The organism is Roseibium sp. RP-7 (genome assembly GCF_053005225.1).
Map to the genome: position 1 here is coordinate 2688834 of NZ_JBRKQA010000001.1, position 57471 is coordinate 2746304.

A 57471-nucleotide genomic window follows, 5' to 3' on the forward strand; every position below is an offset into this window, starting at 1 on the left:
GAAAAAGCGAGCTTTCAAGGGATGTCTCGGCAAGGATTCGGGACTGCATGGCGTTGCTCTCCAAAGTGGTGAGCAGAGCCTAGAATGGCACCCGGGAACGAAACGCCTTTTCTTGACAAGCTTGGCAGCTGTTTCGTTCTTATTCGGAGTTTTCAGCAGTCGTTTCTGTTCCAAGCATCCCGGCCAGCAACATATCGAGTGCTGGAGCAGCGCTCTGTTTCACCGGTTTTGTCACCACGTAAGTGAAGTAGCGAACGACGCCAAGGCCGCGGTCCAGCAGGGCATCCATGAACCGCTGATAGCTGTCGATGTCACGCGTGACGGTCTGCATCAGATAATCGAGCCCGCCACCGATCGCCCAGCAGGCAACGACTTCATCGCAATTGCGGATTGCCCGCTCAAAGGCCTGAAAATATTCGGCGCGGTGATGTTCCAGTTCGAGCGTCACGAAAACGGTGACATGAGGCGCGATATTCTTGAGCGAGAAACGCGCGCCATATCCCTCGATGATTCCAGCAGCCTCAAGCCTCTCAAGGCGCTTCCAGCACGGGCTCGGACTAAGATTTATACGCTTTGCGAGATCCGCTTTGGAAATGCGTCCTTCCTCGGAAAGTACCTTCAGGATTTCCAGGTCTCGATTGTCCAGTTTCAGCATCAATGTCTCTTGCCGGTTCAGGATACGAGCATCGTGCCCGCATTTGCCTTCTTGACCTTGCCAAGAGACAGCGTGGCAATGGCCGTATCCTGAACGCCGGTGCCGGTCAAATCGCAGACGGTGATATCAGCATCACAAGTCCTGCCTTGCGACTTGCCTGAAACAATCTCACCGAGTTCGCGTACACGGCTCACATCCTGCAAAGTGCGGTTCGCAAGGGCGGAGCGCAGCTCTCCGAGTTTTTCGCATTGGCTTATCCGATCGCAGACCAGGATATCGGCCTTAGCCAGGATCTCCGGGGCAAGTTCATTCTTGTCCTCCTGATCAGATCCCATTGCAGTGATATGCAAGCCGGGATGCAGACAATCCGCGCCCAGGATAGCCTCCTTCGCAGGGGTCGTGGTGACGACAAGTTGGCTGTCGGCAACCAGTTGCTGCCGATCCTCGGTTGCGACCACGTCTATCCCCAGCGCTGCAGACATATCCTTGGCCAGGGCTCTGGCCTTGTCACGGTCTCGTCCCCAGATCAGTGCCCTTTCTGCAGGCCGTACCTTTGCCGCCGCAATCAGCTGCAACCTGGCCTGAACGCCGGTTCCCAGAATGCCGATCGTTGAAACGACTGCAGGCGCAAGGTGGCGTGCCGCAACCGCTCCGGCTGCAGCCGTGCGGATGTCGGTCAGATAACCATTGTCCAGATAGACAGCCTGAACCAGACCGGTTTGCGCCGAAAAAAGCACCATCAACCCGTTGAGACTTGAAAGCCCGAGAGCAGGGTTGTTGAAAAAGCCGGGAGATACCTTGATCGCGAAACCGTCGAGACCTGGCACGTAGGCGGTTTTCACATCAACTTCCGCATTCACCTCCGGCAGGGCCATGGACAGCACGGGAGGCATCACGACTGTTCCGGTTGCCAGCTTTGCAAATGCTTTTTCAATGCAGTCGATGACTTCAAGATCAAGATGAACAGCCCGGCGCAGATCGGCCTCGTTCACCAACCTGATTTCATGCGCCATAAGGTTTTCCCTCCAACAGATAGTCCCCAAGCATAACGTCCTGACCGGTCATGACCTTTGTGAATTGAACCATGTCGACATTTCGACCCGTAATGATCGTTGCGACCGGACCTTCTGGCGCGGTCAGCTTTCCGGCAAGGATTGCTGCAATGCCAACTACGCAAGCGCCTTCCGCGACATGACTATCCTCGTAATAAAGAGCCTGCATGGCCCGGTAGATTTCGCCTTCAGTTACCAGAATGATTTCGTCCAGAAGATCCCGGCACATTGCGAACGAAAGCCGGTTGTCGAGGCCTATGCCGCCTCCAAGAGAATCCGCGAGGCTTGCCACCTCTGGCACTTCCACTGGCCGGCCGGCGTCGATCGATGTTTTCATCGCCGCGCCTCTGTCCATGGTCAGTCCGACAACACGGACCTGTGGATTGATGGATTTTGCGGCAAGCGCGACACCCGCGGCAAGCCCGCCTCCCGACAGGGGAACCAAAAGGGTGTCGAGGTTTGGAACATCTTCCAGAATCTCAAGCCCGATGGTGCCTTGGCCTGCAATCACGTATGGATCGTCGAACGGTGAGATTTCAAAGACGCCAGTTGCCTGAGCCAGCTTACGGCACTCGGCAAGGGCATCGTCCTGGCTGTTGCCGACGATCCGAGTTTCAGCCCCAAGGGCTCTGATGCCATCCAGCTTGGTCTGCGGAACTAGGGATGACATGCAGATCACGGCCTTCAATCCAAGTTCCCGTGCCGCATAGGCAACACCGCGGCCATGATTTCCGGTCGAACAGCATGTGAGCGTCGTGGTGCCTTCGGGCGCATTGCGGGCCGCATTCGTTGCACCGCGCAACTTGAAGGCGCCTGTTGGCTGCATCGTCTCCATCTTCAGGAAAAATGGCTGTCCGGTTTGTTCTGTCATGAATCGCGAGGGCAGGAGGGGTGTCCTGACCACTCGCCCGGTGATGGCTCTTCGCGCTTCGAAAATATCCGTAAGCGTCAGTTGCATGGACTGTTTCCGGTATCGCTCGTGGTCATCATGAAGATCCTGCAAGGGAGAACATTCTCATTTGTGTACAAATGACCCAAAAAGTGCAAGCGATGATATTCGGATGTGTTTATTTTCTTGATTTCTGAAATGGCTGAGTTCTTATTTGTGTACAAATAAACGACGAGGCCCAATCATGCCAGGTCACGACCTTCCTTTCAGCAGTGCCGAGTATCAACGCCGTCTCGATCTTGTCCGTACCGACATGTCCAAACGGGGAATAGATGTCCTGTTTCTCGAGGACCCTTCCAATATGGCCTGGACCACAGGCTATGACGGATGGTCTTTCTATGTGCATCAGGGGGTCGTTGTCTTTCTGGACGAAGAACCGATCTGGTGGGGACGCAGGCAGGATGCCAATGGTGCCCGTCGAACTGTCTGGATGGACGACGCACGCGTCGCTTCCTACGCCGATCATTTCATTCAGTCGTCTGAACGACACCCCATGCAGGACCTTGCCAGGCTGCTGGAATTGAGGGGATACGCAAACAAGAGGATTGGCGTTGAACTTGAGAACTACTACTTCTCGGCCAAGGCGTTCCTGACGCTGCAGGGTGAGTTGCCGAACGCTGAATTCATCGACGCCACAAGCATGGTCAACTGGTTGAGGGCGGTCAAATCCGACGAAGAACTCGTGTTCATGCGCAAGGCAGCCAGGATTTCCGAGAAAATCATGGACGGCGTCTTGGAGCGTGTTGTGCCGGGTATGCGCAAGGCCGACCTTGTTGCAGAGATCTACGCCGACGCCATCCGAGGATTAGACGACGCCTGGGGGGACTATCCAGCTATCGTGCCGCTGCTTCCCAGTGGTGCGGATGCGTCCGCTCCGCACCTGACGTGGGACGGACGTTTCATGCAGGAAGGGGAGGCGACATTTTTCGAACTCTCCGGCTGTTTCCGCCGCTATCATGCCCCGTTGTGCCGCACCGTTTTCCTTGGCAAACCGGAACAGTACCTGCTTGATGCCGAGAAGGCGTTGGTCGAGGGGCTCGAAGCCGGCCTGGACACCGCAAGGGCCGGCAATACCGCGGGTGACATCGCACGTGCATTGGCGAAGCCTCTTGAGGCTGCGGGGATCGAGCGCGGCGCGCGGGCAGGGTACCCGATCGGCATTTCCTATCCACCTGATTGGGGCGAACGCACGATTTCCATTCGCGAAGAAGACAACACCGTTCTGAAGCCCGGCATGACCTTTCACTTCATGCCGGGGCTTTGGATGGATGGCTGGGGACTGGAAATCACCGAGAGCATCCTCATCAAGGAAAACGGACCTGCAGAATGCCTGTGCAACAGGCCCCGCAGATTGTTCGTGAAGTCCTGAGGTGAATATGCGCTCGGACTTGTTGACCCGGACGATTTCCATACTGGATCGCCTGATCGGTTTTCCGACAGTTTCGGCAGACAGCAATCTTGAATTGATCAGCTTTGCCGCGACCCTGCTTCGTGAAGCTGGTGCTCAAGTGACGGTTTCCAAGGATGCGACCGGCAAGAAAGCCAACCTGTTCGCAACAATTGGCCCAAATGTCTCCGGCGGAATTGTCTTGTCAGGGCACACGGACGTCGTCCCGGCAGATCCCGTAGAATGGACCTGCAACCCGTATCAGATGCGCGAAGAAGGCGGCTTGCTGTACGGGCGAGGCAGTTGCGACATGAAAGGCTATATCGCCGCGGTCCTCGCGAAATCGCAGGACTATGCGCTACTCGACCTGAGACGGCCGCTGCATGTCGCCTTGACTTATGATGAGGAAGTCGGCTGCTTTGGCGCCAGGCATCTGGTTGAGGAACTGAAGCGCAGTGATATTCGTCCTTCCGTAGCGATTATCGGTGAGCCGACGGAAATGCGGGTCATTGAGGGGCATAAGGGGTGTTACGAATATACGACAGCGTTCCATGGCACCGATGGGCATGCCTCCGAACCGGACAAGGGGGTCAACGCTATCCACGTCGCCGCCGCTTTCATTTCCAGGATGATGGAACTGGCCGCCACCATGAAGGACAAGTCAGGTCCTGACAGCGAGCGCTACTCACCGCCATGGACCACACTTCAGGTTGGCCGGATAGACGGCGGCTCTGCACGCAATGTCATTGCTCGGCATTGCGCGGTGGAGTGGGAAATGCGCCCGGTTCGGATGCAGGACGCACTCGAGATAAAGTCTTCCCTGGAAGCCTATTGCGAGGACGTGCTGCTGCCTCAAATGACGTCCGTCTATCCCGACGCTGAGATTGTCACCGAAATTATAGGAGAAGTCGCCGGACTGGCCGTGATGCCGGAAAACGAAGCACGGGATATCGTTACATCGCTCACTGGCGCGAACCTGTGTGATGTCGTTTCATTTGGCACTGAGGCCGGGTTGTTTCAGGCCCTGGGGCTTTCTGTTGTGGTTTGTGGCCCGGGCTCCATCGCACAGGCGCACAAGCCTGATGAATATCTGGCCGTTGAGCAGCTCGATAAATGCCTCGACATGCTCACAGGACTGGAAAGGACCTTGTTACAGGCCTCATGACCGATCAGGACATAACAGCGACGGCCGACGTTGCAGACTTGTTGAACCAGGCCGCAAGCGCTCAGGAACGGTTTCAGATCATGTATTCCGTTTTGAGAGACCGGATATGCATGCTTGTCTATCCGCCTGGAACGCAACTGAGTGAAGAGGCATTGGCATCGGAATTCGGTGTCAGTCGCTCACCATTGCGCAAGGCACTGCAGATACTCGAAGCAGACGGGCTGCTGTTGTCGCAGCAGGGCGTAGGCACATTGGTGACTGAAGTGGATCTGGAAGAACTGGCGCAGGTCTATGAACTCAGGCTTGAACTGAATGAATTGACCGGCAGGTTGGGCTCGCGGTCTCTCGACTCGGAGCTGGAAGCCACATTCAACAGTCTCAAAATTCGGGCGGAGCGATTGAGCACAACGCCGGATCGTGAGGTTTTTGCCCGACTCAATATCGATTTCTTTCAGGCCTTTTTGCAGCTCACACTGAACATGCCGCTGCGCGAAGTTTCTGAAAAGCTGTTCTACAAGACCTGTCGCATCTGGCTGACTTTGATAGATGAGAAGGACCTGCCAACGGAGGTCGCCATCTTCTGCGGCGAAATCGCGGAAATTTCGAATGCTGTTCGACTTGGAGACTTCCAGGCCGCAGCCTTGATTAGGCGAGCACATCTCTCCATGGGGTTCAACCGACTGAAAACCGCAACACGACAAAGCACCGACCGGAAGGCCGGTTAGCCAAGAGCTTCTTGGAGCTTTCGGGGTTGGTTGAACGAATAAGACCGCCCCCGGAAGCGATTGTGGTGGGATACAATCAGTTGCTTCCGGGAGCGGCCCGGGCTTTCAAAGAAGATGAACGAACTTCTTTGAACGGGTAATCCTTTCAATAGCCTCAAACAAAAGTGGCATTTTCACCTCAAATACGCTCGGTGTGCCTAGTTATTCCTAAAAAATTCAGTGTCTCTTTGCCATTTTCGTCAGTTTTCTGACTGTAGAAGTCGTGATCTTGCAATCGGATTCTACGTTTCGCTGAACGTATTTTCCTTTTTCGAGAGAATATTCGAGAAATACACTAAGTTCGTTTGCATGAGCGACAAGCACTCTGTGACCGGAAACCACTGTGTCGGTCACTTCCAGATCCTGACCCCAGGCCCAGCCACCATAAGAAGTGCCACCGTTCGACCTGAGGACGATTTCGAAAAAATTGCCCCCGTCGCTTTCAGGCATTTTGAAAACGAGATCCAGATTGTCTTCGTCGTCTTTCGTCGGCTCTCCCGCACCAAGCCAGACAGAACTGATATTTGCGGAGATCAAATCGCCAAGAGGATAAAATGGGGAACCTTCGTACCAAAGAAATTCCGTAATAACGGACCCTATGTCATTAGCCCTCTCAAATGGTCGTACATTGTCTCCGTACCCTGCATAGGTCCTCCTGAAGGAGATCTTACCAGACATGAATGGTTTCCTTACTATCTGATAATACGTAGTTTTTGCTATTGGCCGCGAAGTGTGATCACTCTTCGTCCCTTCGGCAAAGCTACATTCCCAATAGCGCCGTCACACAGGCGTGACTCCGTCACGGCAGTGCTGTTCTTCTGTGGTGGGAACTGTGTTAGAAAAAATTACCAGGGGGCAACGTGATGAATAAAAGTTGTTCAGCCACTAATATTCGACTACTTGGCGTTCCGTCAGTGTATTACTCGCGGAATACCCCGTTTCCTGCCAAGGGATACGCGTTGCTTGCAGTATTGTTGCTTGTTCCTGGCAACGAGCTTGCGCGTCAAAAGGCGGCTGCCCTGCTTTGGGAGGATGTCGCCCAAACCAGGGCCATGGCAAACCTCAGGCAATTGCTTGTGAGAGTTCAAAGCAAGCAGCCCGAAGCCGGACCGCTCATTGAAACAACCCAGACCAGAATCAGTCTTGGTCCCGGGGCGCAAAGTTCCGACCTGGCCGCTTTTCTCCAGTCCTGCAAGGCAACCGATCTTGAAGGCATGATGGCCGGGATAGAGCAGTTCACCGGCGAACTGCTCGATGGCATGGAGTTCGAAGGTGAACAGCTGAACCTTTGGCTGCTGACCGAGCGCGCGAGCCTGAGGGAGAAACTGTTTAACAGAGCAGCAGCAGCCCTTGAGGAAACGACACGCTTCGGAGCGGATCGTGGTGGCAACATCGGCAAGATCGCTGATCGGCTTCTGGCTTTCGAACCTGACAGCCCCGAATGCTATCGTATAATTTCAAAAGCTTATGGCAGGTGTGGCGATCAGGATGGCGTCGATCGTATCGACCGGTTGATGAATTCAGTTCTCAATCCTGCCTTGCCTCGTGTGCCTGGTAATACAAGCGGCAAGCCTTTAGGAACAGTCTGGGTCGCACCGACGGGGGTCAAACCGGTTGAGGAGCGTCCGGCACCTCCCAAACCACCGGTTCCGCGCGTTGCCTTTTCGTCGCCCCGCCACATCGATCAACATCCGGATGCGCAGCTTGCCGAGGCATTCGTCGAGGATGTCGCGAACAGTTTCTCCAGGTTCAAGACATTTGTCGTGGTCTCGCCGTTCAGTACGATGCGTGACTTTCGCGGCGGCAATTTAAGCAACTGGGAAAAAATTCGGTCCAACTACTCCGTGCAGAGTTTTCTGCTCCCGGGCAGCCAAAAGATTTCCTTTACCGTTATCGATGACGGCACAGGGGAGATCATCTGGTCTGCGGAGTATTCGATGGAGCCGGAGGACCTTCACTATACCTTCCGTCTCCTTGCAAAAACCGTGGCAGCCAATCTCGCCCAGCAGATCGAGCGACAGATGCTCGACTCCGGTCGGTCGATCAATGCCCAGAGCTATCTGCACGTCTTGCGGGGACAGAACCTCATCAAGACCTGTAATTTGAGCATGATCCGCCGTGCCAGAAAGGAATTCCGGCAAGGCCTCACGTACGACAAGGATTTGTCCATCGCCCGCGCTCGCATAGCGCAGACGATGCAACTGGAATGGTTGCTGCTCGGGGGGACGGATCCGCACCTTCTTCACCGCGCCAAGGCGGAAGCGGACGCAGCCATCGAGATCGATTCGACGGCCGGTATCGGCTACTGGATGGCTGCGGTCATCGCGCTTTACCAACGTGATTACACGACCTCGGAAGCCAAGTTTCAGGAAGCCGAGACCTTGAGCCCCAACTCTTCGGATCTGCTCATACAGCACGCAGATGCGCTTGCGCATTTCGGCAAGCCCAAGGACGCCTGGAACCGTTTCAAGCACGCGATCGATCTCAATCCACTTGCACCGGACATCTACTGGTGGGCGGGTGCGAGCATCGCCTTCAAGCTGGCCGACTACGCAGAGGCCGTCCGGCTGTGCAAGCAGATGGATGACGAGGAACCTGCATTGCGAATCCTGACGGCAAGCCTCGCTCTAGACGGGCAAATTGAGAGCGCAAGACAATATGCACGGCGTCTCATGGATGTTTATCCGGGGATGACCGCGCAGGAAATCAGTCGCTTCATGCCAGACAAGAACCCAGAGAACAGCAAGATCTTTCTGGAAGGTCTGAAACTCGCCGGCTTCGACTAGGTAAACCCATTTACAGGAGAAAATTATGCCTAATTCGTCATTTTACGTGATCGGAAAACGTGGTCACGGTGTTGTTTTTTTGCGGATGGATCCGCTGCGCGTATCTCGTGTGTCGCACCAGACAATTCTGGCTTACGAAGCGCAAAACGCCGGTGTCGACGGCTATGCACGCATCGCCGCTGCTGCCCGGGTTCTGTTCGCCGAAAGTGACGGCAATCCGGAAACAAGCCTCAGCCAGGTCGAGTCGGAAGGTATCTACCAGGCAATCAAACAGGGCAGCACGATCTCGGATGTCGATTTTGCATTCCTCACTGATGTCGATGACAGCGATTGGGACCTCAACAGAATGAGCTGGGCACCGATCCAGGATCCGGTTTCCAAGACCGGCTCCGGTTCTGATTCCGGAAATCCCGACACGCTTCAGGATGCCGTGCTTTCTGACGATTGATCCGGAAGGCGCCTGACTGACAAAATCGCACCGCTACAGGAGGTATCCGCTGTGCAATCCGATCCTTTCTCTCCGCAATTCCTGCGCAGCTTCGGCATAACCAGATTGGGTGAGATCACCGGGCTGGACACGATCGGGATACCGGTCTGGTTCGCAACCAGGCCAAATTCCAGGTCTCTTTCCGTTTCCCAGGGAAAGGGTGTGACCAACGATCAGGCGAAGATTTCAGCGATCATGGAAGCCGTGGAATGTGCTGTCGCCGAACAACCGCGACAGCACGTCACGGAGTTCGCGACGATCGAAGACATGGCGCGCCAGCAAAGGAGCGTCATTCCGTTCTTTGATCTAGCAAGGGTCAACCCGCATCAGCTCGACCCGACCCGCCAGCGCGCCTGGGTTCCTGGAACGTCCCTGATTTCCGGCGAGCAACGCTTCGCGCCCTACGAATTGGTCGGGATGGACATGCGTAGCGACATGCCTTGGGACCGTCATGCCTTCCGTATGACATCCCAGGGATTGGCGGCGCATTTCTCGATCGACAAGGCCATCGAACACGCCCTGCTCGAACTCGTGGAACATGACGCGTCCAGTGTGGTCGATACTTTCGGTTTGTTCGTCAACAATATCCGGGAGGTCACCGACTACGAGGGCGCGAACGCCGATCTAGACGCCATTCTGGAGAAGGTCTCAAAAGCCGGCCTTGATCTTCACATATATGCTCTTCCAGGACGTGTGAAACTTCCGGTCATTGCCGCTGTCATCTCGCGGCAGGTGAATGGGCCTTCCGGTGTCATTTCGCGTGCTCCTGCGGGAATTGCCTGCCGGACGAACGTTGCCGAGGCGATACTCGCAGCCTTGCTTGAGGCGGTGCAGTCACGTCTGACGGACATCGCCGGTGCGCGCGACGACCTTGCGATGGATCGTTTTCAGCAGTCCAAGGATGGCGTAGCCAGGAACCAGCCACCACTCATTCCTCTTGCCAAACTTGAGGCTGAGTTCCGCCCTGCAAGACAGTCGTCCATGGGGTGGCAGGATGTCCTGAAGCTGATGCGTGCGGCTGGCATTGAAGATGCCTACATGTTCCCGCTCAAATCGCCGGTCCCGGACGTGCACGTGGTGAGGACGATCGTCACAGGCCTTAACGCGCATTCCGGCAGCTTCTCCGAAATGTCCATGAACTCGATACTGCTGACGACGGAAGTGCTGAGCACTGCATGTTGAAACCCGTCGTTTTTGCAGGACCGAGCGTTCACGGCTTGGCCGGCGATCTTTTTGACGACCTGGACGTATTCCCACCTGCGGCACGCGGAGACATTCTGCGAGCCGTGGGGCAGGGGCGCCGCGTGATCGGATTGATTGATGGTTACTTCAACTCCACCCCTTCTGTCTGGCACAAGGAAATCCTGTTCGCCCTACAGGAGGGGTGCAGGGTGTACGGCGCGGCCAGCATGGGCGCATTACGGGCTGCAGAGTGTTTCCCATTCGGGATGGTTGGTGTCGGGGCAATTTTTACAGACTATCAAGCGGGAAGGCGTCAATCGGATGCGGATGTTGCTGTTTCGCACGCTCCGGCAGAACTGGGCTATTACCCGCTGACACTGGCGCTGGTGGATGCGGAGGCGACGCTGTCTGCAGCTTTGAAAGGCGGGTTCATAGCCGAAAGCGCACATGATGCATTGCTGAAAGCTGCAACCGGTCTGCATTTTTCCACGCGAACCTGGGTGCGCGTGCTGAGCGAAACAGGACTTTCCGAAGCTGAAAGCGCTCACTTTCTGAAGTACTTGCCCGAGTTCGAGCAGAGCTTGAAACGGCAAGACGCTCAAAAGCTCCTGACCAATCTGAAAGAGAACATCGAGATTGAGACGCATGATGGTCAGGACAGTTGGAAAATACAGAACACCCTTTTTCTCAAGTCACTTGAAAAAGAAATTCTCGGCAGGTGACAGCTAATGAAAATGGAGATTGTAAAAGCCAGGACCACATGGTCAATCGTGCCGGATTGTGGTGGTCTGATTGAAACGATAGCGATCTCACTACCTCAAAAGGTTTTTGATCCCGGCAATCCTCACGCCGAAAAGATACTCGCCGCGATCGGAAATTTGCTCAAGGCCATGCCTTCGAGTGTTTCAATCCTGGCATTTGCGGATGCTTTTAACGAGGCGGCTGCGAGAAGCTGGATCGAAACACAGACCGAGTGTCGCTATGACATTGTCCTGGCAGGCGCTAGGCCGCTTGAAAGTGCAGATATCTGGGCACAGGATTCCATCCTGGTACAAATGCGAGGCAACGACCTGCGTATTGCCGCTCCAGCATGCGACTGGCCCAAGGGCATCTTGCCGAGGTTACTGGCCGAACACCTCTCTGTCGCCTGCCACGATCTCCCACTCTTTTTGCCGGGTGGAGACCAGATCGTTGGTGAGGGCTTTCGTCTCATCGGTCACACAAGCCGACTGAGATCAGCCTCCAACAAGTATGGCGGTGACAGCACTTTGCTTGCCGCAGATCGGCGTATCGGTGAACTCGATAACAGACCTGTCTGCTATTGGGGATACCGAAGGCAAGACTTGTTCGAAAAGCCTGCCGTCGATGCTCAAGAAATCAGGGCCGGCAAGAACACTGCAGATTCTAACCGTGAGGGAGACCTGGACTGGCAAACAGCGAATGATTTGCTCGGGGACCTTCCATTTTATCATTTGCGGCCGGATCTGGTTACGACCATTGAGCGGTGCGAAAGCCATGTCGACAGATATGTTTCTCCAACAGGTTTGCGCCACAACGGCAAGCACTTGTTATTGCTGGCAGACCCAGTGGCCGTGGCCCCAGAGGCCATCAGCAAGGCAAAGCGGGAAAAGAGACTTCTCGATGCGTCGGAACATTGGTTGAGGGACCAGGGTTTCGAAATCATCCGCAATCCTGTTCCCTTTGGGGTCGACGTAAAGAACTCGGTCAGGCCGCGACTCTACAACAACGTTTTTCTGGAAAATGCGGTACGAGAGGGAAATGGCAAACCAATCATGTGGTTGCCATGCTTCAGCGAAGACAGCAGGTTCACGGAATTCGATGCGGAGAACGCCAGGATCTGGAAGGATCTCGGCTTCGATCCTAAGCAGGTCTTCGGCTGGGAAAGCCTTGCCCACGCAAATGGCGCACTGCGCTGTGCCAGCAAGGTAATCAGACGGCAAGCGACTTGATCGAACGGAACTAGCTGCAAACCGACACGGACACGTGTGTCTTCAGCATCAGGCTAGTTTTTTCAGAAGAAGAGGTTGGCTGGGGAACCTGGATTCGAACCAGGACTAACGGAGTCAGAGTCCGTGGGTCTACCGTTAACCTATTCCCCAACAATGCTCACAAGGCGAGCTGCCAATCGTCGGTACAGGGCGAAATGATTGGTCGCTCTCGATTGGTGTGCCGCATATACATCCATCACATTCACGATTGCAAGACCCGTCGACGACTTTTTTGTGAAATTGCATGCCTGTGGAAAGTCTCGCGAAAGACTGTATGCATTCGTTTCAAGGAAAGCTTTTCCGACGAGGGGCAACCTGTTACAGTTTTGTCAACGAAAGACGCAGTCCCCAGCAGCGCCCCTTGAAAAACGGCGGCAGCACTGGAGATCTGAAAGGCAAAAACGTGACTCAGTCAGGTCAGGAACCGCCCGAGAAAGGGCGTCGTACCCCTGATGTGTCCGGAACCAGCGGGGCTCCCAGGGAGCCCGGGGGAACATCCAGACGACGCCGAAAGCGCAAGTCTGGCAAGCGCCCCAAAGGCAACTCTGCGACACAGGCAAACGGTGTCGTCAACGGAGTGCCTGATACGGACGGGCGAATTCCGTCCAGTGCTGTGACCGGACCCGTCGATCAAGCACTCGCCGCGCAGGAACAGCCTGCGCGAAAGGGTGAGGGTGCGTCCACTTCCCAGAAACGTCGCAAAAAACGGAAGCGCGGGCGGGCAGCCGGTGGGGAGGGCGTGCAAAACGTCCAGGCAGGTGGGCTGAACCAGGATGGTGCGGAACGACAACCTGACACCACGACGAGCCTGAAGGGAAAGAAGGCAGCCCGTAGGCGCGGCCGACGGCGCAAACAGTCCGCCAACGGAGCGGAAGCAGCACCTGTTGCAAGGACAAACGATGGCGACATCGTTGTCAGCTCAAAGACATTCGAAAAGAATACCAGTACCCCCTCCCACCGTAATCATGAATTGCGTGTGCGACGGGATGGTGAAAATCGCCCGTCGGCAAGCCGGAAGGAACAGGTCGACGGTTCTCGTAATCCTGCACCATATGATCGGACTGCGGGCAGGAACAACTCACCGCTTTATGCCGCGCTTGATCTTGGGACCAACAATTGCCGGCTTTTGATCGCCCGACCTGAAGATCGCGGATTTCGTGTGGTCGACGCCTATTCCCGAATAGTGCGCCTCGGAGAAGGTGTCGGCTCGAACAGAATGTTGAGCGATGCGGCCATGGAGCGGGCAATCGATGCTCTTGCCCAATGCCACCGGAAACTTGCCGACAGAGGGGTTGCGCGCTCAAGGCTTATCGCGACAGAGGCCTGCCGGGCAGCCGAAAATGGAGCTGACTTCATCGAAAGGGTGAAGGCGGAGACAGGTTTGGCGCTCGAGGTCGTCAACCGCGAGACAGAAGCTCGCCTGGCAGTCGCCGGATGCGCTTCGCTTGTGGATCACGACGCCGATGGCGTGATTCTGTTCGATATCGGCGGAGGGTCCTCGGAGATCGTCTGGCTGGATCTGCGCAACCGTTGTGGCGCACGGGGCTATGCATTGACCCGCTTCATCCGGTCCTGGATCTCGTTGCCGGTCGGCGTCGTCAACCTTGCAGAGCGGCACGGCGGTGTTCACGTGACACCGGATATCTTCGAAGCCATGATTGAAGATGCCGCCGAACATCTGGCAGCGTTCAATCTTGCTAATAACCTGACCGAAGCTATCGCGTCGGGCAGGGTCCATATGCTCGGAACATCTGGTACGGTTACCACACTGGCCGGTGTCCATCTGGGCCTGAAACGTTATGACAGGCGCAGGGTCGACGGTACCTGGCTGGAAGATGGAGACGTCTCCAGAATGATTGATCAGCTGCGCGACATGCCTTATGAGGCACGCGTGGATAATCCATGCATTGGTGCGGATAGGGCTGATCTTGTTCTGGCAGGTTGTGCCATCCTGGAAGCTATCCGCCGCCGCTGGAGTTGCTCACGTCTGCGCGTCGCGGACAGAGGACTTCGCGAAGGTATTCTTACAGAATTGATGGCGGCCGATGGTGTCTGGTCGCACCGCAAAAACGGCTCTCGGCATAATCGCGGGCGCCAAGGGAACAGAACATGAGTCAGGGCAAAAAGGGAACAGGCGACCGAGGTCTCCACGTCAAGGTGAAGACGTCCGCTGGTCGGCGCGAATCCTCCACGCGTTGGCTGCAGAGGCAATTGAACGATCCATACGTGCGCCGCGCGAAGATGGACGGTTACAGGTCGCGAGCTGCCTACAAGCTGATAGAGATCGACGACAAGCACAAATTGCTGAAACCCGGTTACCGGGTGGTCGACCTTGGTTGCGCACCGGGTGGCTGGTGTCAGGTTGCGGTGGAAAGGGTGCAGTCCTCCGTGGAAGCGCCCAAGGTGGTCGGGATCGACTATCTGGAAATGGACCACGTGCGAGGAACGACATTCCTGCAAAAAGACTTCCTGGACGACGATGCTCCAGCCGCCTTGCTGGAAGCGCTCGGTGGCCACAAGCCCGATGTCGTTCTGTCCGACATGGCGGCGCCGACCACCGGCCACAAGCAGACCGACCATTTGCGCACGACGCATCTTTTCGAGATCGCAATCGATTTCGCGAGACGCAACCTCGTTCCGGGTGGCTCGTTCCTGGCGAAGGTTTTTCGGGGCGGGACGGAAAATGCACTGCTTAACAACCTGAAACGCGAATTCAAATCGGTCGCCCATCTGAAACCGCCGGCAAGTCGCAAGGAAAGCCCGGAACTTTATGTGATCGCGAAGGGCTTTCGCGGAAGTGATCTTGATCCGGACTGAACCGTTTTCAACTCGACCGGGAAGCCGGTTTGCCATGAGAGACAGGGGGAACGCCCCATAGCGGGCGTCACCCCCTTTTCTTTCTGTCACCTGCGTGTTATTGACCCGCGCCAACTTCTCCGGCACAGCCGAAGCGACTCGAAAGATGCAGGCTTTTGATCAAAGCGTGCGTCTCAGCTATTTTTTTACAAAGGGGAATTGGCAATGGCATCCTTCTATGTCCCTACCACTGGACAGCAAGCCCTGACGTTTGACGATGTCTTGCTGATCCCTAGCCACTCGGAAGTCATGCCGGGTGAAGTTGACCTGCGCACCCGGGTCACACGGGAACTTGAACTCAATATTCCGATCATCTCGTCGGCGATGGACACAGTTACCGAAGGCCGTCTGGCAATCGCCATGGCTCAGGCTGGTGGCATTGGCGTCATTCACCGCAACCTTTCTCTCGACCAGCAGGCCGAGGAGGTCCGGATGGTCAAGAAGTTCGAATCCGGGATGGTGGTCAATCCGCTGGTCATCGGGCCGGACGCGACCCTGCAGGACGCTCTTGACCTGATGAAACGGTATGGCATTTCCGGCGTTCCGGTCGTTCAAAACGGCGGAGCAGGCGGTCAGACTACTGGCAAGCTGGTTGGCATCCTGACAAACAGGGACGTGCGGTTCGCGTCCAATCCCGACCAGAAGATCCATGAACTGATGACGAAGGACGATCTCGTCACTGTCAACGAGAACGTTAGCCAGGATGACGCCAAGCGGCTCCTTCATCAGAACCGCATCGAAAAGCTTCTGGTCGTGGATGACAACCGGAACTGTATCGGTCTCATCACCGTCAAGGACATGGAAAAGGCGCAGCTCAATCCGAATGCGTCCAAGGACGATCAGGGCCGGTTACGCGTTGCAGCGGCAACCAGCGTCGGGGAGGAAGGGTTTGCCCGTGCAGAACGTCTGATCGACGCAGGTGTGGACCTTCTTGTGGTTGACACGGCCCATGGCCATTCCCAGAAGGTCCTCGACATGGTCGGCCGGGTAAAAAGCCTTTCCAATTCCGTGCAGGTACTTGCAGGCAACGTGGCAACCAGTGACGCAACCAAGGCTTTGATTGATGCCGGTGCAGATGCGGTAAAAGTCGGCATTGGCCCGGGTTCCATTTGCACCACCCGAATTGTCGCTGGTGTCGGTGTTCCGCAACTAACGGCCATCATGGATTCAGTGAACGAAGCGGACAAGCAGGGCGTACCTGTGGTCGCCGATGGTGGCATCAAATTTTCCGGCGACCTGGCCAAGGCGATTGCCGCCGGCGCGGCGTCTGTCATGGTCGGCTCTCTTCTGGCAGGCACTGAAGAAAGCCCGGGAGAGGTCTATTTGCACCAGGGACGATCCTACAAATCCTATCGGGGCATGGGGTCCGTCGGCGCCATGGCACGTGGCTCGGCCGATCGTTATTTCCAGGCGGAAGTACGCGACAGTCTCAAGCTTGTACCGGAAGGTATCGAAGGTCAGGTGCCATACAAAGGTGCGCTTGGCAGCGTTCTGCATCAGCTGGCAGGTGGCTTGAGGGCTGCCATGGGCTATGTTGGCGGCCGCAACATTCCTGATTTCCAGGAAAAGGCGCGTTTTGTTCGGATCTCTGGTGCAGGCCTGCGGGAAAGCCATGCCCATGATGTGACGATTACACGGGAAAGCCCAAATTACCCGTCCAACGTTTAAACCACTCGGTATCGGGGCGCTTTGGAACAGGCGCCCCGCAAAGGAACAGCATGAAAGATGGCGGACGCCTGGCGGCGGCAATTGAAGTCCTGACTGAAGTGGAAATGCGGCACAGGCCTGTGCAGCTTGCCCTGAAAGACTGGGGTTCCGCGCACCGGTTTGCAGGTTCCGGTGACCGGACGGTCATCGGCAATCTTGTGTTTGACGCACTTCGGAACAAGGCTTCGCTTGGTGCAAGAATGAAAGACGGTTCGGCAAGAGCCGTCGTTCTAGCGACCTATTGCCTGAGTTGGGGCAAAGGCCTGCAGGCGTTAAGTGACGTTCTTGAGCAGGATCATCATGCTCCGGCTGCATTGTCAGCTGATGAAATCGCTTGCCTCTCGCAGGAGCCTGACAGCACGCCATCGCCTTTTGAACAGGCAGATATTCCAGAATGGCTTTGGCCGCATTTTGAGACCGTCTTCGGCGAAAACACCATTGAAGAAGGCCAGGCGCTGGCAACACGCGCCCCGGTCGACATGAGAACCAATACGCTCAAATCTGACCGGGACAAGGTTCTCAAGCGGCTGGCTCATACCGGGTCAAAGGCAACACCGCTGTCACCAGTTGGTGCGCGCATCGAGGCCAAGCCTGATCTTGGCCGCATGCCACATGTTCAGGCTGAGGAAGGCTATCGAAAGGGTTGGTTTGAATTGCAGGACGAGGCCAGCCAACTGGCGGCTCATCTTGCGCAAGCCAAACCTGGTGATCAGGTTTTGGACTTTTGCGCTGGCGGTGGTGGCAAGACACTGGCTCTGGCTGCCTCCATGCAGAACAAGGGGCAGCTATACGCCTATGACGCCGACCGTCTCAGGCTTGCTCCGATCCACGAAAGACTGCAGCGGGCCGGTGTTCGAAACATTCAGGTGAGGGATCCGGCAACTTCAAGTCTCGAAGATCTCGTCGATCAGATGGACCTGGTTTTTATCGACGCCCCTTGCACGGGGACCGGCGTATGGCGTCGCCGGCCGGATTCCAAGTGGAAGCTGGCGGAAAAGGCCTTGCAGGATCGTATCGAAGACCAGCGCCGTGTACTGGAAAGCGCGAGCAGATACGTCAAGCCGGGGGGGCGTCTTGCCTACGCGACCTGTTCCGTTCTGCGTGAGGAAAACCAGGCCCAGGCGGACTGGTTCCTGGAACAAAATCCGTCGTTCCAGTCTGATTCCGCGCTGGATATCTGGAAAACAACTCTGCCGGATGCACGGCTCCCGAAATACGTTTCTGACCGTGGCGACATTCTGCTGACGCCCGGGTCTACCCAAACGGACGGTTTCTTCATTGCCCTGTTCCGGCGCGTGCAGTGAGATCAGACAGTTTTTGCTGTCAGGATCTGTCCTGACGGCGCAGCCCAAGAACGTTCGGCAATTGATCGCCGTCTGTTGCGAGTAACTTCTTTGAAGTCACGGGCTCCAAGCTTTCCTGGTGTTGAATTTCCTGTTTGGTTTCTTTTTCTTGAGCGATTTTTGCAGCATCGTCGGGATTATCTGACGAGGGTGCTTCCGTTGCTGAAGTCGCAGGGGAGTTCACTGGGCCTGCTTCCGGTGATTTCCTTTCGGCGACAACCAGGCCTTCTACCAGTTCTCGAATAGCCGGCTCCAGACCGTCGCCTCGAGACATGGCCGTCAGGACGGATCTGGCCTGGTTGGAATATTTGAGTGCGGCGAGGGCGGCTCCAAGTGCATTCAGAGGTTCTTTTGCTGATTTGTCGAGATCGTGCGCGGCCAGGGCGTGTTTCAGAGCTGCACCATGATCTCCAAACTTACGCGCAATACTGCTGAGCCGAACGTGAGTCTGTATTGATCTCGGAGATAGCTTCAACGCGGCAAGCGCGGCTTCACGAGCATCTTCCAAGGCGCCTTTCCCGGCGAGTGCATCGGACAACAGGTCCAGGGGAAGCGGGTCTGCCGGCGCGCGCTCACTTGCCCGGATCGTCAGCTCGATCACTTCGTCAAAGCGCTTACGCAGCAGCAATGTCTGCGAAAGACCAATTAGTGCAGGACCGTAGTCCGGATCGGCCTTCAGCGCTTTCCGATAAGCTGCGATCGCTGCTGCCTTTTGATCAACACGCGCCTGTGTGTCTGCGAAAAGAGACAAGACAGCTGGCGTATCCGGCAATAGCTCGACCAGGCGTCGGGCCGGAACGGAAGCTTCTTCGGGTTTGTCTTCTTTCAGCAAAACACTGGCAAGACCATAGAGCGCGTTTCGATTTTCCGGTGCTTGGGCGAGCACATCAGCAAAATTTTGCCGAGCGTTTGCCATGTCACCGAGCAGCAACTGACAGTTCCCGAGGCTCGCGCGAGCATTCAGGTGGTCTGGTTCGGCAAACACGATGCGGCGCAACTGCGATTGCGCCTCGTCAAGATAACCGGTCTGAAGCAACGCGGATGCCGTTCTGTAGGCAATTTCCGTGTCGTCCGGCGACAGTTCCTGGGCTTTCAGATAAGACACCAGCGCCCTGTCAAGATTGCCCGCATTTTCAAGGGCTACGGCTTCTTCAAACGCTTTACGGGCAGCTGCGGTCATCTGGGTCGGTTTTCCTAAAAGCACCTGCCAGCAGCTTGTCTCACCTGAGACGAAGCACGGGGGCTTATGGTTAACCTAAGGAGCAGGCGCGCGCCGGTCAAAAGCGAATTTCAGCCGTACACAGCTTGTCCGCCGGAAACATTTGCCCGCCAAAGTTACGACACAAGAAAGCCGCGGAACAGGAGTTGGCGGCAAAATCTTGTGCGGGACAGCATCAGCTGTGAAATTCGGGTTCATTTTACTCAAAAGACCGGTTAGAAGCTGGCCATGACCCAGCATCAGCGCCTTCTTATCATCGACTTCGGCTCCCAGGTCACGCAGCTCATCGCGCGGCGCCTGCGCGAGTTAAATGTCTACTGCGAAATCCACCCATATCAGAACGTTACCGACGCCTTTTTGAGCGAGTTTTCGCCCAAGGCGGTAATTTTCTCAGGCGGCCCGGATTCGGTTACGCGAGCCGGTTCACCGCGTCCGCCGGAAAGCGTCTACACAATGGGCGTTCCGATCCTGGGGATCTGTTACGGCCAACAGGTGATGATGCAGCAGCTGGGTGGACAGGTTGACGGTGGCAAGATTTCCGGCGGTGGCGGCACGGCCGAGTTTGGCAGAGCATTCGTGACACCAGTCGAGAACAAACTGTCGATACTGGATGGATGGTTTGCCGACGGGAAAGAACAGGTCTGGATGAGCCATGGCGACCATGTCAGCCGGATCGCACCAGGCTTTGAGGTCTTCGGCACATCGCCAAACGCTCCCTACGCGATTACCGCGGACAAGGAGAGAAACTTCTACGCCGTACAGTTTCACCCGGAAGTGCACCACACGCCGAACGGCAAGAAACTGTATGAGAATTTCGTCCGACTTGCCGGCTTCACCGGTGACTGGACTATGGGAGCCTACAAGGACGACGCCATTGCGCGCATTCGCGAGCAGGTCGGTGACAAGAGGGTCATTTGTGGTCTGTCCGGTGGTGTCGACAGCTCCGTTGCTGCTGTATTGATCCATGAGGCGATCGGGGATCAGCTCACTTGTGTCTTCGTGGACCACGGCTTGTTGCGCCTGAACGAGGCGGAAGAAGTGGTCTCAATGTTCAGGGATAACTACAACATTCCCTTGATCCATGCGGATGAAAGCGAACTGTTCCTGGGAGAGCTGGACGGTGTTTCCGACCCGGAAACCAAACGCAAGATCATCGGAAAACTGTTCATTGACGTTTTCCAGAAACATGCGAATGAGATTGAGGGCGCTGAGTTTCTCGCTCAAGGTACGCTCTATCCGGACGTGATTGAGAGCGTCAGCTTCTCCGGAGGTCCGTCGGTCACCATCAAGTCGCATCATAATGTCGGCGGGTTGCCGGAAAAGATGGGACTGAAGCTGGTCGAGCCGCTGCGTGAGCTCTTCAAGGACGAGGTGCGGGCGCTTGGCCGCGAACTCGGCCTTCCCGAGAAGTTCATCGGCCGCCACCCCTTCCCGGGACCTGGACTTGCCATTCGTTGTCCGGGTGAAATCACCCGCGAGAAACTTGAAATTCTTCGAAAGGCTGATGCGGTCTATATCGACCAGATCCGTAAGCACGGTCTCTATGACGATATCTGGCAGGCTTTCGTTGCCATCCTTCCAGTGCGAACGGTCGGTGTCATGGGCGATGGCCGCACATATGACTACGCCTGCGCGTTGAGAGCCGTGACGTCAGTCGACGGCATGACTGCCGACTATTTCCCCTTCACGCATGATTTCCTGGGTGAGACGGCAACCCGTATCATTAATGAGGTACAGGGCATCAACCGCGTAACCTATGACATTACGTCAAAACCACCCGGCACTATTGAGTGGGAATAAGCAAGGCTTTGGATCACTTGGACCCGACGTCGCTTGGCGGGTCTTGACGTGGGCGGACCAAAATATCGCAGGTAACTCTGCGAACGCAGGAATGTGATTGCACGAACGATTGTCGAGCCTGCATGCATTGGCGAAAGGTCAATGTTTGTGCTCGTGCATTTGCTTTTGTTTATAGCGCCTCGATGCTGTGAGCGAACTGCAATTTGCTTCGATTAACTGAATATTTGCAGGCGCTCATATAAACAGTCCACAAACTGTTGCTCTGTCAGTTGCTTCGCCGAATAAAGATGGGAATGATTGAAGTGAGTAAATTAACTAAAATTATTTCTGGATATGAAAATGACGGCTTCAGTCTCGGCAAAGCAGCTAGAAAAAAGAGAATTAAGTATTTTTGTGAATTGATAGAAAGTAAGTTTTCTGAGAAGGGCCGTGTAAAAATACTAGATATTGGAGGGACTGTTCAATATTGGAACATCATCGACAAAGATTTTCTGGATCGCAACAACGTACAGATTACCCTTTTAAATCTACCGGGATCTCAAGCCTTTGAGGCAGACGGGAGATTTGATTTTTTGACAGGTAATGCCACAGAAGACATCTGGAGTTACCTGGACCCTCAGGACTATGACCTGATCCATTCAAACTCCGTAATCGAGCATGTTGGTGACTGGGCGCAAATGAAGCGGTTTGCGTCAAATATCCGGGATTTCCACGGCGGTTATTTTGTCCAGACACCAAATTTCTGGTTTCCCATTGAGCCGCATTGCATGACGCTCTTTTTCCATTGGCTGCCGAAGCCCTTAAGGGTCTGGCTTGTTGCTCACTTTTCCCTGGGGCATTGGGCAAAGGGGGCCAATACCGATGAGGCCGTCGAAATCGTCGAAAGCGCGCGCCTGCTGAGCAAGTCCATGTTCAAGGCGCTTTTCGATGATGCGCTCGTCAAGCAGGAAAAGTTCCTGTTTTTGACCAAGTCCTTCATGGCTGTCAGAGTTGACGGGGAAGAAGTCTCTTCTTGAAAAGAGACTGGATTGCTCAACTTAATAGATTTGAATACCCGACAGGCTTTCGAAAGATCACGATACGAGCTCTCGAAATTGGTGGCTCAGCGCCTTGTTGAGATTTGAGCGTGAATGAATACACCACGGCATCCGGACCTGACACCAGACTGTGCTTCTTGTGCAGCCCTTTGCTGTGTTGTCTTTGCATTTGACCAATCCGAGTCCTTTGGTATCGACAAGGCAGCAGGCGATGTTTGCCCGAACCTGGATAGCTGCGGACGTTGTGCCATCTTCGATGACAGGTCGCGTCTCGGTTTCAGTGGATGCATTAGCTATGATTGTCACGGTGCAGGACAACGTGTGACGCAGGAAGTGTTTCACGGGCACACATGGCGGGATGATCCCGGACTTACGGAACGGATGGGAGAGGCGCTTTCCGTCCTGCGGCAAATTCATGAGAAACTGCTGCTCCTGGCAGCGGCTGAAAAACTTCCGCTTGGTATCGGGGAACGACAAGCACTAGTCGAACTGCAGATGCAGCTTGCTCCGCAGTCAGACTGGACGGAATCTCGGCTGAAGGCGTTCCCGCTGGTTGAGATTTCACGAAAAGTGTCGGATTTCCTGACAGGCTTGCGTCGACATTTCGAGCGATAGGCCTGAGAGTGAAATGTGTGCCCTTATCTTGCGCATTTGATACAGAATGCTGCGGCCGGGTCCACCTGTAGCCGTTTCACGGAAATCTCTTCACCGCACTCCACGCAGTCACCGTATTCGCCAGCTTCCAACCTTGATAAGGCCGCGTCGATTTTCTGGATTGTCGCCCGGCGCTGCCGTTCGGATGCCTGTGCCATCGCTTGTCCTTGAAGCGCGTCCATACGCGACAATCGACCGACTGATTGCTGATCTAGCTCCACCGTGGCACGGGCTTCCCCGGACAATTCGCTCAATGTTTCAAGTTCGAACTTGAGCGACAAGAGCTTGATCCGAATGTCTTCAACGTTGTGTTCCGCCATCTCCAAGCCTCCAGCGAAAGCATGAAGACGGCGGCCTGATTGTGCAAGAGGACGTAAGTGTCACCTGTTAAACGGCATCACTTGATCCTAAAACCCGGCAAGAACGATTTTCCCAATGGTTTTGTTGCTTTCAATCTTCTGATGCGCCACGCGCAGATTATCTGCATTGATGGGTTCAATCACTTCCGTCAATGTGGTCTTGAGCTTGCCTGCATCAACAAGGTCAGCGACGTTGTTCAACAGCTTGCGTTGCTCATCCATATCTGTCGTCTGGTACATGGAACGGGTAAACATCATCTCCCAGTGGATCGATATCGCCTTCAGTTTGAAGGGCCCAATGCTGACGTTGTCGGGATCGTCGATGAGCAGAAAACGGCCCTGTGGCGCGATCAGTTCTGCAATATCGTTCACGTGTTGCTCTGTGTGCGTTGTCGAGAAAACATAGCCGGGGGCTTCCAGTCCCAGAGCTTCGATCTGAGGCGCCATCGGTTTTGAATGATCGAGAACATGATGCGCACCAAGCTCGCTTACCCAGGAACGGCTCTCCGGTCTTGAAGCAGTTGCGATAATCGTCATGTTCGTCAATTGGCGGGCAAGTTGAACCGCAATGGAACCGACGCCTCCCGAACCGCCAATGATCAGGAGAGTGTTCGAACCAGCCGGAACCGCGTCCTTCACCTTGAGCCGGTCGAACAGGGCTTCCCAGGCGGTGATTGCCGTTAAGGGCATGGCTGCTGCCTCGGCAAAACTCAGGCTCGTGGGTTTGCGGCCCACAATGCGTTCATCAATGAGATGGTACTCCGAGTTGGTTCCGTCCCTGGTGATGTCGCCGGCATAATAGACCTCATCGCCCACCTTGTAGCTGGTAACGTCAGGCCCCACTTCGGCGACGATCCCTGCCGCGTCGTATCCAAGGACGACGGGCACGCCGTTTTGCGAAGATCGGGATTGCCGCACCTTGGTGTCGACTGGGTTGACCGCAACAGCCTTGACCTCAACGAGAAGATCCTTTCCGGAAGGCACCGGCCTTGGTAGGTCGAGATCAGTCAACGACTTCGGGTCATCAATAGGAAGTGGTTCAAAAAATCCGATGGCACGCATGCTGTGTTCTCCTGATTTGCGTACCAATCAAATTGATCATAAAATTGTTTGGCGCAAGAATGCACAATTCTAGCCGTAACTGACAAAAAAGAACCTTAGGCACAAAATGGATACCGTTAGGAAATCAGGACCCAAACTGGTCAAGGACGTTTATGGCTGCCATCCGGGCTGTGCTGTCGAAGCAGCGCTCAGTTTGATCGACGGCAAGTGGAAAGGCGTCATTCTGTTCCTGTTGATGGAAAAAGAAGTCATGCGCTTCAACGAGTTCCAGAAAGCGCTTCCGGACATCACACAACGGATCTTGACCGCTCAACTCCGTAGTATGGAAGCTGACGGGTTGATCGTGAGGACCGTCTATCCTGTTGTTCCGCCGAAGGTTGAATATCAACTGACCGACCTTGGCGTGTCGCTGGAGCCGGTGGTGAAGGCCCTTGCACGCTGGGGGAACGAAAACAAGACGCTCTGGCCAAAAGGGTTTAAACGGGACAGCCACCTTCAGCAGGCAGGCTGACGTTTTTCCAGGCAGATGAGTTTCGTTTGTCGCTCGCAAACCATTGAGCCTCCTGACGCATTCGTGACTTTGTCAATCCACGGCCCGTTGCGAGGATGCTCCCGCGAAATCCAAGGGAGAAATGCGTCATGAACCTAAGATGTTCGACAGCGCTTGCGGTGTTGCTCCTGTCCTTAGTGTTCGGAGCCTGCTCAGCACGGGCAGGTGAGGTCGAGATTGTCTCGGCAAAAGCAACCGGATCTGCAGGCACATGGACCTTCGCAGTAACTCTCAGGCATGACGATACGGGTTGGGATCACTACGCCGACCTCTGGCAGGTCTTTACGCCAGACGGAGAATTTTTAGGCGAGAGAGTGCTCCTTCACCCCCATGTCGACGAGCAACCCTTCACGCGATCCCAATCGGGCATCACGATCCCAGAGGGCGTGTCACAGGTCATCATCCGAGCACGAGACACGGTGCACGGTGTTTCGCCACAAGAATACAAGTTGAACCTGGACCGTTAAGCGTTGCCTCAGTCAGGTGCGGATAAAGGCCAAAATGCCATCCGCAACGAATTGTACGGATAGAGCTGCCAACAGCACGCCGAGAAGACGGGTGATAACCAGCTGTGCGGTTTCTCCCAGGAGCCGTTCAATCTTGTCAGCCAAGAGAAAGGCACCCATGCAACTCAGCAGGATGATCGCGATGACGCCGCCGAGGCCTGCATAGGCGAGGGTATCCGGAGCCTGACTGGACAACAGGATGATCGCGGAGATTGCCGCAGGTCCCGAAATAAGGGGTATCGCCAAAGGAAAGATGGCGAGTTCATTGATCGTTCCATGATGCGCTTCCGATTCCATCGCCTTTTCGGCGGTTTCGGTTTTACGCGCCTGCCGCTTGCCGAAAATCATCTCGATCGCGATCAGGAACAACAGGATGCCTCCGGCGACCCTGAAAGCGGAAACGGAGATGCCGAGTACATTCAGCACCGTCTGTCCGGACGCATAAAAAACAAGGAGTATGGCCGCCGCCGTAATGGTTGCCCGAATGGCGACCTTGCGCCTGTCGTGCTTGCTCATTCCAGCCGTGATTGCAAGAAACATCGGGGCCAGGCCGACCGGATCAATGGTGACAAATAGGGTCGCGAAGGCGTTGATGTAGTAGTCGAGCATGGCGATTCCCGGACCGGTTTTTAAGGCGCTTTTGTCGCCTTACTATAGTGCTTTGCGAGGTGGTGGCATGTTCTCAGGCCAAATGATTTTCGGCCCCTGTGTATACTCCTCGTAAGGCATTGAAATTAAACCTCTATTACTTAGGTGGAAAAGCGCCGAGAATTTGGAGCGGCGTCTTGAATCGGATATAAAAGAGCAAGCAATAACAATGAAATGAGTGTCTTCCTTGGCTGACCAGGACAACAGCACGCCCACTGACGGTCTTCCGTCCGATATCAAACCGGTCTCCATCGTCGATGAAATGAAGCGCAGCTATCTCGATTACGCGATGAGCGTGATCGTGTCGCGTGCGCTGCCTGACGTCCGCGACGGCCTCAAACCGGTTCACCGGCGCATTCTCTACTCGATGCACGAAAACGGCTACGAGTGGAACAAGCCCTATCGCAAGTCGGCCCGCGTGGTCGGTGACGTCATGGGTAAGTATCACCCGCATGGCGACAGCGCGATTTACGATGCGCTGGTGCGCATGGCGCAGAATTTCTCGCTGCGACTGCCGTTGATTGACGGGCAGGGCAACTTCGGCTCCATCGACGGCGATCCAGCCGCGGCCATGCGCTACACTGAGTGCCGTCTCGAAAAAGTCGCCCACAAACTGCTGGACGATATCGACAAGGAGACGGTCGACTTTCAGGAAAACTACGATAACTCCGAGAGCGAGCCCGTCGTCCTTCCTGCCAAGTTCCCGAACCTCCTCGTCAACGGTGCCGGCGGTATCGCGGTCGGCATGGCAACCAACATTCCGCCGCACAACCTGGGCGAAGTGATCGATGCCGCCATTGCCGTGATGGAAAATCCGGCGATGTCACTCGAAGAACTGATGCAGATCGTTCCAGGCCCGGATTTCCCAACGGGTGGCATGATCCTCGGTCGGTCGGGTATCCGTAGTGCCTATGAAACGGCTCGCGGTTCGATCGTCATGCGGGCGAAAGTCGACGTCGAGGAAGTACGCAAGGACCGGACGGCACTGATCGTCACGGAAATCCCGTATCAGGTCAACAAATCGACGATGATCGAGAAGATTGCCGAACTGGTGCGCGACAAGCGTATTGAGGGCATCTCGGACATCCGTGACGAGAGCGACCGCTCGGGCATGCGGGTCGTGATCGAGCTGAAGCGCGATGCGGTTCCGGACGTGATCCTGAACCAGCTCTACCGTTTCAGTCAGTTGCAGACATCGTTCGGTGCCAACATCGTTGCTCTGAACGGCGGCAAGCCGGAGCAGATGAACCTCTCCGACATGCTGCGCGCCTTCGTCTCCTTCCGCGAGGAGGTGATCCAGCGACGCACACGCTACCTGCTGAAGAAAGCCCGTGACCGTGCCCACATCTTGGTGGGCCTGGGCATTGCTGTTGCCAACATTGATGAAGTCATCAAGCTCATCCGCAGCGCACCGGACCCGGCAACGGCGAGAGCGCAGCTGATGGAGCGCAACTGGCCGGCAAAGGATGTTGAATCGCTCATTCTTCTGATCGACGATCCGCGCCACATGGTGCAGGACGACGGCACCTACAAACTGTCAGAAGAACAGGCACGAGCCATTCTCGATCTGCGTCTGCAGCGCCTGACGGCGATGGGCCGCGATGAAATCGAGGAAGAACTCAACAAGATCGGTGCGGAAATTTCCGACTATCTCGACATCCTGCGCTCCCGGGCCAGGATACAGGAGATCGTTCGCAACGAAATGCTTGAGATCAAGGAAGAATTTGCAACTCCGCGCCGAACCGAAATCATCGAGGGCGGCGCCGATTTCGACGAAGAAGACCTGATCCAGCGCGAAGACATGGTCGTGACCGTGTCTCACGGTGGCTACATCAAGCGCGTGCCGCTGGCGACCTACCGTGCACAAAGACGCGGAGGCAAGGGCCGGTCCGGCATGGCGACCAAGGACGAGGATTTCGTCACCAGGCTGTTCGTCGCCAATACCCACACACCGGTGCTGTTCTTCTCCTCGCGCGGCATCTGTTACAAGATGAAGGTGTGGCGTCTTCCACTCGGTGGACCGACCTCGCGCGGAAAGGCATTGATCAACCTGCTACCTCTCGAACAGGGCGAACAGATCACCTCGATCCTGCCATTGCCGGAAGACGAGGACAGCTGGGCAAACCTGGATGTGATGTTCGCGACCATTCGCGGCACCATCCGGCGCAACAAACTGTCCGATTTCGTCAACATCAACCGCAACGGCAAGATTGCCATGAAGCTGGAAGACGGTGACGGGATTGTCGGCGTCGACACCTGTTCTGAACATGACGATGTTATGCTGACGACCAACTTCGGTCAGTGTATCCGCTTCCCCGTAACGGATGTTCGTGTCTTCGCTGGTCGTAATTCTGTCGGGGTGCGCGGAATTCGTCTGGCCGATGAGGATCGTGTGATCTCCATGCAGATCCTGCACCACATCGATGTGACGGCAGAAGAGCGCGCCGCTTACCTGAAGCTTTCCCGTGCAATGCGTGGTGAAGCAGATGAGAACGGTAATGGTGCAGATGAAGAGGGCGTAGTTGCCGGCGATCTGCCTCAGGAACGCTACGCTCAGATGAGTGCAGCCGAGCAGATCATCCTGACCATCTCTGAAAACGGCTACGGCAAACGGACGTCTTCGTTCGAGTACCGGGTCACCGGCCGAGGCGGCAAAGGCATCACGGCCATGGCTGTCAACAGCCGGAATGGCGGACTGATCTCGTCTTTCCCTGTCGAAGACAGCCACCAGATCATGCTGGTGACGGATGGTGGACAGTTGATCCGCTGTCCGGTGGACGGTATCCGCATCGCCGGGCGTGCGACCCAGGGCGTGATCGTCTTCAAGACGGCAGCCGACGAAAAGGTCGTTGCGGTCGAAGGGATCTCCGAAGTCGATGAAGACGACGTCCTCGAAGACGCCCTGGAAGGAGAAGCTGAAGGTTCAGCTGAACCGGGTGAGAATGAAGCCGGGAACGATTCCGCCGATGGAGATGAAACGCCTCCGGAAGCCTGATCTCTGATTGGCTAGACCTGAAAACGACAACAGCGGCCAGGGTGGAACCTGAGCCGCTGTTTGCCGTTACGGGGAGGGAGGTCTGAGACGAAGCTCAGTTGGCCACGGGGTAACGGGCCAGAATTGTTTCATTTACGGTGGGTGCCGTTTTTTCGACGGTGACGAAGGACACGTTGCGAACACGGTTCGCACCGGTCAGTGCCGCTGCACAGTCTTCGCTCCAGGCGCCCCAAGCTTGTGTTTCACATGCTTTTGATGCCGGAATTTGCACAGCGCGGTCGGACTTGGTGGAAGCAAGTCCCTGCGTTGCCAGGCTGGTCAGACCTTCTGCCTGAGACGCTTTGCTCGGGTGCATGCTCATCATGCCTGCGGCAATCATCGTCAACAACGCCAGAACGAAAATAGCGGCCATCTTGAATTGTCCGGCCGGATCGATTGCCTTCGCCTGAAAGGCAAAAGGACGTACCGCGATAGCCGTTGCGGTCCGGTCGATTGTAGTAGTGCTCCTCATGATGCTGGCTCCTGCTCACGCCAATTGATTTCGATGGAGCCACTTTGACCTAGGTTTGCAAAGAGAGTTGTGACGGTCGTCACACAATGTCAGTTACTGGCAAAAGAAGCGTTCATGCCTGCGTTCTACTTGTTAGGCAGGTGCAGGCAGAGTAAGGAAGGTGCCATGAATCGTATTGCGCTTTATCCTGGATCCTTCGATCCCGTCACCAATGGCCACATGGATATATTGCGTCAGTCGCTTGCGCTGGCGGACAAGGTGGTGGTTGCCATCGGCATTCACCCCGGCAAGTCTCCCCTGTTTTCCTTCGAGGAACGGGTCGAATTGATCCATGCGTCGGCTCGTTCGGAATTCACTCCGGAGGAAGCTGAACGGATTGATGTCATCGCCTTCGACAATCTGGTCATCGAAACGGCACGCCAGCAAAACGCCGCTTACCTGGTTCGCGGTCTGCGGGACGGGACGGATCTTGACTACGAGATGCAGATGGCAGGCATGAACGGCACGCTGGAACCTGACATTCGTACGGTATTTCTTCCGGCTTCCCCAAACGTGCGCCACATCACGGCCACCTTGGTACGTCAAATCGCGAAGATGGGCGGAGAAATTTCCGCTTTTGTGCCGGAACCGGTTGCCGAACCATTGAGATCGCGCGCGAAACCCGGCGCGTAATTCAAAGCCAAGCTCTAGACCTGAACCTTAGGAGTCTCCAGTGTCGCGCTTTTTTGCAATTTTTGCCGTTCTGGCTTCACTTCTGATCCTGCCTTCGGCCGCCAGTGCCCAAGGCACCGATCCGGAAAACACAATTTATCTCGATTTGAAGGACGGACGCGTCGTCATACAGCTTCGTCCGGACCTTGCTCCGGCTCACGTCGAGCGGATCAAGAAGCTTTCCCGCGAAGGGTTTTACGACGGTATCGTCTTCCATCGCGTCATCGATGGCTTCATGGCCCAGACCGGTGACCCGACGGGCACCGGCACGGGCCGTTCCAGCGAACCTAACCTGAAGGCTGAGTTTTCCAACGCACCGTTCAAGCGTGGCACGCTCGGCATGGCGCGTTCCGCTAGCCCGGACAGCGCCAATTCCCAGTTTTTCATCATGTTCGGCGATGGCGACTGGCTGAATGGCCAGTACACCGTATTCGGTGAAGTCGTCGACGGTATGGAATTCGTCGACAACATCACCCGCGGCGAACCGCCGGCAAATCCGGACAAGATCATCAAGATGCAGGTCGCCTCGGACGCACAATAACGTTCACGCGACTACAATTTCGAAAATACCCAAGGAGATACTCGATGGCTGAAATCAAAGACGCCGAAAACACCCTTCTCATGGAAACCAGCCAGGGACCGGTTGTTATCGAACTGAAGCCGGACCTCGCGCCGACGCATGTCGCACGCATCAAGGAACTGGTCCGCGAAGGTTTTTACGACGGCATCGTGTTTCACCGCGTAATCGACGGCTTCATGGCACAGACCGGCTGCCCGCAGGGCACTGGCACTGGTGGTTCCGGCAAGAAATTGAAAGCGGAATTCAGCAATGAGAAGCACGTGCGCGGCACATGCTCCATGGCTCGCGCAATGGACCCGAACTCCGGTGACAGCCAGTTCTTCATTTGCTTTACCGATGCACCCTGGCTCGACGGTCAGTACACCGTCTGGGGTGAAGTGATCGAAGGCATGGACAATGTCGACAAGATCAAGCGTGGCGAACCGGTTTCCAACCCGGATAATATCGTCTCCTTGAAAGTGGCGGCCGACGCGGCCTGAACCACCTGAAAGTGGCTTTAACGATGCAGCGCGGATCAGTCATCCGCGCTGTTTTGTTTTGGATGTACCCTCAGACGGTTGACCTGCTCCGCCGTCGCCAGTAAGAGCCGCTGACTGAAAGTCCGGTTGCCGCTCTGGTATGGAATGGCGCCGCACCCCGAAACCTTCCAGAGATCCGTCAGTAGCAAATCACCATGCGTGTCGACCAATTCGACTTTGTTCTTCCCAACGAGCGGATCGCCTTGCGCCCGGCTCGGCCACGTGATTCCGCTCGCATGCTTGTCGTTAAACCAGGTGCTGAACCTGAACTGTCCGACACGGGTGTTCGCGAATTGCCGCTGTTGCTGAAGCCCGGTGATGCGCTGGTCTTCAACGATACCAAGGTGATACCCGCACAGCTTGAAGGAACACGCCTGCGAGGAGACATTACCGCGGGCATCGGGGCGACGCTGCACATGCGCACCGGGCCGGACCGCTGGAAGGCTTTCGTCCGGCCGGCAAAGAAGTTGCAAGTTGGCGATACTGTCCTTTTCGAAGGGTTCGGCACACGGCTAACGGCGGAAGTGACCGAAAAGGGTGATAGCGGTGAAGTACTGCTGACTTTCGACCGGTCCGGACCTGATCTCGACATTGCAATCGCATCCGTTGGACACATACCCTTGCCACCGTATATTGCGCAAAAGCGTGGCGAAGACGACCAGGATCGCAAGGACTATCAGACGATATTTGCCGAAAAGGACGGTGCCGTTGCCGCACCGACAGCGGGTCTTCATTTTACGCCTGAACTGCTGAAGGCATTGAGCGAGCGCGGTATCGAACAGCACCGCGTAACACTGCATGTCGGAGCCGGCACCTTTCTGCCGGTAAAGGCGGAAGACACGGCAGATCACAAGATGCACGCAGAATGGGGCGAAATCTCCGAAGAGACTGCCGCTGCACTTTTGGCCGTCAAGGCAAGGGGTAACAAGGTTGTCAGCGTCGGCACGACATCCCTGCGGATCCTTGAAAGCTCCGCCCAGGCAAGTGGCGCCATCGCCGCCTTTGCGGGTGAAACCTCGATCTTCATAACGCCCGGCTATCGCTTCAAGGCGATCGACGCGTTGATGACCAACTTCCATCTTCCGCGTTCTACGTTGTTCATGCTGGTGTCGGCTTTTTCGGGTTTGGACACGATGCGGCGTGCCTATGCACACGCTATTTCTCAGGAATACCGTTTTTACAGCTATGGCGACGCTTCCTTGCTTTTCCCGCAGGAAGGCGCTGTCTGAGGACCAATCATGACCGAAAAATCCGGCAAGACCTTCAGCTTCAAGCTGATCACCACGGACGGCGCGGCGCGGCGCGGCGAAATCACGACGCCTCACGGTGTCGTGCGCACACCCGCTTTCATGCCGGTGGGCACTCAGGCAACTGTGAAGGCGATGTACCCGGAACAGGTGCGGGAAACCGGTGCAGACGTGGTTCTCGGCAATACCTATCACCTGATGCTTCGCCCGACTGCCGAACGGGTCGCCAGACTTGGCGGACTGCACACCTTCATGAACTGGCCTCACACGATCCTGACGGACAGCGGCGGGTTTCAGGTGATGTCGCTGGCTCAGCTGCGGAAACTGGATGAAGACGGTGTGCGTTTCCAAAGCCACATTGACGGTCAGAAGTACCATCTCACACCGGAACGTTCAGTCGAGATACAGGGACTTCTCGGGTCAGATATCCAGATGCAGCTGGACGAGTGCATCAAGTTGCCGAGCCCCCGTGAAGAAGTCCAAAGAGCTATGGAGCTGTCTCTCAGATGGGCAGAACGCTCTCGCAACCAGTTCGAAGCCATGGGTGGACCAGGAAAAGGGCAGGGGCTTTACGGTATCGTTCAGGGTGGCGATCAACCCGACCTTCGTATTCGCTCGGCAGAAGAACTCGGCAAAATGCCGTTTGAAGGTTATTCGGTTGGCGGTCTGGCCGTTGGTGAACCTCAGGACGTCATGCTGAGCATGCTCGACATCACGACGCCAGTTATGCCGATGGACAAGCCACGTTACCTGATGGGCGTTGGGACACCGGACGATCTTCTGGAAAGCGTGAAGCGCGGGATTGATCAGTTCGATTGCGTGATGCCGACCCGCGCAGGACGTCACGGTCTCGCCTATACGCGCTATGGCAAGGTCAACCTCAAGAATGCCCGTCACCAGGACGACCCGCGCCCGCTGGACGAGGCGAGCACCTGTCCCGCGTCTAGCGTCTACAGCAGAGCCTATCTGCACCATCTGGTGCGGGCTGGCGAAGGACTGGCCGGCATGCTGCTCACCTGGAACAACATCGCCTACTATCAGTACCTGATGCAGGGCATGCGCGACGCGATCGAGGCCGGATCGTTCGAAGACTTCTACTCAAAGACCAAGGAAGACTGGGCGCGCGGCGATATTGCCGCGCTGTAACCCGGCACACTCAATCCAGGCTCAGGCTGAAACTGACTAGGCGGAAAATCCGTCCGCTTTCGTCAGATAGCAGCCGGAAATCTTCCAAATGCCGTCATCCTGTTGCTCGAAACTGTAGAGAGCCAACCAGTTTTGGCCATTTGGGCCGGTTACATAGACTTCCTGCGTTGGTCCGAGCTTGGTCATTTTTGACCGGCCGAACGTCACGCTTTGAGGCTTGTAAACTGGCTGGTAGCCTTGCCGCACCATTTCCATGAAGAACTCTGGCGTTTGAAACCGCTGTTGCAAGGAACTGGTTGCGAACGAGAAGGCTGCCTGGGCATTACCCGTCGCAAAGGCACTCATCTGATTTTTGATGATCTTGTGAAAGGCACTGCTGTCGAGGCCTTCTTCGGCGCGGACAGACCCTGTAGCCAGCAACGCGCTGACGCCGGCCACCGCCACCATCTTCCAGAAACGAGCATGAGCCATGTTCGGTGTCTCCTTTCCTGAAACCCGAATAGTATACGGCTCGAAACCCTTTTCAGATTGCTAAAATACGAGCAAACCCTTGCCGCAATTCCCGGCAGTTTGATCCGTTTTTTAGCAGACCTTGAACTGCGAATTCTCGTCACGCGTATCGCGGAACAACAAAACCGGGAAATAGTCCTGTAGAATCAAAGGCGCCAGAGCTGGATTCCCTCCGGACAAGTGGAGCGATCCAAAAGCGCCGGTATATCAGCGACCAAGCCGCGTTGATCTTTCAGAACGTCTTTCAGGACCTGCCAACCGGTTTCATCCTGGAAAAAATGCCGATGCGGGACCGCAAGTACGGCAACGTCCGCAGCATCGAGGTCTTCTTCCCGGGTGAGGGTGATTCCATATTCGGCCGCAACCTCATCGGGATGTGCAAGTGGATCACAGACCTGAACACGGGCTCCAAACTTTTCCAGCTCCCTGATGAGATCGACGACCTTGGAATTACGGGTATCAGGCACATTTGCCTTGTAGGTAATGCCGAGAACGACAACTTTCGGAGGCATGGGCATGCCAAGCTTCACGCTTTCCTGGATGATCTTGCCTGCAATAAATGCCGGCATTGCCTCGTTGGTACCGCGACCCGCCAGAATAACCTGAGGTGTCATGCCGATCTCGTGTGCCTTGTGGGTCAGGTAATAGGGATCGACACCGATGCAGTGCCCACCGACCAGTCCCGGCTGAAACGGCAGGAAGTTCCATTTGGTCGAAGACCCCTTCAACACGTCCCGGGTATCGATGCCCATCTGGTGGAATAGCATCGCCAGTTCGTTCATGAGAGCAATATTGAGATCGCGTTGCGTGTTCTCAATCACCTTCGCCGCTTCCGCTACGCGGATCGACGGAGCAAGGTGAATGCCGGCCGTGACAACCGCTCCATAGAGCGTATTGAGCGTTTCGGCTGTTTCCGGGCTGGAACCCGAAACGATTTTGGTGATGTCAGCAAAGCCTCGCTCGGTATCGCCAGGATTTATGCGCTCTGGCGAATAACCGACGGCAAAATCCCTGTTGAAGAGCAGCCCCGATTCCGTCTCGAGGACGGGAACAGCGATCTCTTCGGTTGCCCCTGGATACACGGTAGATTCAAAGACAACGATGGCCCCTGGTTTCAGATTGCGGCCGACGGTTGCCGCTGCGTTTCTGAAAGGCGAAAGGTCTGGTCGTTTGGCGTGATCGACAGGTGTCGGCACGGCCACGATCAAGACATCCCTATCGCTCAGATCCTTTTCGTTGTTGGAAAATACCAGCGTTTCCTGCTGCAAATCCGCGTCATCGACAGACGACGTGCTGTCCTGACCGCTGCGCAACTCGTGCAAGCGGTTTTCGTTTATATCGAACCCGAGAACGTCAAAACCCTTCGCAGCGAAGGCCACCGCCACGGGCAGACCGACATAACCCAGACCGATAACCGCGATCTTGGTGGAGTGAATGGAATTGTCGTGCATGAGGCATCCGGGATTGGAGCAAACGGAAAGGGCCGGGTCTTGCGCAAGACCCGGCCCACTCCTAAAGGCTTCTGGCGAACCTTTTCAAGTCCGCAGTGAAAACGATCGCAGATTATTCGGCGGCCAAAGGCTTGCGAATGATCTCTTCCATGAACGGAACCAGTTCCCGAGCAAGTTTCGGATCGTCCATGCCGAATGCGATATTGGCGCTCAGGAAGCCGGCCTTGTTACCGCAGTCGTAGCTCCGACCCTCGAACTTGAGCGATGCGAAGTGCTGTTCCTTCATCAAGGCCAGCATGCTGTCGGTCAACTGGATCTCGCCACCTGCACCTTTGCCCTGGTTGGACAGGAGATCGAAAATTTCCGGCTGAAGAATGTAGCGGCCGGTGATCATCAAATTGGAAGGCGCCGTACCGGGGGCAGGCTTTTCGACCATGTTTGAGATCTTGTGCGCATTTGCACCGAGTTCTCCGTCGAGTTCCACAATGCCGTACTGATCTGTCTGGTCTTCGGGAACTTCTTCCACGGCGATGATGTTGCCACCCGTATTTTGATAGAGGTCTACCATCTGCTTGAGGCAGCTGACCTGAGACTTGATGATCACGTCCGGCAACAGAATGGCAAAGGGCTCGTTGCCGATAATATCGCGTGCACACCAGATAGCGTGGCCGAGGCCAAGCGGGGCCTGCTGACGGGTGAAGGAAGTGGCACCCGGAACCGGGCGGTGCTTTTCAAGCAGTTCCAGAGCAGCAGTCTTGTTTCTCGCCTTGAGGGTATCTTCCAGCTCATAGGCCATATCGAAATGGTCTTCGATAACCTGTTTGTTTCGCCCGGTGACGAAAACGATATGTTCGATACCTGCGGCCCGTGCTTCATCCACCACATACTGGATGATCGGACGGTCAACGATCGTCAGCATTTCCTTCGGTACTGCCTTGGTCGCGGGCAGAAACCGAGTGCCAAGACCTGCCACGGGCAGGATCGCTTTGCGAATGGGCTTGTTCATGTCAGGCCTTCCGATGGTCTACAAATACGAACTCAATCTTCTTTTACCCACTAATAGTCTCATGAGCCGTCGAATACACGTTCTAAACTCAGATCGTCCGCGGGCGCGACGTTGCATTTAGCCCAAGTGGCAATCAGCCGGACCCTCAGGCCTTTGGCCGGTTGCAAGCTTGTGCACTGCAATACTAACGCAATAACTTCGACAAAGTGATCATTTTATGTCGGGCTGAGACTACACACTTTTAAATCGATTTAAGACCTGTCCGCTTTCCGCCAGAGCGATGTTGCGGGCAGGCAAAAAGAACGCTATGGAACTCCGCAAGTTCCAAGATCGGACTTGTTTCCTGAACGAGTTGGCGCGCTCAAGCGACAACCGCATGGCATAAGGTGGAAAATGACCGAGGCAAACCGCGTAGTTTCCGTTGGCAATGTAACCTTCAGCAATGATGCGCCTTTCAGCCTCATTGCCGGCCCGTGCCAGCTTGAAAGCCGCGAACACGCACTGGAATGCGCAGCCGCGATCAAGGAAATTACGGATCGTCTCGGTATTGGCGTCATTTACAAGACTTCTTACGACAAGGCCAACCGGACATCTCTCGCAGGAAAACGGGGTGTTGGCATGGAAGAAGCCATGCCGATCTTTACCGAAGTGAAGGAAAAATTCGGCATGCCGGTCTTGACCGATGTGCATAGCCCTGAGCAATGCGCACCGGTTGCGGAAGTTGTCGATGTCCTGCAGATCCCGGCATTCCTCTGCCGCCAGACCGACTTGCTTGTGGCAGCAGCAAAGACCGGCCGCGTGGTCAACATCAAGAAAGGCCAGTTCCTGGCGCCCTGGGACATGAAAAATGTTCTGGGGAAAGTGACCGGTTCGGGCAATGCCAATGTCATGTTGACCGAACGCGGTGCCAGCTTCGGCTACAACACGCTTGTTACCGATATGCGCTCGCTGCCAATCATGGCACAGACCGGTGCGCCGGTCATTTTTGATGCAACACATTCCGTGCAGCAACCGGGCGGGCAGGGCGCTTCCACCGGCGGCGACCGGACAATGGTACCCGTTCTTGCGCGTGCTGCAGTGGCCGTGGGTGTTGCAGGTCTCTTCATCGAAACGCACCCTGATCCGGACAACGCGCCGTCCGATGGACCGAATATGGTGCCGCTCGATCAACTCGAAGCGTTGCTGGCCCAGTTGAAGGCGCTCGACAACGTCGTCAAGGCACCGGCAGCCGCTGCAGAATAGTCAATTTCAGCCGCACCTCGTGTGCGGCTTTCCTTTGAGGGGCAAGAGCTCCGGAAAAACGCCGGTACTCCGGCTTCCAAACGGCCGGATTTTCTCCGGCAGACCGTCAATTCAGGTGCATGCGACAAGGGAGTTCTTTCCATGACCGCCATTATCGATGTTATCGGCCGTCAGATCTTTGACAGCCGTGGTAACCCGACCGTTGAAGTCGACGTTTTCCTGGAGGACGGTTCCTTCGGCCGGGCTGCCGTTCCGTCCGGAGCTTCCACCGGTGCACACGAAGCCGTCGAATTGCGCGATGGCGGTGACCGCTTCATGGGCAAGGGTGTCCAGAATGCAGTTGATGCCGTGAACGGAGAAATCTTCGAGACCGTTGGCGGTCTGGACGCTGAAGATCAGCTTCAGATCGACCAGGCCATGATCGATCTCGACGGTACTCACAACAAGTCGCGTCTTGGCGCCAACTCCATACTGGGCGTATCGCTTGCTGTAGCCCGCGCCGCTGCCCAGGCGTCCGGTCTGCCGCTCTACCGCTATGTCGGCGGCACGTCTGCACGCACGCTTCCGGTTCCCATGATGAACATCATCAATGGCGGAGCGCATGCCGACAATCCGATCGATTTCCAGGAATTCATGATTATGCCGGTGGGCGCCGAGTCCCTTGGCGATGCCGTGCGCATGGGTTCTGAAATTTTCCACACCTTGAAAAAGGCACTGAACGCAGCCGGTCACAACACCAATGTTGGTGACGAAGGCGGCTTTGCTCCCAATCTGGAATCGACAGACGCAGCTATCGGCTTCGTCATGAAGGCGATCGAAACCGCCGGCTACAAGCCAGGCGAAGATGTCTTCCTGGCACTGGACGCGGCATCGACCGAGTTCTTCAAGGACGGCAAATATGTGCTGGAAGGTGAAGGCAAGACGCTGGCTCCTGAGGAAATGGCAAAATATCTCGCCGATCTCGTTTCCCGCTACCCGATCATCTCGATCGAAGACGGTCTGGCAGAAGACGACTGGGACGGCTGGAAAGCGACGACCGACCTTATCGGCAACAAGTGCCAGCTGGTCGGCGACGACCTGTTCGTCACCAATTCCGAGCGTCTGCGCAAGGGGATCGACCTCGGCGTTGCCAACTCGATCCTGATCAAGGTCAACCAGATCGGTACGCTGTCCGAAACGCTGGACGCCGTCGAGACCGCACACAAGGCAGCCTACACTGCTGTGATGTCTCACCGCTCGGGCGAGACCGAGGACAGCACCATTGCTGACCTCGCGGTTGCCACCAACTGCGGCCAGATCAAAACCGGTTCACTCGCACGGTCCGACCGGCTCGCAAAGTACAACCAGCTCATCCGTATCGAGGAAGAACTGGGCGCACAGGCGGTTTATGCAGGCCGTTCCATTCTGCGCGGCTGATCTTTTCAGGTCATCAAAATCAGAAAAGCCCCGCATTCGTGCGGGGCTTTTTTGTTTCGGCAACTCAAGCTGCTTTTAATTGGAAACTGCTGCTTGTGGATCGGTCCGTGTTTCATCGGCATGCAGAAGCGCTGCGGCAATTGTTTCCGGTTTTTCGGCACCTGCCAGAACAAACCTGCCATCGATAATGAAACATGGCACACCTGTGATCCCGGACTTTTGAGCATTGGCAATCTGGGCCTCGACCTTGTCGAGATCGGTTTCGGTTCCCAATAGATGCTCCACCAGATCGGACTGCATCCCCGCTTCCTCGGCAATTCGCACAAGAACCTCGGGGCGTGTCAGATCTTCTCCGTTCAGGAAATAGGCCTTGAACAAAAGCTCCACGACTTCGTCCTGAAGATCGTCGTCACGTGACCAAAGGATCAGTCTGTGGCAATCAAGGGTATTCGGCGACAAGGTGATATCATCAAAAGCAAAGTTGATGCCTTCCTCCTGTCCCGCTGCACGGATTTGTTTGTAGAACGTGTCCGCCCGCTCCAGACCACCGAACTTGTCACTCAGATACTGTTTTCTGTCCTTGCCAGACTTCGGCAAGGTGGCGTCAAGCTGAAAGGGGTGCCAACGAACCAGCACATCGAGCTGCGGAACCGACTTCAAGGCCGCTTCAAGGCGTCTTTTTCCAATGAAGCACCAGGGGCACATTACATCGGATACGACATCGACGGTAAGGGCGGATGATAGGGTCATCGGACATCCAGAACGTTGGAGATATTTTTGTCAGGCTAAAGACTCTGACAAATATGCCAACCCCAAATTCGCGGCAGTGTTAAGGCAATAGACAAAAGACCCATACAGACCAGCGTCTGTTCACAGAACAGTGTGTGTGAGGATCGAGCTGATCCGCTTCTGCAGCCTTGTCGTGCCAGCCTCGTTCTTCAAGACGGCAACCGGCCCGAAGTCCTTCACCAGGCAGACAAGATCCTCGTCCCGGCTCGTGGCGTCCGCGATGGACAGCAAGGTCGTGTTGATGTCTTCAAGTTCTTCAGCGGAAGTGACGGCAATGCCGAAGTTTTCAGGCTGAAGCCTCATTTCCCAAAGATCGAGGCCGCGCGCCGCAAGGCCATTGCTGCAGGCTTCGAGATAATTCGTGTATTCATCAACGCCAAGTCCGCCCTGATGGACCTGCTGGCGCAACCACATGTGGCTTTCCGCAAGCACCCTGTCTGCAAGACGGCGCCTTTTGCCGAAACGGGTGGCGGAGTTTAGACGGCGGGCGAGGGTTTCCTTACGGTTTTCTCCAACCAGCACGTCCGAAGCTCCGTTTCGGAACAGTTGAACGAGATCTTCCTCCCGCTCACAGACCGCCAGAACCGGCAACCCCGCGAAACGGGCATCCCTGCGGATCTGCTGCATATAGTCGACGGCATCTTCAAAGGGCGCATCAATGACCACGGCGTCAAATGCGCGCTTGGACATAAACTCGACGGCCATACTGCCGTCGAATGCACCGACAACCTCGACCTTTTCTTCACTGGCGTCCTGCCATTCCAGAAACCGACCGCTCAGACCAACGACAAGCAGGCTGCTGGTTCCTGAATGATGCGGAGCGCTCCCGAAACCCGGAATCCTGCCAAAAATACGTCTGCGAAGTTGGGCTTCCTCTGACCGAAGCAATGCACGCTGATGAATGCATATCAACATCAGCAGGACTTCATCGGGAACGACCTTGTCGATGATTGCAGTCGGTTGCAGACCGGGAGGCAGAATATCGTCGCTGCCGGTGAGGATGTAGAAAGGGACTTCACTTGCCAGGAGTCTGATTTGCGGAAGCAGCCAGGAAAAGAATTCGTCTCTGCGGTCGTTTTCCAGGATGCTGATATCAACCACGATCGCTGCGGGCAGCGCCATGGGCAGCTTGCTGCGACGGTCGAACATGCTGATAAGCGACACGTCTAAATCTTCTGGCGCATCACCATTGCTGCTCCGCCTTGGCCGACGTCCCGCATACCAATACGGGCCGCGCCAGGAAAGCGAGGTTTCAACATCCATTCCTTATCCCCACCTACGCCACGGCAGCAGGCAATCGCTGTGTCCGCATGGTCAGCCGTTCCCGGCTGATGGTTCCATCCTCGTTCCGCGGCAGAGACTGTAAAATCAACACGCGATGGGGGATCTTGGCAAGGTCCACGCCTTCGGCATCCAGATACGCGAAAAAGGCACCCGCATCAGGAACGTTCCCGGCCTCGGGTACAAGCGCTGCGTACATCCTGGCTCCGAGGAGAGGATCTTCCACTATGAAGGCGGCAGCTTCCTTGACGCCCGGGTACCCTGCGTAGACAACATCCACCGTTTCAAGGTTGCCGGTGCCAAGGGCATAGTGGCCCGGGATACCAAAACCTGCGATGCCGCCATCCGTCAGTTCAACCTTGATGTTGGTATTCAGAAAACCGGTTCCTTCCCAGCGGACACGCCGCTGGTCACCATTGATGGTTCGCCACCCGACATCGGGAACCATGGGGCCCTTCACCAGAAGCGTTGGAGCTTGCGTATCCACCTCGTCGGTGACCGCAATCTCAAGTAGGGCTGGCCCGCTTTCACACCCGATCGGCCCGCTATGCTTTCCCAGCGCGGTGGCCTTCATCTTCGCCGAGGGACCTCGCGCCTTGGCAACGAGTGCGAATTCGTCAGCGATGTGAAGATCGATCAGACGGCGCCTCGCAACGAAAGTCGTCGGGTGCGGGGCCGCAATATTCCAGGCTGCAAGTAGCGTCGTCTTGGTGTTTTCAAGTTTACGGTCGAGCGTCTGTGCCAGTGGCCCGGGTGTCATGACGATATCCGCCTGAACCTCGTTGGCATGAGCGGCAAGATTGGCAAGTGAAGTCGGGTGGTGCAGATGCAAGGTGCCGCCGGTCAGCAACCATGGAACCAGTCCTCCACCCAGGCCGGTCAAGCCACTGAGCGAATAGGGGAGGACCATCACGCTGGCATCGCGCACATGAGCTTCCTGCACGATCATATGTGCGACCGATACCCAATGGTTATGACAGCGGGTAACCGGAACGTTTTCCTCGCCGCTTCGGCTCCAGCAGATGGTCGCGGTGTGGTCGGCCGGATCAGGGCGCTCACTCGGAGTGAACTTCAGATCGTCACCCATTTCGGCAAGCATCGGCCCCAATTCAATCAATCCATCGGGAACGTCCTTGCCAAGGCCGAAAACAAACCGCAACGAGAACAGGTCTGCAGCAACATCGCGTGCGGCAACGCCAACCTCGCGTGTTTCTACCCGGTCGGCCGCGACAAATCCCTTGGCGCCTATGGAGTTCAAGGCTTCCAGAACGTTCTTCTGCCGCCAGTGCAATGGCAAGGGAGAAATGATCAGATCTGCTCGCAGGGCGGCCAGGATCGCGATTACGGTATCGACCGTGTTGGGAGCCTGGACACCGACGACATGATCGGATGACAGCCCGACGGTAGTGTAGAAAGCGGCAAGACGATCAATTTCCCGATCGGCTTCGGCATAACTCAACGCTCGGGGAGCACCACCTGTCCAGGTAGCCCTGTCGGGAGCATCAACCAGCGCAAGCCGGTCGGGGTGTTCTGCGGCTGTCTTGCGGAACAATTCATCAAGCGGCACATCGGACCAGGCTCCGCTTTCATGATACTCCGTGGACAGGCTTTCAGGCGTGGCTTTCATTTCGTTTTTCGTCCATTGGTCCGATTATTGCGCCGTGGCCGACCACCAGGTGTCGTACTCGTGGCCGTAAAGCGACTCGTTTTGCGGCGGAACGATCTGCTTCCAGTGCGCCACCCAATCGTCCGCGACATGATAAAGCGGGACAGCGTAGGCTCCCGAAATCAGAACGCGGTCGAATGCGCGAACGGCGGCCACGAAGTCATCGCGGCTTCTTGCTCCGACAATCTCGTCGATCATCGCATCGATCGCCGGTTCATGTGCGCCCACAAAGTTGAAGGATCCTTCCGTTTCCGCTGCTTTTGATGACCAGCGCCCATATTGCTCGGCGCCAGGGGACAGCGAGGAGAACCAGGTGTTGAACACCATATCAAACTCGCGTTTCGTCCTGCGGTCTTCGAATTGCGACGGATCTACACTGCGTACGCTTGCGGATACGCCGAGCAACTCAAGAGTACGGATATAGGCAAGAGCCAGCTTTTCTTCGTCCTCATTCTTGGCAAGAATTTCAAACGAAAGCTGATTGCCGTTTTCGGAGTGCAGGAGCTTTCCGTCCTTGAGCCTGTAACCGGCCTTGCCGAAGGCTTCCAGCGCCGCCCGCAGCACTTTTCTGTCACGTCCTGAACCGTCTGCTTCCGCCGGACGCCAGGTGCCGTCCATCACCTCGGGATCGACGGCGTCAGGGAAGGGAGCCAGCAATTCCTTTTCCCGGTCGCTTGCCGGACGGCCGATCGATGAAAGCTCGGAATTGTCCCAGTACCCTGCCGTGCGCGTGTAAAGTCCGTAATAGAGATTGCGGTTCACCCATTCAAAATCGAACAGCATGCGCAAGGCCTTGCGCACGGCCGGGTCGGAGAACTGGTCTTTGCGGGTGTTGAATGCGATGCCCTGCATGGCGGCCGGAATCCCGAGCGGAATTGCCCGCTTGAGAACATCGCCATTTTTCACTGCCGGAAAATCAAGCCCCGTTGCCCAACGGGCGGGGTCCCGGAACTGCAGCGCCTGGACCAGGCCCTTCTTGAAGGATTCCTGCAAGGTCGTCTCGTCGCGGAAATATTCCACCCGGATCTCGTCGAAGTTGTCGAAGCCAGCTTTGACAGGCAGATCCTTGGCCCAATAGTCCGGGTTCTTCTCATAAACGACGAGCCTGCCTGGCTCGATCGTCTTGAAGGTGTACGGCCCTGTGCCGATGGGCGGGTTCAACGACGATTTGTCGAAATTCTCCGCATCCGTGGCTGCCTTGGAATAAATTGGAGCCAACGCGATCAACAGCGGCAGTTCGCGATTGTCACCGTTTTCGAATACTAACTTCAGCCGGTTGGGTGCGGTCACCTGCTTCTCGGTGATAGCCGCATACCAGTTTCGATAAGGCGGGCGCCCCTTGTCGCGGATCACTTCCAGAGAAAAGATGACGTCATCGACTGTGACTGGTGTCCCGTCGGAAAACCTTGCATCCGGATTAAGCTCGAACTCGATCCACTCCCGGCTGTCCGGCATGCGCACACGCTGAGCCAGAAGACCGTAAAGGGAAAAAGGTTCCGCGTAGGAGCGGACCATCAGGCTTTCCAGAATGTTGTTGCCGAATTCACGTTCGCGCATTCCACGTGCCGAGGTCCAGCCGCCTTGAACAATGAACGAATTCAGGCTGTCGAAGGTTCCCTGTACACCAAGTGTGATTGTGCCGCCCTTGGGCGCAGCGGGGTTGGCATAGGGAAATGGTTCGTCAGGTCCAAGTGCAGGTGTCCCGTGCATGGCGATGGCATGCGTCCAGGGCACGTTTTCATCGTCCGCGCTGACGGGCAGGCTGATTGCCAAGGCAAGCAGGCATGCAGACGAGGTTGCCGAACCGATCGCCTTGCCGGCATGAAAAAGAAGACCGGAAACTATCGAACTACGCATCACCACCGCCGGAGATTCTGTTGATTCTCAGCGATTACAGTAGCACAGGGTTCCTACGGACGCGCCCGGGACAAGCAACAAACCGCAAGATATTCAGGTTTCAATTCGCCAACAGGGGTGCGTTGCAAATCGGCCACCCTCTCGCCCAAATTAAGTGTCTTACCATGGTTTCACGGTTTGAATGTCGTTACGGGCCTTGCGGTTGGTTCCGGAATGGCTCAGAACAACGCGAAAGTTTCGTACACGCACGATTGAGGACGTATCGATGACGAGTGTTTTGAAAAGAGGATTGTTCGGATGTGCAGTAGGTGCGTTCGTAGCCCTATCTTCTTTTGCAGGTGCACCCGCAATCGCCCAGGAAGAAAAAAGCCCATGGACGAAAGCGTGTAACACCAATCCGAACACGCAGAAGGAAATCTGCTTTATTTCGATTGAATTGCGCACAAATACCGGACAGTTCCTGAGTAACATTGCTATTCAGGAAACTGAGGGCGAAGCCCGCAAGAAACTGCTGGTCGCTGTACCGACCGGCGTTCTTATCCAGCCGGGTGTGCGCATTCAGATCGATGATGGCAAGCCCGTACAGGGCAAGTACAGCATCTGCGCACCCAATGCCTGCTACGCTGAACTGGCGATTGATGACTCGTTCATCAACACCATGAAGCAGGGTGGTGAGGTGATTGTGGCTCCGTATAACCAGCAAGCCAAGGAAATCGTCTTCAAGATGACCCTGATCGGCTTCACCAAGGTTTACGACGGCGAGCCGATGAACATTGCCGAGCTGCAAAAGCGTCAGGAAGAACTGCAGAGCGAATTGCAGAAGCGCGCTGACGAAGCGCGTCAGAAGCTGATCGACGCTCAGAAGCAAAGCCAGTAACAGGCTGCTTTGCCAGAAATGAAGAAGGCCGGAACTGTGAAAGTTCCGGCCTTTTTTGTATTTGAAGTTCAAGACTGAAAATCGCCGGGAATTGGGACGATTAGTGGATCTCTACGCTGCGCGGCAGATATGAGCCGTCCGTCTGTTCCTCGAAAATCTCTTCAACCTGCGGATGGCGCACCGGTTCGCCGGTCATATCCGCTTCCAGGTTCTGTTCGCTGACATAGGCCACATATTCGGTCTCCTCGTTCTCGGCGAGGAGATGATAGAACGGCTGGTCGCGCAAAGGACGCACGTCCTCCGGGATGGCGTTCCACCATTCTTCCGTATTGCTGAAGGTCGGATCGACATCGAAAATAACGCCACGGAAGGGGTAGATCCGGTGCCGGACGACCTGGCCAATTCTGAATTTTGCCGTTCGCATGGTTACTCGTCCGCATACTGCATGCACTGCCGGGATACCGTGTCGGCAGCCGGCGTGCAAGCATTGTAACATTAAACCTTAGACGACGAGCCTTGCGAAAGTCTAAAGGCCGTAGACCTCCGCGAGTTCCGCGTCCTTGGATGCAACCAGTTTTGCAAGGTCGACAATCACCTTTGCCTGCTTCCAGGTTGCGTCATCCTGCATCTTGCCGTCGATCATCACGGCACCGGTTCCATCCGGCATAGCCTCAAGGATCTTGCGGGCAAAGGCGACTTCGCCCGGATCCGGAGAGAAAACCTTCTTCGCGATCTGGATTTGTGTCGGATGCAGGGACCACGCGCCAAGGCAGCCCATCAGGAATGCATTGCGGAACTGACTTTCGCAGGCTGCCGCATCGGAAAAATCACCAAACGGGCCGTAGAAAGGCTTCAGGCCGTAAGACAGGCAGGCATCGACCATCTTTCCGACCGTGTAATGCCAAAGATCCTGCTGATAAGCGGTTCGGCCACCTGCGCCGTCAGCATCTGAAAGGACCGCATAGTCGGGATGGCCGCCGCCCACACGTGTTGTTTTCATGCCGCGCGAAGCCGCAAGGTCTGCCGGTCCCAGGCTCATGCCATGCATCCGCGGGCTGGCTGCTGCAATCTCTTCGACGTTCTTGACCCCTTCGGCCGTTTCCAGAATGGCGTGGATCATGATCGGCTTGGAAAGACCAGCCCTGGCTTCAAGCTGCGCAAGCAGTTGGTCGAGATAATGAATGTCCCAGGCCCCTTCCACCTTGGGAAGCATCACCACGTCGAGTTTTTCTCCGACCGCAGGAACGATCTCAAGAAGGTCGTCGAGAAACCATGGACTGTTGAGGCAATTTACCCTGGTCCACAGGCCAGTGGTGCCGAAGTCATTATCCTGCGCCATCTGAATGAAGCCCCTGCGGGCGTCTGTCTTGGCATCAGCGGGGATTGCATCTTCAAGGTTGCCGAGTACGACATCGACGTTCTTGATGAGATCCGGCACCTTGGACCGCATCTTTTCAATATGCGGAGGGACGAAATGGATCATGCGCTCCAGCGAGACGGGAAGTTCGCGATACGGGTCCGGCGCGCCGATTGCGAGCGGCTTGTAGAATGCGCTTGGGGTTTTCATGAAACAGCTTTCCTCCACCAGTTTGAGGAATAGCTATAACGTCAATGCTGCGCTGCAACCATACCCCGAAAGGAGAACAGGCTTAATCGTCTTCCAGGCGAGCCGCTGCTGCGCGTCGAGCCTGCTTCTGGGCAGACGTTTTACCTGGAGGTGCCCACTTCTTGTGGATCCACATCCATTGTTCGGGGTGCTCACGGATCCAGCTTTCGAAAATTGCGTGGATCCTGGCAGTTGCAACCTCGATATCCGCTTGCCTGTCATCCGTTACAGGCACTTCGACCGCCTGGGCCTCAATCCGGAAATGCACACCTTTCTTGCGTACGACCCGGCCGAGAACAATTGGCACGTTGCAGGACCGGGCGAGCGAAGCCGGGACTGGCGTGGCGTAAGCCATCTGGTCGAAAAAGGGCACTTGCACGCCGCGCGTTTCCCTGAGATCTCCCATCATCGCGACGATACCGCCGCTTTTCAGGGTCGCCAGGATCTTGCGAGCTGTCTGGTGGCTTTTCGACAAAAGACCGCCTTTGTAGAGGTCTTTCCTCAGCGCCTGCAGGGCCTTGTCGGCCTCCGGATTGCGCAGAGCCTGATAGACGCCCGTTATCTCGATACCGCGCCGGACGGCGGGCTGAACACACAATTCCCAGTTTGCGCTGTGGAATGAAACGAACAAACAGGCACGCTCGCCGTTCAGAACCTGTTCGGTGATTTCATCCGCAACTGCTTCAAACCGGTAGTCCTGTTTCAGAAGCCGGTCGATGTGGAATGTTTCGGCTGCCACGCGGCCGAGGTTCTCCCACATCCCACGCACAAACAGTTCTCGTTCCGCGCGCCGCATGCCCGGAAAGGCCTTCTTCAAGTGGCGCAGAGCACGCTTGTGTCTGGGATTGAACGGTGCCAGCCGACGCCAGAATGCACCCATGACATAGGAGGCAACGTCTACGGGGATCAGGCGGAACAGCCAGATGGCCAACGTCAGCGCAAAGCCTTCCACCCGGTTTTGCACAGCTGTGAGCTTCGGGTGTTTACGATGCTTTTTTTTGCGGGACATTACGACCGAATGCTTTCATGTTGTCCGCCCGTCCTGAAAAGAGGGCACTTCCGACCTTGTCCGACTGATTGGGGCCTTGCGATGCGCCCTCAGACCTGATTGGAATGCGGATCACCGAGGTGACCTCCAAGTCACGCGTCCATATCCAAGCCAGGCGCAAGATGCAAGCGCCTTCAAACCCAACCAACCGCGATACAGCGCGTCGTCTTCATCTTTGGTATTTGAATGCAGAACGTCATTTCACTGGCTCTTCCGTTTTTCGGACTGATCCTTCTCGGCTTCGGTGCCGGCAAGATCAAGAACCTGCCCGAGGCAGGCCTGAGCTGGATGAACTTCTTCGTGATCTACCTGGCCCTCCCGGCGCTCTTCTTCCGTCTGTTGTCTGAGACACCGATCGAAGAGCTCGCAAATGCGTCCTACATTACCGCCACGACCTTCACGACCTACATCGTGTTCGCGATCTCCTTCTGCATAGGTGTGGTCGCAACACGCGGCAACATCGGCGAATCCACGATCCTGGGCATTGCCGGCGCCTATTCCAACATCGGTTACATGGGGCCGGGTTTGACGCTGGCTGTTCTGGGTGAGCAGGCAACCGTACCGACCGCGCTCATCCTGGCCTTTGACAATGCACTGATGTTCATTCTGGCGCCGCTGATGATGGCATTGGCCGGTACCGAAGAAGAATCGATCCTTGGGACCTTGAAGAAGATTGTGGTCAGGATCTTCACCCATCCCTTCATCCTGGCTACGATTGCCGGCGTCTTCGCCGCCGCGCTTGAGGTCAAGCCACCTCAAGCGATAGATACGCTTCTGCGCTATCTCAGCAATGCGGCAGCACCTTGCGCCCTCTTTGCCATGGGCGTCAGCATTGCGCTTCGTCCGATCGGTCGGATACCGCTGGAACTGCCGCTGGTGCTGGGTGTAAAGTTGCTGTTGCACCCGATCCTGATTTTTCTGCTCCTGACATGGCTTGGCGGCTTCGATCCCAACTGGATCGCAACCGCGGTTCTGATGTCCTGCCTGCCACCGGCGACAAACGTCTTTGTTATCGCGCAGCAATACGGGACGTATGTTCAGCGGGCGTCGAGCTTCGTACTGATAGGAACGGCCTTGTCGATCGTCACCGTTACCGGTTTTATCTGGGCATTGACGAGCGGTTTCCTTCCAACCGGTGGCTAGAAGATCAAACCAGGCATCCCGGTAGCAACAAGAGGGCTTGTGGTGAAAGACAATCCGGAAGTCCTTGCGATATTCGAAAGTTACCCGCCGGATATCCGCGAAAGACTGCTGACCATCAGGTCACTGATCACCGAGACGGCAACGCAGCGCGACGATATCGGAGAACTGGAAGAAACCTTGAAATGGGGTCAGGCCAGCTATCTGACGAAGCGCCCGAAAACCGGAACGACAATCCGGATAGACCGGGACAATTCCGGGGCAGGGGACGTTGCTCTCTATGTCAATTGTCAATCTTCACTGGTGTCTGACTGGCGCACAATGTTCCCGGAACTCGTCTTTGGCGGCGATAGAAGCGTTCACTTCAGTCAAGGTCGGCCGTTGCCAGAAGATGCGCTCCGCCAGATGATCGCCATGGCCCTGACGTATCACAGCGCCAAGCGATCAGCAGCACGGTCACGTGTTTGAAAGCAGCACCAAAAAGCCGTCTATCGATGCAATTGAAACGCGGTTCCCGGTGCAATGCCTTCCCGCATGAGCAGGCGCCGCAACGGACCAATCTTGCCGGCCAGATACATGCCCGCGCTTCGCGCAGCCTGAACCGGCAGAAAGCCTGTCAGCAGCGATCTGTTCAGCATGTCCACCGCGTTTGTCCGTGTCCGGATATCGCTGAACCGTTTCTTCTCATAAGCACTCAAAACGGTCTTGCCACCAAAGTCGGCGTGCGCGCGCACCGCGGATGCCACGACGGAGATGAGGTCCCGGATATCACGCAACGACAGGTTCAGACCCTGCGCGCCGATGGGCGGAAAGACATGCGCGGTTTCTCCCACAAGCGCCAGACGCGGCCCAACCAGGGAAGTGGCAGTCAGTCCTGAAAGCGGAAAACTTTGTGGTTTCGTAGACAGCTTGAAACGACCCAGAATCGAATGTGCCCGCCGTTCGAGCTCCGCTTCCAGCTTCTCCTCCGTCATCGCCAACAGATCTGCAGCACCGTCCGCAGTTTCCACGCAAACAAGTGACGACTGTCTGCCGGGGAGAGGTACCAATGTGAACGGACCAGTTGCAGTATGGAATTCGGTCGAGACCTGCTGGTGTGGAAGCCGGTGCTCAAGGTTCAGAACAACAGCCACCTGCGGATACGACCAGCTTTTAACTTCAATCCCTGCCGCTTCACGCAGTGTTGACCGGCGGCCATCTGCGGCTACGGCCAATTTGGCAGAAATCGTCCGACCCTCGCGGGTGACCAAAGTAGCGTGTTCGTCTCCGAACTCGGCATTCTCAACGGTGTCCGAAATCTCTTCAAGCCCGGATTGCGCAGCACAGAATTTTTTAAGCACTACATTAAGTTCACTGTTCAAGATATTGAAACCAAACTCTTCCAAGCCAAGTTCAGAACTGTCGAAGACCACTTCAGGTGCACGAAAAAGCCGCCCCGTGCTGTCGATCATGCGCATCTTCTTCAAGGATGCGGCGTTGCCTTCTATGTCCGACCAGACGCCAATATCGCGCAACAGATCGATGGAACGCTGCCACAGCGCGGTTGTCCGGCCATCCTTGATTTCCATTGAGGGGGCAATCAGGACGCAGGAAAGCCCCTGCTGGGCCAGAGCAAGAGCGGCAATTCGCCCGGATGGCCCTCCGCCGACGATTGCAATGTCAAACTGTTCCGGCGCGTGGCTGCTGGACATGGTAAAATTCCATCTGATTTGATCTTGAGATCTAAATTGCTGTTTGCGGGCTCAAAATCAACGGGACGAATACACGCAGGGCATTCAAGGTCGACCATGAGTAAGATCAAATGCCTGCTTCGACTAATCCGCTAAGACGTCTCAAGACCCAGGACCAACACGCCACCTTAAGGCCGAAATGACGAGTTTGACCCGCACACCTTCCAATCAGGCCGTTTCCGCCAAGCCGGAACAAAACATGCGTGGCTGGCCGCTGGTGCTTGTGCTGGTCTCGATACTGGCCGCCGCCGGCTGGGCATACCTGATTGCAATGGTTGCAGACATGGTACCGGTCATGGATATGAGCGAAGCCGGACCCGGCATGGTGATTCTCAACAGTTTCAACCAGTTCGCAGGTTTGCCTGCGGAAGCGCGGGCCGCACTTGCGGTTCTTTGCCTGCCGACCAGCGCAACATTCGGCATGCCAGGTGCGGACATGACGACGGTTGATCTTGTGAAGATCTTCCTGATGTGGGCAATGATGGCCCTTGCCATGATGTTGCCTACGGCCGTGCCGATGCTTCGGGCTTATTACACCGAGATTTCGGCACAGTCGGGCAGCACGGCAACGCCGGCACTTCTCGTTAGCACCGCAATGTTCGGCTATCTGGCGGTCTGGCTTGGCTATGCGGTCGCAGCAACCGCAGCGCAATGGGCTTTGTCCCGGGCAGGCGCCATGACGGATATGATGGCACCTGCAAGCATGGCTCTGACGACATCGGTCCTCTTTGCCGCGGGTTTGTATCAGTTCACTTCCTCCAAGAAAGCCTGTCTCCGGCGCTGCTGGTATCCGCGCTGGGTGTTTGCCAATAACGATGCTGGGCCGGGAGCGATGTCGGGCTTGCGGGAAGGACTGGTGCAGGGCTGGGTGTGCCTTGGCTGCTGCTGGGCGGTAATGACCGTCATGTTCGCGGTCGGCCTGATGAACATCGTCTGGATCGCGCTGCTCGGCGCGTTGATGGCAATTGAAAAAACGTTCCCAAGCCGCGTTCTGCCGCCAGCCATCGGGGCTGTTCTGCTGGTCTGGGCAGGTATCCTCGTTTCCCTCATCGTTTTGGGAAATGCGGCAACCTAAATTCACTGCTATTGGTGCGGGGACTGTTTTTTAGGTTCACACTGTCATACGATTGCAATAAAGGACCGTATCAGCGTCAGTGTGTGATCTATGGGCCAGCGGGTCAATCGTGAACCGCACACATCTCAGAACGCAAGTGCACCAGTTTACTGCGTTCAGATCATAAAGTGAGGGAACCCCGTGGCGGATATTACACCAGGTAAAGAGAGGACTGAGCCCGCTCTGTTCCTGATCCATATCCTGACGGCTTCCGGTGCTCCGATCGCTCTTATTGCCCTCTTGGCAGGTGCGCGTGAAAACTGGGCGGAGATGTTCGCCTGGCTTGGACTGGCGTTTTTCATCGATGGCATCGATGGTCCACTGGCGCGCCGTTACAAGATTGCAGAGCGTCTGCCTCGCTGGTCCGGTGCCTCGCTGGATTTCGTGATCGACTACGCCACTTACGTGTTTCTTCCCGCTTTCGCGCTTTCCTGGAGCTTGATGCTGACAAGTCCTTGGAACTGGATTTGTGGCGGGCTCGTGGTCTTTACCGGCGCTCTTTATTTTGCCGACAACGGCATGAAGACACCCGACGGCTCCTTCAAGGGTTTTCCCGCTGGATGGAACATGGTCGTTTTCGGCCTCATGGTTCTGTCGCCATCGCAAAGCTTCACGATCATGTTCGTGCTCTTGTGCTGCGCACTGACGTTCGCTCCTGTCCGCTTTGTCCATCCTGTCCGCGTGCGTCGCTGGCGCATGATTACCTTGCCGGTGACATTGCTCTGGATGGGATTGGCCGCCTACGCAATTCTGGATGGCATGGTTTTGAACGGCCCGCTCGCTTGGGCATTCACGGCAGCCAGCTTCTATCTGCTGCTGGTCTCTGCTGTTCAGCAATTGCTCGACAGGGTCGACTGACCTTTCCCTACATTCAAAATACAGTTTTGGCACTGGCGCGAACCAAGGCGCCGGTGTTGTGCCGCGCTTTCTCTTGAAGCGCTGACCGGCAGGAGGCGTCACGAACGCCTGATGCCATTTATGCTTCGGAATGACCTTTTCCGATGGCGTTGAAATCATTTATGGTCTTGCCAACTTCAATTGCCGCAAGACCAAATCGGTCTCGGCCCATCACCCCGGGGATAAAGTCATGGTTCAAGCAATCTGCGTACACGAAACCGGTGGACCGGATGTCATGCGCTGGGAACATATCGAAGTCGGTGAGCCCGGCCCAGGTGAGGCGCGCATCCGCCACACAGCAGTTGGCCTCAATTTCATCGATACCTATTTCCGCTCGGGCCTCTATCCAGCGCCTGCCGGCGTGCCGTTCAGCCCCGGCAACGAGGGGGCAGGGGTCGTGCAGACGGTCGGTGAGGGTGTGACACATCTCAGCCCCGGCGACCGTGTTGCCTATGTTGGCCCGCTCGGTGCCTACGCGCAGGAAAGAATCGTTCCGGCTGACCGTCTTGTCGTCCTGCCAGACGGGATTGATGACAAGACCGCTGCCGGCATGATGCTGAAGGGCATGACGGCACAGTATCTTCTGCGCCAGACATATTCCGTTGGCCCGGACACGACGCTGCTGTTTCACGCTGCTGCCGGAGGCGTCGGCCTGATTGCCGGTCAATGGGCAGCACATCTCGGCGCCACTGTCATCGGCACTGCCGGTTCGGAAGCAAAGGTCGAACTTGCAAAGGCGCACGGCTACCAGCACGTGATCAACTACCGGACTGAAAACTTTGTCGACAGGGTAAAGGATATTACCGGCGGCAAGGGCTGCGATGTTGTTTATGACAGTGTCGGCAAGGACACCTATCCCGGATCGCTCGACTGCCTGAAACCGAGGGGCCTTTGGGTCACTTTCGGTCAGTCCTCCGGGCCGATTGCCGACTTCAACCTGGCGCTCCTCGCCCAGAAAGGCTCTCTGTTCGCAACCCGGCCGACGCTGTTCAGCTACATCGCCAGCCGCGAAGCACTAGAAGCGACCGCGGGCGAATTGTTCGATGTCGTCCAGAAAGGCATCGTCAAGATCGGCGTCAACCAGGAATACAGGCTTGCCGATGCCGTCCAGGCGCATCAGGACCTTGAAGGCCGCAAGACCACCGGCACCACGGTCCTGATCCCCTAAGAGCAGGAAATTCATGCGGTCCGGACGAGCACAGGATCTTTCTCGAAATCTTTACAGCCCGGCGATGCGCTATTTTCTGGCCGTCGCCGAGGCCGGCTCGATCCGCGCCGCGTCCCGGGAGCTCAACGTGGCGTCATCTGCCATAAACCGGCAGGTTCTCTGGCTGGAAGAGGCGCTCGGACTGCAGTTGTTTGACCGTGTCGGCCGGCGCCTGCGTCTGTCGCAAGCCGGAGAGTTGCTGCTGGCACATATCCGGCGCACCTATTCCGATTTCGAAGGCACGGTCGCCGAACTCGACGCCTTGAAGGGACTGCGCCGCGGTACGGTTTCGATTGCAAGCGTCGAAAGCGTTGCCGAAAAGCTCCTCCCGGCGGTCATCAGCACGTTTCGCAAGAGCTATCCCGGCATTCACGTGAATGTCTCGATTTCCTCATCCAGAGAAGCCGCCCGAAAGGTGGAGGCGGCTGAAGCGGATGTCGGCTTCACTTTCGACCCGCCGGAGACCTCGGCGCTCACAACCGCCTTTCACCATGATCTCGTGATCGGAGCACTCATGCGTCCGGATCATCCGTTGGCCGGAGCGAAAACACTTGGACTGCAAGACTGCCTGAAATATCCGGTGGCGCTGCCGGCAGAAGGACTGTCACTGCGCAACCGCCTGGACATCGTTCGAAGCCGGATACCCGGCGCTTCGCGCACTTATGTGGAAGCCAATTCGCTCAGGCTGATGCGAGCCCTTGCCAGGGAGGAACAGGTAATTGGCTTTCAGACTATGATCGGTTGCGAAGACGACCTTGCCAACGGTTTCCTGATCTTCAAACCTTTGTCCGATACGCCGCTTCAGGCCGACCGACTCTGTGTGGTAACGTCGTCTCTGCGTGCTCTTGCGCTTGCGCCGGGCATGTTTTTCGACCATGCCGTGTTCGCTTTGAGGGACCAACTTTCAGCTCTTGATGCCAAATAGGCAACATTGCGGTCTCAAATGAGCGCTTTGGTTCCATGTTTTTTTAAGGCACATTTTTTGTGACAGTTTTGCGGCAATGCGCCGTGCGAGGGAGAAAACTGATGGGGCGTTTGCCAACGCACGATCTGAATACAGCCCGGGTAGGGCCCGAAAGTGGCCTGATGAGCAGGCTGTGGGGCATGGGTAAGGCACCTGGTCGGCATTCTTCGCACCGGAAACGCCATGACCATCATTTTGCGGCAGGTGATGCAAAGCTCCTAAAGCGTGCGGAATGTTCAAACTGTAACGCATCAGATGTTTCCGGTCAGCTGCTGGCCAAGATAAGGAAGCAGGCCCATGCGTGACACGATCCGTTTCCTCAAGGGTGGTGAAGTCGTTGAACTTGCGAATGTCGGTTCAACGGAAACCGTTCTCGATTACCTGCGCCTCCGCCGCCGCGAAACCGGAACGAAGGAAGGCTGCGGCGAGGGTGACTGCGGGGCCTGCACCGTCGCGCTTGGCCGATTGATCGACGGCAAGCTGGTCTATCAGCCCGTGAACAGCTGCATCCAGTTGCTCGGCATGATTGACGGCGCTGAACTGGTGACTGTCGAAGACCTCTCCGACGATACGAGGCTCCACCCGGTTCAGGCCGCGATGGTCGAAATGCATGGCTCACAATGCGGGTTCTGTACACCCGGCTTCATCATGACGCTTTTCACGCTCTATCATGACGCAGGGGCGGAAAAATCACGCAAGACTGTAACCGAATGGCTGGCTGGAAACCTTTGTCGCTGCACGGGCTACAGGCCGATTATCGACGCGGCATTGGACTCTTGTTTTGACGCTGCAGACGATGCTTTTTCTTGGCGTGCTCATGAAACGCGGGAACAGTTGCGACAATTGTCCGACAGCAGCGATGTCTACATCGGAGATAGCGACTGCTTCTTTTCCTCGCCGGCAACGCTTGACGGTTTGGCAGCTCTTTACGGCCAGCACCCCAATGCGACCCTTGTTGCCGGGGCGACAGATGTCGGTCTGTGGATCACGAAGCATCTGCGCGACTTGCCCAAGATGATTTGGCTTGGCCGAATAGAGGGCCTCGACCGTGTGGAAGACAGTCCGTCCGGGGTGCTGATCGGCGCAACGGCTACCTATGCCGCGACTGAAGAAGCCATGACCGGCATTTCATCAAACCTGGGTGAACTCTGGCGCCGGATCGGCTCGAAGCAGGTTCGCGCCTCGGGAACAGTCGGTGGCAACATCGCCAATGGCTCGCCGATCGGCGACACACCACCCGCATTGATCGCTCTGGGGACAACTCTGGAACTGCATTCTGCAGAAGGCTCAAGGGCGTTGCCGCTGGAAGAATTCTTCATCGACTACGGCAAGCAGGATCGCAGACCGGGAGAGTTCGTCACCGGTCTCTTCGTGCCCCGGCTTTCTGCAAACCAGGCTTTCCGTTGCTACAAGATCACCAAGCGCTTCGATCAGGACATCTCATCCGTCATGGGAGCATTCCGCCTGACGGTGGATGGAGAAGGCGTGGTTACCGATGCCCGGATCGCCTTTGGCGGCATGGCAGGAACGCCGAAACGGGCAACCGGTGCGGAAGCTGCCTTGAAAGGAGCTTCGCTGGACGATCCGTCCACCTGGGGCGCTGCCATGCAGGCATTGCTGTCCGATTACACACCACTGACAGATATGCGCGCAAGTGCCGAGTACCGAATGGAAACGGCGCGGGCGTTGCTCGCAAAGGCCCTTATGGAGGTCAGCGGCACCGCACCGGAAGAACTCCGCGTGCTTGCCAAGCGGGAGGCAGGCCATGACCGCGCAGCTTGACCC

Annotated in this window: 54 protein-coding genes and 1 tRNA gene (2 of these 55 running past the window's edge); 33 read left to right on the forward strand and 22 right to left on the reverse strand. The window is 56.2% G+C overall.

The genetic code is table 11. The features are described from left to right. The 4 genes from ACVDG9_RS12075 to eutB form a co-directional block, all read right to left on the reverse strand. Positions 1-49, reverse strand: partial view of an NAD-dependent succinate-semialdehyde dehydrogenase gene (locus ACVDG9_RS12075; protein ID WP_447238068.1) — the start only. Its footprint begins 1448 nt before the window's first position; 49 of the gene's 1497 nt are visible here — the first part of the coding sequence; it begins with the start codon at positions 47-49; its stop codon lies off the left edge, out of view. A gap of 90 nt (positions 50-139) precedes the next feature. Continuing rightward, on the reverse strand, positions 140-655 hold the full coding sequence (locus ACVDG9_RS12080) for an Lrp/AsnC family transcriptional regulator (protein WP_447238069.1): 516 nt from the start codon (positions 653-655) through the stop codon (positions 140-142). A gap of 17 nt (positions 656-672) precedes the next feature. Further along, on the reverse strand, positions 673-1668 hold the full coding sequence (locus tag ACVDG9_RS12085) for a cyclodeaminase (RefSeq protein ID WP_447238070.1): 996 nt from the start codon (positions 1666-1668) through the stop codon (positions 673-675). Beyond that, positions 1658-2665, reverse strand: a complete 1008-nt coding sequence (eutB, locus tag ACVDG9_RS12090) for a hydroxyectoine utilization dehydratase EutB (RefSeq protein WP_447238071.1) — start codon at positions 2663-2665, stop codon at positions 1658-1660. The genes ACVDG9_RS12085 and eutB overlap by 11 nt, the downstream gene beginning before the upstream one ends. A 175-nt stretch (positions 2666-2840) precedes the next feature. Here eutB and doeA point away from each other — a divergent pair, with 175 nt between their 5' ends. The 3 genes from doeA (at position 2841) to ACVDG9_RS12105 (ending at position 5933) form a co-directional block, all read left to right on the forward strand. Continuing rightward, positions 2841-4025 (forward strand): ectoine hydrolase DoeA, encoded by a 1185-nt coding sequence (doeA, locus tag ACVDG9_RS12095; RefSeq protein WP_152506568.1) that lies wholly within the window; start codon positions 2841-2843, stop codon positions 4023-4025. Between the two features lie 7 nt (positions 4026-4032). Further along, entirely contained in the window at positions 4033-5208 is a 1176-nt protein-coding gene (gene argE, locus ACVDG9_RS12100) for an acetylornithine deacetylase (RefSeq protein WP_447238072.1), read from the forward strand. A gap of 110 nt (positions 5209-5318) precedes the next feature. Beyond that, positions 5319-5933, forward strand: a complete 615-nt coding sequence (locus ACVDG9_RS12105; protein ID WP_447238304.1) for a GntR family transcriptional regulator — start codon at positions 5319-5321, stop codon at positions 5931-5933. Between the two features lie 216 nt (positions 5934-6149). Here the strand turns inward: ACVDG9_RS12105 and ACVDG9_RS12110 are convergent, their stop codons facing one another. Continuing rightward, a complete protein-coding gene (locus tag ACVDG9_RS12110) occupies positions 6150-6650 on the reverse strand; it encodes a hypothetical protein (RefSeq protein WP_055654213.1) in 501 nt (166 codons plus the stop codon). A 281-nt stretch (positions 6651-6931) separates the two neighbouring features. On the opposite strand from ACVDG9_RS12110, the gene ACVDG9_RS12115 reads away from it, so the two are divergent. The 5 genes from ACVDG9_RS12115 to ACVDG9_RS12135 are packed head-to-tail and all read left to right on the forward strand — an operon-like array spanning position 6932 to position 12397. Beyond that, positions 6932-8758 carry a BTAD domain-containing putative transcriptional regulator gene (locus ACVDG9_RS12115; protein WP_447238073.1) on the forward strand — a complete coding sequence of 609 codons (1827 nt, stop codon included), beginning with the start codon at positions 6932-6934 and terminating at the stop codon, positions 8756-8758. A 25-nt stretch (positions 8759-8783) separates the two neighbouring features. Further along, positions 8784-9206: a hypothetical protein gene (locus ACVDG9_RS12120; protein WP_031268516.1), complete on the forward strand. Its 423-nt coding sequence runs from the start codon at positions 8784-8786 to the stop codon at positions 9204-9206. A gap of 51 nt (positions 9207-9257) precedes the next feature. Continuing rightward, positions 9258-10427, forward strand: coding sequence for a YcaO-like family protein (locus ACVDG9_RS12125; protein WP_447238074.1), 1170 nt, complete (start codon positions 9258-9260; stop codon positions 10425-10427). Next, positions 10424-11149 (forward strand): TfuA-like protein, encoded by a 726-nt coding sequence (locus tag ACVDG9_RS12130; protein WP_447238305.1) that lies wholly within the window; start codon positions 10424-10426, stop codon positions 11147-11149. Before ACVDG9_RS12125 ends, ACVDG9_RS12130 begins: the two co-directional genes overlap by 4 nt. Before the next feature lie 6 nt (positions 11150-11155). Then, positions 11156-12397 (forward strand): hypothetical protein, encoded by a 1242-nt coding sequence (locus ACVDG9_RS12135; protein WP_447238075.1) that lies wholly within the window; start codon positions 11156-11158, stop codon positions 12395-12397. A gap of 76 nt (positions 12398-12473) precedes the next feature. Here the strand turns inward: ACVDG9_RS12135 and ACVDG9_RS12140 are convergent. After that, positions 12474-12547: transfer RNA gene (locus tag ACVDG9_RS12140), tRNA-Gln, on the reverse strand. Positions 12548-13175: 628 nt separating this feature from the next. Between ACVDG9_RS12140 and ACVDG9_RS12145 the strand changes: the two genes are divergently transcribed. The 4 genes from ACVDG9_RS12145 (at position 13176) to ACVDG9_RS12160 (ending at position 18303) form a co-directional block, all read left to right on the forward strand. Next, positions 13176-14549 carry a Ppx/GppA phosphatase family protein gene (locus ACVDG9_RS12145; protein ID WP_447238076.1) on the forward strand — a complete coding sequence of 458 codons (1374 nt, stop codon included), beginning with the start codon at positions 13176-13178 and terminating at the stop codon, positions 14547-14549. Continuing rightward, positions 14546-15253, forward strand: a complete 708-nt coding sequence (locus tag ACVDG9_RS12150; protein WP_447238077.1) for an RlmE family RNA methyltransferase — start codon at positions 14546-14548, stop codon at positions 15251-15253. Before ACVDG9_RS12145 ends, ACVDG9_RS12150 begins: the two co-directional genes overlap by 4 nt. Positions 15254-15457: 204 nt before the next feature. Further along, positions 15458-16960, forward strand: a complete 1503-nt coding sequence (guaB, locus tag ACVDG9_RS12155) for an IMP dehydrogenase (RefSeq protein WP_447238078.1) — start codon at positions 15458-15460, stop codon at positions 16958-16960. A gap of 50 nt (positions 16961-17010) precedes the next feature. Beyond that, on the forward strand, positions 17011-18303 hold the full coding sequence (locus ACVDG9_RS12160; RefSeq protein ID WP_447238079.1) for an RsmB/NOP family class I SAM-dependent RNA methyltransferase: 1293 nt from the start codon (positions 17011-17013) through the stop codon (positions 18301-18303). A gap of 19 nt (positions 18304-18322) precedes the next feature. Here the strand turns inward: ACVDG9_RS12160 and ACVDG9_RS12165 are convergent, their stop codons facing one another. Beyond that, positions 18323-19522: a tetratricopeptide repeat protein gene (locus ACVDG9_RS12165; RefSeq protein WP_286188995.1), complete on the reverse strand. Its 1200-nt coding sequence runs from the start codon at positions 19520-19522 to the stop codon at positions 18323-18325. A gap of 267 nt (positions 19523-19789) precedes the next feature. On the opposite strand from ACVDG9_RS12165, the gene guaA reads away from it, so the two are divergent. From guaA to ACVDG9_RS12180, 3 genes are all read left to right on the forward strand, one after another. Continuing rightward, complete coding sequence (guaA, locus tag ACVDG9_RS12170) at positions 19790-21361, forward strand: glutamine-hydrolyzing GMP synthase (RefSeq protein ID WP_062488775.1); 1572 nt, start codon at positions 19790-19792, stop codon at positions 21359-21361. A gap of 293 nt (positions 21362-21654) precedes the next feature. Next, a complete protein-coding gene (locus ACVDG9_RS12175) occupies positions 21655-22377 on the forward strand; it encodes a class I SAM-dependent methyltransferase (protein ID WP_031268507.1) in 723 nt (240 codons plus the stop codon). Between the two features lie 342 nt (positions 22378-22719). Continuing rightward, a complete protein-coding gene (locus ACVDG9_RS12180; protein ID WP_447238080.1) occupies positions 22720-23013 on the forward strand; it encodes a hypothetical protein in 294 nt (97 codons plus the stop codon). Between the two features lie 23 nt (positions 23014-23036). Here the strand turns inward: ACVDG9_RS12180 and ACVDG9_RS12185 are convergent, their stop codons facing one another. Further along, the gene (locus ACVDG9_RS12185) at positions 23037-23372 is read right to left on the reverse strand and encodes a TraR/DksA family transcriptional regulator (protein WP_447238081.1); all 336 of its coding nucleotides are present in this window, start codon (positions 23370-23372) and stop codon (positions 23037-23039) included. Between the two features lie 87 nt (positions 23373-23459). After that, positions 23460-24473, reverse strand: coding sequence for a zinc-binding alcohol dehydrogenase family protein (locus ACVDG9_RS12190; protein ID WP_447238082.1), 1014 nt, complete (start codon positions 24471-24473; stop codon positions 23460-23462). Between the two features lie 106 nt (positions 24474-24579). Between ACVDG9_RS12190 and ACVDG9_RS12195 the strand changes: the two genes are divergently transcribed. Further along, positions 24580-24984 (forward strand): winged helix-turn-helix transcriptional regulator, encoded by a 405-nt coding sequence (locus ACVDG9_RS12195; protein ID WP_022998664.1) that lies wholly within the window; start codon positions 24580-24582, stop codon positions 24982-24984. 518 nt (positions 24985-25502) lie between these two features. Here the strand turns inward: ACVDG9_RS12195 and ACVDG9_RS12200 are convergent. Beyond that, positions 25503-26138, reverse strand: a complete 636-nt coding sequence (locus tag ACVDG9_RS12200; RefSeq protein ID WP_022998662.1) for a MarC family protein — start codon at positions 26136-26138, stop codon at positions 25503-25505. Positions 26139-26439: 301 nt separating this feature from the next. Here ACVDG9_RS12200 and gyrA point away from each other — a divergent pair, with 301 nt between their 5' ends. Beyond that, positions 26440-29172, forward strand: a complete 2733-nt coding sequence (gene gyrA, locus ACVDG9_RS12205; protein ID WP_447238306.1) for a DNA gyrase subunit A — start codon at positions 26440-26442, stop codon at positions 29170-29172. A 94-nt stretch (positions 29173-29266) separates the two neighbouring features. Here gyrA and ACVDG9_RS12210 read toward each other — a convergent pair whose 3' ends face one another. Continuing rightward, positions 29267-29683 carry a hypothetical protein gene (locus ACVDG9_RS12210; protein ID WP_022998660.1) on the reverse strand — a complete coding sequence of 139 codons (417 nt, stop codon included), beginning with the start codon at positions 29681-29683 and terminating at the stop codon, positions 29267-29269. Between the two features lie 165 nt (positions 29684-29848). On the opposite strand from ACVDG9_RS12210, the gene coaD reads away from it, so the two are divergent. The 5 genes from coaD (at position 29849) to tgt (ending at position 33885) form a co-directional block, all read left to right on the forward strand. Then, positions 29849-30355 carry a pantetheine-phosphate adenylyltransferase gene (gene coaD / locus ACVDG9_RS12215; RefSeq protein ID WP_022998659.1) on the forward strand — a complete coding sequence of 169 codons (507 nt, stop codon included), beginning with the start codon at positions 29849-29851 and terminating at the stop codon, positions 30353-30355. A 40-nt stretch (positions 30356-30395) separates the two neighbouring features. After that, a complete protein-coding gene (locus tag ACVDG9_RS12220; RefSeq protein WP_022998658.1) occupies positions 30396-30935 on the forward strand; it encodes a peptidylprolyl isomerase in 540 nt (179 codons plus the stop codon). A 53-nt stretch (positions 30936-30988) separates the two neighbouring features. Continuing rightward, a complete protein-coding gene (locus ACVDG9_RS12225) occupies positions 30989-31453 on the forward strand; it encodes a peptidylprolyl isomerase (protein WP_208984268.1) in 465 nt (154 codons plus the stop codon). A 194-nt stretch (positions 31454-31647) separates the two neighbouring features. Next, a complete protein-coding gene (gene queA / locus ACVDG9_RS12230; RefSeq protein WP_447238083.1) occupies positions 31648-32721 on the forward strand; it encodes a tRNA preQ1(34) S-adenosylmethionine ribosyltransferase-isomerase QueA in 1074 nt (357 codons plus the stop codon). A gap of 9 nt (positions 32722-32730) precedes the next feature. After that, positions 32731-33885, forward strand: coding sequence for a tRNA guanosine(34) transglycosylase Tgt (gene tgt, locus ACVDG9_RS12235; RefSeq protein WP_447238084.1), 1155 nt, complete (start codon positions 32731-32733; stop codon positions 33883-33885). Between the two features lie 36 nt (positions 33886-33921). On the opposite strand, the gene ACVDG9_RS12240 is transcribed toward tgt, so the two are convergent. The 3 genes from ACVDG9_RS12240 to galU form a co-directional block, all read right to left on the reverse strand. Further along, positions 33922-34356: a DUF4864 domain-containing protein gene (locus tag ACVDG9_RS12240; protein ID WP_447238085.1), complete on the reverse strand. Its 435-nt coding sequence runs from the start codon at positions 34354-34356 to the stop codon at positions 33922-33924. A gap of 185 nt (positions 34357-34541) precedes the next feature. Continuing rightward, positions 34542-35846, reverse strand: coding sequence for a nucleotide sugar dehydrogenase (locus ACVDG9_RS12245; RefSeq protein WP_447238086.1), 1305 nt, complete (start codon positions 35844-35846; stop codon positions 34542-34544). 112 nt (positions 35847-35958) lie between these two features. Continuing rightward, entirely contained in the window at positions 35959-36852 is an 894-nt protein-coding gene (galU, locus tag ACVDG9_RS12250; RefSeq protein ID WP_022998652.1) for a UTP--glucose-1-phosphate uridylyltransferase GalU, read from the reverse strand. Positions 36853-37245: 393 nt separating this feature from the next. Here galU and kdsA point away from each other — a divergent pair, with 393 nt between their 5' ends. Together kdsA and eno are read left to right on the forward strand one after the other, a co-directional pair. Further along, entirely contained in the window at positions 37246-38094 is an 849-nt protein-coding gene (gene kdsA, locus ACVDG9_RS12255; RefSeq protein ID WP_447238087.1) for a 3-deoxy-8-phosphooctulonate synthase, read from the forward strand. Between the two features lie 141 nt (positions 38095-38235). After that, entirely contained in the window at positions 38236-39510 is a 1275-nt protein-coding gene (eno, locus tag ACVDG9_RS12260; RefSeq protein ID WP_031268504.1) for a phosphopyruvate hydratase, read from the forward strand. A 75-nt stretch (positions 39511-39585) separates the two neighbouring features. Here eno and ACVDG9_RS12265 read toward each other — a convergent pair whose 3' ends face one another. The 4 genes from ACVDG9_RS12265 to ACVDG9_RS12280 form a co-directional block, all read right to left on the reverse strand. Continuing rightward, entirely contained in the window at positions 39586-40260 is a 675-nt protein-coding gene (locus ACVDG9_RS12265; RefSeq protein WP_031268503.1) for a DsbA family oxidoreductase, read from the reverse strand. 120 nt (positions 40261-40380) lie between these two features. Beyond that, complete coding sequence (locus ACVDG9_RS12270) at positions 40381-41463, reverse strand: PleD family two-component system response regulator (RefSeq protein ID WP_447238088.1); 1083 nt, start codon at positions 41461-41463, stop codon at positions 40381-40383. Between the two features lie 112 nt (positions 41464-41575). Then, a complete protein-coding gene (locus tag ACVDG9_RS12275) occupies positions 41576-43207 on the reverse strand; it encodes an AMP-binding protein (protein WP_447238089.1) in 1632 nt (543 codons plus the stop codon). A gap of 24 nt (positions 43208-43231) precedes the next feature. Then, positions 43232-45103: an extracellular solute-binding protein gene (locus tag ACVDG9_RS12280; protein ID WP_447238090.1), complete on the reverse strand. Its 1872-nt coding sequence runs from the start codon at positions 45101-45103 to the stop codon at positions 43232-43234. Between the two features lie 265 nt (positions 45104-45368). Between ACVDG9_RS12280 and ACVDG9_RS12285 the strand changes: the two genes are divergently transcribed. After that, positions 45369-45980, forward strand: a complete 612-nt coding sequence (locus ACVDG9_RS12285; protein WP_022998645.1) for an invasion associated locus B family protein — start codon at positions 45369-45371, stop codon at positions 45978-45980. Positions 45981-46080: 100 nt separating this feature from the next. Here the strand turns inward: ACVDG9_RS12285 and hspQ are convergent, their stop codons facing one another. The 3 genes from hspQ to ACVDG9_RS12300 form a co-directional block, all read right to left on the reverse strand. Continuing rightward, positions 46081-46404, reverse strand: coding sequence for a heat shock protein HspQ (gene hspQ / locus ACVDG9_RS12290; RefSeq protein WP_022998644.1), 324 nt, complete (start codon positions 46402-46404; stop codon positions 46081-46083). A gap of 102 nt (positions 46405-46506) precedes the next feature. Continuing rightward, positions 46507-47547, reverse strand: coding sequence for an HpcH/HpaI aldolase/citrate lyase family protein (locus ACVDG9_RS12295; protein WP_168686844.1), 1041 nt, complete (start codon positions 47545-47547; stop codon positions 46507-46509). Between the two features lie 82 nt (positions 47548-47629). Then, positions 47630-48595: a lysophospholipid acyltransferase family protein gene (locus ACVDG9_RS12300; protein WP_447238091.1), complete on the reverse strand. Its 966-nt coding sequence runs from the start codon at positions 48593-48595 to the stop codon at positions 47630-47632. Positions 48596-48820: 225 nt separating this feature from the next. Here ACVDG9_RS12300 and ACVDG9_RS12305 point away from each other — a divergent pair, with 225 nt between their 5' ends. Together ACVDG9_RS12305 and ACVDG9_RS12310 are read left to right on the forward strand one after the other, a co-directional pair. After that, positions 48821-49777 carry an AEC family transporter gene (locus ACVDG9_RS12305; RefSeq protein WP_022998641.1) on the forward strand — a complete coding sequence of 319 codons (957 nt, stop codon included), beginning with the start codon at positions 48821-48823 and terminating at the stop codon, positions 49775-49777. Between the two features lie 42 nt (positions 49778-49819). Next, positions 49820-50242, forward strand: a complete 423-nt coding sequence (locus ACVDG9_RS12310) for a DUF1801 domain-containing protein (protein WP_447238092.1) — start codon at positions 49820-49822, stop codon at positions 50240-50242. A gap of 20 nt (positions 50243-50262) precedes the next feature. On the opposite strand, the gene ACVDG9_RS12315 is transcribed toward ACVDG9_RS12310, so the two are convergent. Further along, positions 50263-51465 carry a UbiH/UbiF family hydroxylase gene (locus ACVDG9_RS12315; protein ID WP_447238093.1) on the reverse strand — a complete coding sequence of 401 codons (1203 nt, stop codon included), beginning with the start codon at positions 51463-51465 and terminating at the stop codon, positions 50263-50265. Between the two features lie 178 nt (positions 51466-51643). Between ACVDG9_RS12315 and ACVDG9_RS12320 the strand changes: the two genes are divergently transcribed. From ACVDG9_RS12320 to xdhB, 6 genes are all read left to right on the forward strand, one after another. Beyond that, on the forward strand, positions 51644-52579 hold the full coding sequence (locus ACVDG9_RS12320; protein WP_447238094.1) for a DUF2182 domain-containing protein: 936 nt from the start codon (positions 51644-51646) through the stop codon (positions 52577-52579). Positions 52580-52759: 180 nt separating this feature from the next. Next, complete coding sequence (locus ACVDG9_RS12325; protein WP_062488756.1) at positions 52760-53476, forward strand: CDP-alcohol phosphatidyltransferase family protein; 717 nt, start codon at positions 52760-52762, stop codon at positions 53474-53476. 229 nt (positions 53477-53705) lie between these two features. Beyond that, the gene (locus ACVDG9_RS12330; protein ID WP_031268497.1) at positions 53706-54683 is read left to right on the forward strand and encodes a quinone oxidoreductase family protein; all 978 of its coding nucleotides are present in this window, start codon (positions 53706-53708) and stop codon (positions 54681-54683) included. Positions 54684-54696: 13 nt separating this feature from the next. Continuing rightward, a complete protein-coding gene (locus ACVDG9_RS12335) occupies positions 54697-55647 on the forward strand; it encodes a LysR family transcriptional regulator (protein WP_447238095.1) in 951 nt (316 codons plus the stop codon). Between the two features lie 336 nt (positions 55648-55983). Beyond that, positions 55984-57468, forward strand: a complete 1485-nt coding sequence (gene xdhA / locus ACVDG9_RS12340) for a xanthine dehydrogenase small subunit (protein ID WP_447238096.1) — start codon at positions 55984-55986, stop codon at positions 57466-57468. Beyond that, positions 57452-57471 carry the 5' portion of a xanthine dehydrogenase molybdopterin binding subunit gene (gene xdhB / locus ACVDG9_RS12345; RefSeq protein ID WP_447238097.1) on the forward strand. The gene runs 2317 nt beyond the window's last position, so the window shows 20 of its 2337 coding nt (coding positions 1-20); the start codon lies at positions 57452-57454; its stop codon lies beyond the right edge, outside the window. The genes xdhA and xdhB overlap by 17 nt, the downstream gene beginning before the upstream one ends.

Bases quoted from the DNA above. Each gene is read 5' to 3' on its own strand.
- ACVDG9_RS12080 (WP_447238069.1), bottom strand. From the start codon at position 655: ATGCTGAAACTGGACAATCGAGACCTGGAAATCCTGAAGGTACTTTCC.
- ACVDG9_RS12085 (WP_447238070.1), bottom strand. From the start codon at position 1,668: ATGGCGCATGAAATCAGGTTGGTGAACGAGGCCGATCTGCGCCGGGCT.
- eutB (WP_447238071.1), bottom strand. From the start codon at position 2,665: ATGCAACTGACGCTTACGGATATTTTCGAAGCGCGAAGAGCCATCACC.
- doeA (WP_152506568.1), top strand. From the start codon at position 2,841: ATGCCAGGTCACGACCTTCCTTTCAGCAGTGCCGAGTATCAACGCCGT.
- argE (WP_447238072.1), top strand. From the start codon at position 4,033: ATGCGCTCGGACTTGTTGACCCGGACGATTTCCATACTGGATCGCCTG.
- ACVDG9_RS12105 (WP_447238304.1), top strand. From the start codon at position 5,319: ATGCTTGTCTATCCGCCTGGAACGCAACTGAGTGAAGAGGCATTGGCA.
- ACVDG9_RS12110 (WP_055654213.1), bottom strand. From the start codon at position 6,650: ATGTCTGGTAAGATCTCCTTCAGGAGGACCTATGCAGGGTACGGAGAC.
- ACVDG9_RS12120 (WP_031268516.1), top strand. From the start codon at position 8,784: ATGCCTAATTCGTCATTTTACGTGATCGGAAAACGTGGTCACGGTGTT.
- ACVDG9_RS12135 (WP_447238075.1), top strand. From the start codon at position 11,156: ATGAAAATGGAGATTGTAAAAGCCAGGACCACATGGTCAATCGTGCCG.
- ACVDG9_RS12150 (WP_447238077.1), top strand. From the start codon at position 14,546: ATGAGTCAGGGCAAAAAGGGAACAGGCGACCGAGGTCTCCACGTCAAG.
- guaB (WP_447238078.1), top strand. From the start codon at position 15,458: ATGGCATCCTTCTATGTCCCTACCACTGGACAGCAAGCCCTGACGTTT.
- ACVDG9_RS12160 (WP_447238079.1), top strand. From the start codon at position 17,011: ATGAAAGATGGCGGACGCCTGGCGGCGGCAATTGAAGTCCTGACTGAA.
- ACVDG9_RS12165 (WP_286188995.1), bottom strand. From the start codon at position 19,522: ATGACCGCAGCTGCCCGTAAAGCGTTTGAAGAAGCCGTAGCCCTTGAA.
- guaA (WP_062488775.1), top strand. From the start codon at position 19,790: ATGACCCAGCATCAGCGCCTTCTTATCATCGACTTCGGCTCCCAGGTC.
- ACVDG9_RS12175 (WP_031268507.1), top strand. From the start codon at position 21,655: ATGATTGAAGTGAGTAAATTAACTAAAATTATTTCTGGATATGAAAAT.
- ACVDG9_RS12185 (WP_447238081.1), bottom strand. From the start codon at position 23,372: ATGGCGGAACACAACGTTGAAGACATTCGGATCAAGCTCTTGTCGCTC.
- ACVDG9_RS12190 (WP_447238082.1), bottom strand. From the start codon at position 24,473: ATGCGTGCCATCGGATTTTTTGAACCACTTCCTATTGATGACCCGAAG.
- ACVDG9_RS12195 (WP_022998664.1), top strand. From the start codon at position 24,580: ATGGATACCGTTAGGAAATCAGGACCCAAACTGGTCAAGGACGTTTAT.
- ACVDG9_RS12200 (WP_022998662.1), bottom strand. From the start codon at position 26,138: ATGCTCGACTACTACATCAACGCCTTCGCGACCCTATTTGTCACCATT.
- gyrA (WP_447238306.1), top strand. From the start codon at position 26,440: ATGAAGCGCAGCTATCTCGATTACGCGATGAGCGTGATCGTGTCGCGT.
- ACVDG9_RS12210 (WP_022998660.1), bottom strand. From the start codon at position 29,683: ATGAGGAGCACTACTACAATCGACCGGACCGCAACGGCTATCGCGGTA.
- coaD (WP_022998659.1), top strand. From the start codon at position 29,849: ATGAATCGTATTGCGCTTTATCCTGGATCCTTCGATCCCGTCACCAAT.
- queA (WP_447238083.1), top strand. From the start codon at position 31,648: ATGCGTGTCGACCAATTCGACTTTGTTCTTCCCAACGAGCGGATCGCC.
- tgt (WP_447238084.1), top strand. From the start codon at position 32,731: ATGACCGAAAAATCCGGCAAGACCTTCAGCTTCAAGCTGATCACCACG.
- ACVDG9_RS12240 (WP_447238085.1), bottom strand. From the start codon at position 34,356: ATGGCTCATGCTCGTTTCTGGAAGATGGTGGCGGTGGCCGGCGTCAGC.
- ACVDG9_RS12245 (WP_447238086.1), bottom strand. From the start codon at position 35,846: ATGCACGACAATTCCATTCACTCCACCAAGATCGCGGTTATCGGTCTG.
- galU (WP_022998652.1), bottom strand. From the start codon at position 36,852: ATGAACAAGCCCATTCGCAAAGCGATCCTGCCCGTGGCAGGTCTTGGC.
- kdsA (WP_447238087.1), top strand. From the start codon at position 37,246: ATGACCGAGGCAAACCGCGTAGTTTCCGTTGGCAATGTAACCTTCAGC.
- eno (WP_031268504.1), top strand. From the start codon at position 38,236: ATGACCGCCATTATCGATGTTATCGGCCGTCAGATCTTTGACAGCCGT.
- ACVDG9_RS12265 (WP_031268503.1), bottom strand. From the start codon at position 40,260: ATGACCCTATCATCCGCCCTTACCGTCGATGTCGTATCCGATGTAATG.
- ACVDG9_RS12275 (WP_447238089.1), bottom strand. From the start codon at position 43,207: ATGAAAGCCACGCCTGAAAGCCTGTCCACGGAGTATCATGAAAGCGGA.
- ACVDG9_RS12280 (WP_447238090.1), bottom strand. From the start codon at position 45,103: ATGCGTAGTTCGATAGTTTCCGGTCTTCTTTTTCATGCCGGCAAGGCG.
- ACVDG9_RS12285 (WP_022998645.1), top strand. From the start codon at position 45,369: ATGACGAGTGTTTTGAAAAGAGGATTGTTCGGATGTGCAGTAGGTGCG.
- hspQ (WP_022998644.1), bottom strand. From the start codon at position 46,404: ATGCGAACGGCAAAATTCAGAATTGGCCAGGTCGTCCGGCACCGGATC.
- ACVDG9_RS12295 (WP_168686844.1), bottom strand. From the start codon at position 47,547: ATGAAAACCCCAAGCGCATTCTACAAGCCGCTCGCAATCGGCGCGCCG.
- ACVDG9_RS12300 (WP_447238091.1), bottom strand. From the start codon at position 48,595: ATGTCCCGCAAAAAAAAGCATCGTAAACACCCGAAGCTCACAGCTGTG.
- ACVDG9_RS12305 (WP_022998641.1), top strand. From the start codon at position 48,821: ATGCAGAACGTCATTTCACTGGCTCTTCCGTTTTTCGGACTGATCCTT.
- ACVDG9_RS12315 (WP_447238093.1), bottom strand. From the start codon at position 51,465: ATGTCCAGCAGCCACGCGCCGGAACAGTTTGACATTGCAATCGTCGGC.
- ACVDG9_RS12320 (WP_447238094.1), top strand. From the start codon at position 51,644: ATGACGAGTTTGACCCGCACACCTTCCAATCAGGCCGTTTCCGCCAAG.
- ACVDG9_RS12330 (WP_031268497.1), top strand. From the start codon at position 53,706: ATGGTTCAAGCAATCTGCGTACACGAAACCGGTGGACCGGATGTCATG.
- ACVDG9_RS12335 (WP_447238095.1), top strand. From the start codon at position 54,697: ATGCGGTCCGGACGAGCACAGGATCTTTCTCGAAATCTTTACAGCCCG.
- xdhA (WP_447238096.1), top strand. From the start codon at position 55,984: ATGCGTGACACGATCCGTTTCCTCAAGGGTGGTGAAGTCGTTGAACTT.